Here is a 57,671-nt window from a genome sequence, read left to right as displayed (position 1 = left end):
CGCTATGAAAAAAAACTAAGAATTTATGCACTGAATTGCAGAAATGCTTGCATTGAGCAATGTTATACGGATAATTCTTAATCCTTATAATAAGCATTCTCATTACTAGCAATTTTGCAAACTTCAGGGACATTAACTCGATGAATCAAACTACCTTCACCCGCATAAATCAAAAGCGGCTTGCACCGCGTCTTTTGTGCGTCATGATTGCAGCGGCATTAGGGACGTTATCGGCATCGTCATGGGCGGCAAGCGTAACTGGCAGTACGGCTGAAAGTGTGAAAAAAACCAGTACGGTAGCGGATACCAGCAACACTGATGAGAGCAACAAAACCGACACCATTACTGTGGTCGGGACGCAGGATACTTTCCGCGCGGGTGGCAATGATTTAATTCCAACCTATCTGGATGGTCAGGTAGCTAATGGTGGCCGTATCGGGTTCCTCGGCCAGCAAGATGCCCGTAACGTGCCGTTTAACGTGATCGGTTATACCTCTAAGCTGGTTGAAGATAAGCAGGCGCGGACACTGGCCGATGTGGTCAGAAATGATGCTTCCGTCCAGAACGTACGCGGTTTGGGTAATGCATCACAGAACTTCCGCATCCGTGGTTTTAACCTTGCTGGCGACGATATCTCATTCGGTGGACTGTTCGGCGTATTACCACGTCAAATCGTTTCTACCAGTATGGTTGAGCGGGTTGAAGTGTTTAAAGGCGCTAATGTCTTTATTAACGGTATTTCGCCAAACGGCAGTGGTGTAGGTGGGATGATCAACTTGGAACCTAAACGTGCCGGTGATACCCCATTGACTCGGGTGACTGTGGATTATGGTTCATCGGCGCAGATTGGCGGCGGTTTAGATGTTGGCCGCCGCTATGGTGATGACGACCAATTCGGCGTGCGGGTCAACGTATTACATCGCGAAGGTGAAACTGCCATTAAAGATGAGAAAAACCGTCTAACCGCGATGTCTACCGGCCTTGATTACCGCAGTGATCACGCCAGAACCTCATTGGATGTGGGCTACCAGAAGCAAACTATTCACGGTATGCGAACTAATGTCGCTATTGGTGGCGCTACTGTGATACCTGAACCGCCATCAAACACCTTGAACTATGGCCAATCGTGGGTCTATACCGATATGGAAACTACCTTCGGAATGCTGCGCAGCGAGTATGATTTAAGCCAGAACTGGACGGTATACGGTACTATCGGTGCCAGCCATAATAAAGAGACCGGTCAATACGGTTCGCCAACGTTGACCAATGCCAATAATGGTGATGCCACTATTTCTCGTATGTATGTGCCTTATCTTTCTGATTCTATTTCCGGTTTAGGTGGCATTCGAGGTCACTTTGACACTGGTTTTATCACTCACAAAGTTAATATGGGTTATGCCGCTAACTATCGTACCGCTAAATCAGCCTGGAATACGTCTGATCCTGTCAATACGAATATCTATAATCCAGGCGTAATTGATTTTCCACCAACGACGGGGGAGAGTACCAGTCAGGATCCACAACTGAACAGTCAGGTACGGGCTTCGGGTCTTTCATTATCTGATACCTTATCGATGTTGGATGACAAGGTACTAGTGATGCTGGGTGTGCGCCGTCAGGACGTGACTATTCGCAATTTCAACAATGGGGTGCCAAACAGTGCCGGTTCACTGGATGCGATGAAAGTCACGCCGATTTACGGTGTGATGGTGAAGCCATGGGAGAAAGTATCGCTGTATGCTAACCATATTGAAGCATTAGGGCCGGGTAATTCCGCACCTTACAACTATAGCAATGCCAGTGGTGTTACGACGCCTGTGGCTAACAAAGGTCAAATTCCAGGCATTATTCATTCGAAACAGAATGAAATCGGCGTGAAGTTCGATAATCAGCGCTACGGTGGTACGCTGGCCTTGTTTGAAATTACCCGACCGACTGGTACTGTCGATCCTGCTACCAATATTTATGGTTTCTACGGTGAGCAACGCAACCGTGGCCTAGAGCTGAATGTCTTTGGTGAACCGGTATTTGGTACCCGTTTGCTGGGTAGTGCTATCTGGCTGGACCCCAAATTGACTCAAACTCAGAATGGGACCAACAACGGTAATGATGCAATCGGCGTGGCTCGCTATCAGTTGGTCTTTGGCGGTGAGTATGATATTCCGGCCGTTGAAGGTTTGACTGCCACAGGTACTGTGGTGCGTTCTGGTTCTCAATATGCCAACGAAGCGAACACCTTAAAACTAAAACCATGGACGCGTCTGGATTTGGGCATGCGTTACACCATGCCGCTGAAAGAGACTAATTTGATTTGGCGCGCTAATGTTGAGAACGTGACCAATGAACGTTATTGGGAATCGGTTGAAGAGATCGGTAGTTATATGTACCAAAGTAATCCGCGCGAGCTGAAGTTGTCTGTCTCCATGGACTTCTAATTACAGGTTGATGTCCGTTGGCTTAAGGGCATTTGAAGCATAAAAAAACCCCGCGATCCTTCACGAATGCGGGGTTTTTTATGTTTTTGCCGCGGCTTTATTTTACGGCGAGAATAAAAGCACTGTTTGTTGGGTCATTAGCTTAAGCGAGACGATAGATATGCTCGTAAAGAATATTAAAACCGATACCAATCAAGACGATCCCACCAATAATTTCAGCGCGCTTACCCAATAGTGGGCCAATATAACGGCCAATTAACATCCCCAACGTGGCCATAATCATGGTCGCCAGGCCAATGGCCATGGCAGTATGAACAATATTGACTTGCAGGAATGCCAGACCGACACCAATTGCCATCGCATCAAGGCTGGTGGCAATGGCGGTCATGACCAATACCCCGAAACTGTGGCTGCGCATTTTTTCGGTGTCTTCGACCTGCTGCCTGGCACCTTCAAAAATCATACGGCAACCAAGAATAAACAGCAGACTGAAGGCAATCCAGTGATCCCACTCCAGAATATATTGGCTGGCAAATAAGCCAATACACCAACCAATCAGTGGGGTAATAGCTTCTACTACGCCAAATATCAGGCCGGTACGCAGTGCTTCTCTAAATCGGGGTTTATGCAGACTGGCACCTTTACCGATTGAGGCGGCAAACGCGTCCATAGACATAGCAAAAGCAAGAATAAGTGTTGCAGATAGATTCATAGAAATAAACTCGGCCGGGCGGCTCCATATACACGTAACCCACCCCCAACCTAACGACGGAGCTACGTGTCTATGGTCTCGCCAACCTTACCTGGCTACCCGTACCACGTTTCAATAGATGAAACGAGTATGTTGATACGGGCGTTTCTGCTTACCAATATATCGGCTGATATATTGCACAGAAACCGGCTACTCCCCATGAACGGCGCAACCATAACATATAAATTATTATATTCACAACCCCAAATAGAATAAGGTATATCAATTGATAGTGATAATTGTTTGCATTAGCGTGTTCTTATCTGAAATTAGCATATATAAGCATCAGTGATGGTGTGGGAATAAGCCGCGAGGAGTTTTATATTCTGTTGGTAAATTAATCAGTTAAGGAATTTATTAATTGGCTTAGTCCCTCGTAATTAGGCTTTACGATTGATTTTCAAGGAAAAAGTTATAAATTTTCTCTAAATCATCTAATTGATTAACCTGGATAAGCAATCTGCGCTGTTCCAATTCAATCACTAATATTCCATCCTCAGATAAATTCATACTCTTTATCCGGCTATATTCAATAAAAGTATTGGCGTAGAAGAAGCCTGTATTTTTAAACAACAGTTTGGGCCAACGGATATAAGAGATATACACCGCAACCAAGGCCAGGCCCACTAATAAGTAAGTGGTTAATGAAGTACCATTAGCCATAACATTATTGTAAATGAGTATGCCAATCAGCCCGACAAAGATAGCACTGTCGATTTTACTTTTACGTTTCAGGTGAACTTGCAGTCGGGTTTTTCCCTTCATCATGTTCATGATGAATTCATCATAAATGGCATAAGCTAACAACAGGGCGATAAAAACAACTAAAACGATATCAGTAACCGACATGCAACCACTCCTTAAATAAAAAACCGGGAGCCATGCCCCCGGTTTTACTCAACTCAATAGTCGAATTATGGTGCCAGGAAACCAATCCAGTAGCCGAAGATACCGATGGCGAAGAAGCCCATAATAATCCACAGTGCGTTAACTTTACGGCGTAATAGCCACATACAGCCAAACGTTAACAGTAATGGCACCAAACCAGGCATTAACTGATCAAGAATGGTTTGCACCGTAGTCACTGTGGTCTGACCGTTCTGATTGGTTATCTTGGACACCACGACCGGTATGTTAACGTGGGTCCACTTGTTAACCAAGGCCCCCATAACAAACAGGCCGAGGATAGACGCCCCTTCCGTCAGTTTTTGCAGCAGGCCACCGTCCATATCGCTGACGATATTGACGCCTTTTTTATAGCCGTATGCCACCCCGTAATAACGAACCAGTAAACGTACCAGGTTAAACAGTACAAAGAACAGCAGCGGGCCAAGTAAACTACCGCTCATCGCGATACCCGCACCAAGAGCTGCCAACACCGGTCGCACGGTACCCCAGAATATCGGGTCACCCACCCCGGCCAGCGGCCCCATCAGACCTACTTTGATGCCGTTGATTGCCGCGTCGTCAATCTCTGCGCCATTGGCTCTCTGCTCTTCCATCGCCAACGTAACACCCAGAATAGGGGCGGCAACGAAGGGTTGGGTGTTGAAGAATTCCAGGTGGCGTTTGATTGCCTGCTTACGCTCTTCGGAGTTCTCTGGATACAAGCGGCGAATTGCCGGTACCATTGAGAAACAGAAACCGAGCGCCTGCATACGTTCGAAGTTCCACGACCCTTGGAAGAGGTTAGAGCGGATAAACACTCCGCGGATGTCGGCGGGCGTGAGTTTCTTTTCACCCGTCGTTGTTTTATCAACACCGGCTTTATCAAGCATAGTTGTTGTATCAACCATTTCTCTCACCTTTTCCTAGTCTAATTCGTTATCAAGGCTGTTATTGGACGGGCCAGACTGTACAACCTGAGACTTGTTGTATTTAGGACTGAGCTGGATATAAAGAAGAGCCATAACCACACCAATAACACCCAGTGCCACCAGGTTGAAGTTGGTAAATGCGGCGGTCACGAAACCTAAGTAGAAGAATGGCATCAGGTAGCCAGCACGCATCATGTTGATAACCATGGCGTAACCTACTACGACGATCATACCACCGGCGATATTCAGACCACTGGTAACCACATCAGGAATCGAGCTTAGCAGCATCTGAACTTCCGATGTCCCAACAGACAGGGCAACGATCAGGGCTGGGATAGCGATACGCATTGCTTGCAAGAACAGGGCAGAAATGTGGATCCAGGTTATCGCACGTAGGCTGCCACGTTCGGCTGCACCATCGGCGGCGTGCTGGAAGGCCACAGTAATCGTACGGACGATAATGGTTAATACCTGGCCGGCGGCTGCCAGCGGAATAGCCAGTGCGATACCTGCACCGATATCTTGGCCGCCTGCAATAACCAGAATGGTAGAAATAATCGACGCCAAAGCGGCATCAGGAGCCACTGCGGCCCCGATGTTCATCCAGCCAAGAGCGATCATCTCCAAGGTACCACCGATAATAATACCGGTTTTCATGTCACCCAAAACCAGACCTACCAGAGTACAGGCGACAAGGGGACGGTGAAATTGGAACTCATCCAGGATGGAACCCATCCCGGCGATACAGGCAACGATAAATATCAGCACAATCTGAAGAGTTGTGATCTCCATTGTACTTCTCCTATGACCAAAAAAGCTGAGTAAAAATAACCGTGTTCCCAACAGAACAGGGCATTACCTTTCTACGTAGTTTTTATAAAGCTATTTATTAAGTTTGCTGATTAAATCCATCATTTTGAGCCGACTATCCGAAGAGACTTTTCGGACTTCCAGTTCAATCCCGCGAGCATTTAATTTATTAAAAGCTGCGATATCTTTTTCATCAACGGAGACCGCATTGTTCACTTGGGTTTTCCCCTGACGGAATGCCATACCACCGATATTTACGGTCTTAATGTCGACACCACCCTCAACCATACGCACGACGTCAGTTGGATTGGTAAATAACAGCATGACCCGATCTTTGGCATATTTCGGGTTGTTATAAACACGGATAGCTTTTTCAACATCCACCACGTGCGCTGTTACACCCGGAGGCGCCACCTGCTTTAGCAAGGTACTGCGCATTTTGTCAGCAGCCACTTCGTCACTGACAACAATAATGCGGTTTACGTTAGTTTCTTTGGTCCAACGAGTGGCGACCTGACCATGGATTAAACGGTCATCAATTCGTGCCAGCCCGATTTTCATATGATCATTCGGGCCTAAAGCGACGGCCGGAGCCTGGGCTTCTGGTGCCGCAGCGGCTTGTGGCACCTCTGGCTTATCACTCTTAACGTCCGGTGCTTTCAGTGCTTTAACCCCTTCACGACCGGTTTCCACCGCGATTTTAACCAATTCGGCAAATGATGGGTCATCATCACGGGCCATAAAGGTTTCAGCCAGCATTGGAATGTTAACCCCGGTGATGACCTCATAGTTTTCTTTATCGACGGCAATACGACTGGCAGCGTTAAACGGGCTACCACCCCAGGTATCAACCAGGAATAAGACACCTTTGCTGGTATCAAGCCCGGTCAATTTACCGTTGTATTTCTCAATCAACGTTTCGGCATTCTCACCTGGGACGAAATCGATATAAGCGACGTTACTTTGCTCGCCTAAAATCATTTCGGCTGTTTTCAGCAGTTGTTCTGCCGCAGCCCCATGTGTGCCAATGATAATAGCTATACTCACTCGCTACCCCCTCTGTTAACTCAGAATTGAGTTCTAGCACGTAACAGAAAACCCAGTAATCACCTACAACACTTCGGTACACATTGAATCTATTATGATAGTCACAATATCAGCCCACTGCTGACGAATTATTCGTGACGATTATGAATCGATTCAGGTAAGCCCCTTAATGTTGTTAGATGTGATTTATTTTAGTCAGTGAAAAAATAAATTATGTGACGCTGCTCATTTATTCAGACATGTTATTAATGATTTAGCTTACTTGGGTAATTATTCAGCAGTTGCATGAGTAATATTGATGTATTTATGTGCCAAAGTAATCATCACATTAGGATTGCTGTGTTAAGGAACCGTGCAATTTGTATGAAAACGGGCCTGTCGTTATGGCCGAATAGAGCGATGGCGCATTGCCATCATGGAAAATGTCAGTTTGAGAGATGACGGGTATTAAGGGTCAGGCAATAAATCCGACTATGCTGACAAAAAAAATCCTGATAAAGTTAGCGGCTATATTAATTGTCAGGAGTTAAGGGCCTCAGCTCTCCCTATGGACTGTCACCGAAGTTACTGTTTCTTTAGCGTTAACACCCAGCCAGTGGGTTCAAATCTGGTTATCCAATCACGCACATTTGCGGCGTATAATTTCACCCGATCTTTCTGCGTATCTATACTGACAACCGTACTGCGGCGTTTTGCTGTGTCTGTTGTCGGGCGCACATCATCTAAATCCTATTCTTATTTTTGGAGTCTGACATGGAATTTCTAATGGACCCCTCAATCTGGGCAGGGTTACTTACGTTGGTGGTATTGGAAATTATTCTGGGTATCGATAACCTGGTCTTCATCGCCATTTTAGCCGATAAACTTCCACCGAAACAAAGAGATAAAGCCCGTATTATCGGTTTATCTCTTGCGCTGATTATGCGGCTGGGGCTGTTGTCGGTTATCTCCTGGATGGTCACACTAACAACGCCATTATTCAGTGTCGGCGGTTTTAGCTTCGCCGGGCGAGATCTGATTTTGCTGGTGGGGGGGCTGTTCCTGCTATTTAAAGCCACCACCGAGCTACATGAACGGCTGGAAGGTAACCAGCACGATGACAGTGCGAATCGGGGTTATGCCAGTTTCTGGGCGGTAGTCGCACAGATTGTGGTGCTGGATGCGGTCTTCTCGCTGGATGCAGTGATTACTGCGGTGGGGATGGTTAACGACTTGGCTATCATGATGACTGCGGTCGTGATTGCCATGGGCGTTATGTTACTGGCATCGAAAACACTGACCCGCTTTGTCAACGCGCACCCGACGGTCGTGGTGCTGTGTCTGAGCTTCTTGTTGATGATTGGCCTGAGTCTGATTGCTGAAGGCTTTGGTTTCCACATTCCGAAAGGCTACCTGTATGCTGCAATCGGCTTCTCTATCCTGATTGAGCTGTTTAACCAGATTGCGCGTCGTAACTTTATTAAGCATGAGTCTCGTTTGCCAAGACGCCAGCGTACTGCTGAAGCGATCATCCGATTGATGGGGGGCCGTCAGCAGCAGGAACCACACAGTGGTGATCAACAACAAAGGCCACCCGTGGAGGCATTTGCTGAAGAAGAACGCTATATGATAAGCGGCGTACTGACGCTGGCTTCTCGCTCAATGCGCAGTGTAATGACGCCACGTACTGAGATCTCTTGGGTCGATTGCAATCGTTCACAAGCAGAGATCCGCGAGCAATTGTTAGATACCCCGCACAGCCTATTCCCGGTTTGCCGTGATTCATTAGACCAGATAATTGGTGTGGTTCGGGCCAAAGATCTGTTGGTTGCCATTGAACGTGGTGATTCTATCTGTGAGTTTGCTGCGGCAACGCCCCCTATTGTGGTACCGGATACCATGGATGTGATTAATCTGTTGGGTGTATTGCGCAGAGCTAAAGGTCGCTTAGTGGTGGTAAATGACGAATTTGGCGTAGTACAGGGGTTAGTTACGCCGCTGGACGTGCTGGAAGCTATCGCGGGTGAATTCCCTGATGAAGATGAAACACCCGATATCATCGCTGATGGTGACGGTTGGTTGGTGAAAGGGGGCGCTGATTTGCATTCTCTGGAACAGGCGTTGGATTGTCAGGAACTGGTGAGTCCGACCGCTGATTATGCATCGCTCGCCGGTATGCTGCTTTCTCACTCAGGCCACATGCCAACGGCGGGGGATGTGGTTGAACTGCATAACCTGCGCTTTGAGATTATGGCAGCCTCAGATTACCGGATTGAGTTAGTGCGTATTACCAAATTGAGTAACGAATTGGAAGAGTAACACTCTAACAACGAAAAGAGTTTCGGCTAATGCGGGTCATCTTAAGGTGACCCGCATTTTTTAATGGATACTTCAGCACTTTTTAGTTCGTTCAATTTGTCAGTCTAATAATTTTTAAATTATTAGACTGACAAATAATACTCATCACACTATTAATTGTTTTTTAATAGACGAAACAATTATAGTTAACTATGTTTTTTATTATTATTTAATTTTCCAAATTCGCAATTTAAATAAATCTGATATATATAATAACGAAAGCAATAATACTAAACCCCCAGTAAATACTGATGACTATTAAAATAAACAATCATTCATTAAGTTATTTATAATCAATAGGTTATATTTATTTTTATATGTAAATTGAAATGAGATATAATTATTTAAAATAATAACGCCAAATCAATGGATATATACTATGCTTAAAATCACTTAAGCAAGCTAATGCTCAAGGCGGTTATCTGGGTATTTAAACAGAATTTAAGTAGGCATTAAAAATAGTTTAAAATAGTGGTTTTAATCTATTTTAAAATGCCAAAATAAAAATTAACTTTCTGTTTTTGATGCCGTATAACCTATATTTTCACCATTCTACCCGCTCGTGATGGAGGTTCTATGAGAAAGATAGTTTTTGTTCTTGTATTAATGCTGTCTTCATTTGGTACATTCGGCCAGGAGACAGCGTCAAGGGCGCTTAGTGATGCATTATCGACACCCATCGCCGCTGAGGTAAATAAAAAAGCGTGCGATACTCAGCCTCAAATACCTCAAGGAGATATTGATTGGTCTGTGTGTTGTGAGATATGTTGCATTCCCGCATGTTTTGGTTGCTAGGCATAACAGTCATTTTTAATCTTTTACTGTGTATCAAGGGGCGCGCCGGCATCCCCTTGATGCACAAGATTTTTTCAATGTAATAAATTAATCACATTGCACTTTAATGGCTAGGCCACCACGGGATGTTTCGCGATATTTGGCATTCATATCTTTACCTGTCTCAAACATGGTTTCGATCACTTTATCCAGTGAGACACGCGGTTCACTGGTGCGGCGCATCGCCATCCGCGCCGAGTTAATGGCTTTTACCGATGCAATCGCATTACGTTCAATACAAGGTACCTGTACCTGGCCAGCAACCGGATCGCAAGTCAGACCCAGATTGTGTTCCATACCGATTTCAGCAGCGATACAGACCTTCACCGGGCTGCCACCCAGTAATTCAGCCAGACCCGCCGCCGCCATGGAGCAGGCAACACCCACCTCACCCTGGCAGCCCACTTCCGCGCCGGAAATAGACGCATTCATCTTATACAAAATTCCGATAGCACCTGATGACAGGAAATAGCGGATAAAGATTTCAGGGGTGACCGGTTCGATAAAGTGATCGTAATAGGCCAATACCGCCGGGACGATGCCACAAGCGCCATTAGTGGGTGCGGTAACAACACGGCCACCCGCAGCATTTTCCTCGTTGACTGCCAGTGCGAACATATTGACCCAATCAATAACGTTCATAGGGTCACTGGAGAGTTTATCCGAGGAGACTAACAAACGGCGTAATGCTGAGGCGCGGCGCGGTACACGCAGAGGGCCAGGTAACACTCCCTCGGTGTTCAGGCCGCGATCAATACAAGACTGCATGGTTTGCCAGATGGCCGTGAAATAGGCTTCAATTTCATCTTTACTGTGCATCGCCAGCTCATTTTGCATCACCATACCGGAGATGGACATGCCGGTTTGCTCGCAGTTTGCCAGGATTTCTTCAGCAGAATTAAATGGATAGGGCACGCTGACGGCGTTTACCGCCGCTTTGCCGAAATGCTCTTCATCAACGATGAAACCACCACCGATTGAATAATAGGTTTTGCTAAGCACGTTGTCATCACCGGCAAAGGCGTGAATTTGCATACCATTTTCGTGCAGCGGCAGATTATCACTGCGGAATACCATCCCGCCTTCACGGGGGAAGTCTACTTCACGCAGGCTATTAGCCAGCATCAGTTTTTGCCGTAATTCCACATCACGAATAAAGGCAGGAATACTGTCGATATCAACGGTATCAGGCATATTGCCTGCCAACCCCATAATAATGGCGATATCGGTGTGGTGACCTTTCCCGGTGAGTGACAGTGAGCCGTAAACATCAACGGCAACACGCGTGACCGACGGCATCAACCCTTGAGTTACCAGCAAATCAACAAACTCTTTGCCAGCTTTCATTGGCCCCACAGTATGAGAGCTGGAGGGACCGATACCAATCTTAAACATGTCAAAAACGCTAATCACGCTAAAACTCCTTAACAACGCATTTTGTTATTCCCTGAGCATATGAATATGACCGAGAACATCTAATTAAGTATAAGAGTTCGGTGGATAGCAGCAGACTACTTCGCATGATAAATATTTATACATGAAGTATTGCCACCACAGACCCCTGTTAATTTGGCTCTTGCTGGTGTCGGCGGTATCAATTTGCTACCGCAACAATGACATATCACTACCAAGTTAGGGTGATCACCACCCGGTTTTAACCTTACATTTCTAGTGGTTTATAGTGATGAATGTTATTTTACAGATATTTCATAACGCTGATAGGCCAGTTTACAGTTTTTTTAAAATGATTGTGCAAGGAAAGTAGAGTAAAAATCGATGTAATGAGGTGATGGGGATCGCTTTATGCTGTAATTCAGCTTTTTTAGCCGTAACCTTGTGAGGCGAGTCACTCATTACCCATGCTAGATACATGACTTTAGCTTAAATATTAACCTGCTGCGCCAGCCGGCGGATAATCGCCGCCGTCAATCCCCAAACAAACTGGCTTTCATACCAGGAAAGATAGACGCGGTGATTGATGCCGCCACGCTGGATATCCAGTGAATAGTAGCGTGATAGGCTAAGAGCCTCATGCAAGGGGATTTCGAACAGCCCGGCCACTTCTTCTTCATTGCCATGAAAGGTAATATTGGCTGGCACCAAACCAACAATGGGCGTGACCTGATAGCCACTGAAACTGTCGAGCGGGGCCAGTTGCCCTAAGACATGTACCGCAGAAGCGGGGATGGCGACTTCTTCCTCGGCTTCACGCAGGGCGGTATCAATCAGCGAATGATCGCCCGGATCAGCTTTGCCGCCGGGGAAGGCGACCTGACCGGCATGTTTACGCAAATGATCCGAACGCCGGGTCAGCAGCAAGGTGGGTTCAGGCCGGCAAATGATAGGGATTAACACGGCGGCATGATGGCAATTGGCAGAGAGGCTACCAGGTTGAGGCAGTTGTAGCTGGAATCGACTGATAAATTCAGATAAAGCCTGTCCGATAAGCAGGTTACTCACAAACGATTTATCCACAAATGATTCACTCTCGGGATGGCCGCTCATTAATTATACATTTTCCAATTGCGGCAAGATGCGGGCGATTTTATCAAAGGTTTCCTGATACTCCGCCTGTTCTTGACTATCGGCCACAATTCCCCCTCCGGCAGAACAATATATTTTGCCGTTTTCGGTCAACAGAGTACGAATTGTGATGTTGGTGTCCATCGTGCCACAGCAGCTAATATAGCCAATGTTACCGCAATAGGCATTGCGTCTATGTGGCTCAAGTTGCTCGATAATTTCCATGGCCCGAATTTTTGGTGCTCCGGTTATCGACCCGCCGGGGAAGCAAGCGCGCAGCAATGCCGTTGCTGGACATTCAACCGGCAGCGTGGCGGTAATAGTGCTGACCAAATGATGCACTGCCGGGAAGGCTTCAACGATAAACAATTCAGGAACCCGCACGCTACCCGGCAGCGCCACACGACCAATATCGTTGCGCAGCAGATCAACTATCATCAGGTTTTCAGCCCTGTCTTTGCTGGAATGTGCTAGCCGCTCAGCTTGCAAACGATCCTGTTCTGGGGCGTCCAGACGTGGCAAGGTACCTTTGATGGGGCGGGTCTGGATCTGATGGTTTTCTAGCCATAAAAAACGTTCCGGCGAGACGCTCAGTATCGCGTTTTGTGGCAAGCGAATAAAGGCGGAGAAAGGTGCCCGATTACTGCGGTTCAATGATAAAAATGCTTGCCATTCATCACCTTGATATTCAGCACTGAATCTCTGAGCCAGATTGATTTGGTAACAGTCGCCGCTGTGCAGGTATTGCTGAATTTGGCGAAATTTTTCACCATATTGTTCCCGCGACATATTAGCCTGCCAATGGCTGGTGAGCTTGAATGGGGCAACGGCCTCAGTATTCTGTTGCTGCTGCAACCAAAGCAGCCGCTGCTCGATATCACCGTGGCAAACCAGAGTCAGTTGCTGCAAGTGATGGTCGGCAATCAGCGCCCAGTCATATAAGCCGACGGCCATATCCGGTAACGTAATATCTTGCTCAGCCAGAGTCGGCAACTTTTCAACTCGACGGCCCAGATCATAACCCAATAACCCTAATGCGCCGCCGAGAAACGGTAGGTCAGGATGTGGATGTATTGGTAGTGTGAATTTATCCAACTGTTGCTGTAATAAAGAGAATGGATCTGCGAGGGAAAATAGCCTCCCTTGCACACTGACAATCTCAGTTTGCTCCCCTCGGGTGGTGAGCGTGACCTGTGGGTCGGCGACTAAAATATCAAAACGATTATGAGCGTGTTCAGCGGATCCGGAATGCAACAGCATTGCCCAGTTTTGGTTGGCAAGGGGAGCAAATTGCTGGAGTAGGGCATCAGGCTGATAAGGCAAGGTTTTGAAAGCCAGGGAAGTCACGCTCATGAGTCACTATTCTTTTCTTTAGGGTGATTATATTTAGTGAAACGGTTGTTCAGTGGCATAATTGCGCCATCACCACCAAACTGCCCAGTAGATTAACATAACTTGCCCAATTAATTTGGTCAGATAGTTCAGCGGTAATCAATCACCGCAGACAAAAATAAACAAGTATATACCCCCAAACTTGGCGTTACAGGCAGTTAACACAGTCTATAATTTTAAGTGCGAAGGGTATACTGAGTCAATTATATGCAGGAGATGATCAATGTTAGCGGGTATGCCTTCACTTTCCCATGAGGAACAGCAAGAAGCTGTCGAACGTATTCATAAATTCATGTCGGAAGGGATGAGCAGTGGCGAGGCGATTGCATTAGTGGCCGCAGAGATCCGTGAGCGGCACCAGGATGATCCACAAGCCATGGCTATCTTTGAAGATACGGACTTTGATGAACATGATGAGTCTGATTATCGCCGTGATAATGAGCAAGATGCGGATGATATCGAGGATCAGTATGAGGGATAACCTCCTATCTGTTGCTGATTAAAACCGTTAAACCCGCCGTCAATGGCGGGGTTTTACATGGGATTACGGGCTTCAATATTATCAGCGAGTGGATGATTCTCCGCTGACTATCACGGCACCCGCAGTACGCTTCGCCACTTCAATGGCGGCAGTAATATCATCCGCAACCGCCAGAGCCACACCTAAGCGCCGTTTACCGGCAATGTCAGGTTTACCAAATAAGCGAATTTGCGTATCACCGACTAATGCTGTTTCCAGCCCGTGATAACTGATATTTTGGCTGGTCAATTCAGGCAAAATAACCGCAGATGCGGCAGCGCCATACTGGCGAATAGTGCCAATCGGCAAACCAAGAAATGCACGAACATGTAAGGCAAACTCAGACATATTTTGCGAAATTAAAGTGACCATGCCGGTATCATGTGGGCGCGGTGACACTTCGCTGAAAATAACCTCATCGCCACAAACAAACAATTCCACGCCAAATAGCCCGTAGCCACCCAGCGCTTTCACCACCTGAGAGGCGATATCCTTCGCGCGGGTCAACGCAACATCACTCATTGCCTGGGGTTGCCAGGATTCACGGTAGTCGCCATCCTCCTGACGGTGGCCGATAGGCGCACAGAAATGAATGCCATCAACCGCACTGATTGTCAGCAGCGTAATTTCAAAATCAAAGTCGACCAAACCCTCGATAATCACCCGTCCACCACCGGCACGGCCACCAAGTTGGGCATAACGCCATGCCGCTTCAAGCTGTTTTTCGGTGCGGATCAGGCTCTGGCCTTTACCGGAAGAACTCATCACCGGCTTAACAATACAGGGATAACCGATTTCACTGACCGCCAGGCGGAATGCGCTATCAGTGTCGGCAAAACGGTAGCTGGATGTGGGTAATTGCAGGGTTTCTGCCGCCAGGCGGCGTATACCTTCGCGGTTCATGGTCAGGCGGGTGGCTTCGGCGCAAGGAACTACTCGTTGGCCTATCTTCTCCAGTTCAACCAGCATATCGGTCGCGATAGCTTCAATTTCCGGCACGATATAGTGCGGTTTTTCCTGTTCGATTAACTGCTTTAGTGCCGCGCCATCCAGCATGTTAATCACATGGCTGTGATGGGCGACATGCATCGCGGGCGCATCGGCGTAGCGATCAACCGCAATCACTTCCAGCCCCAGTCTTTGGCATTCGATAGCCACTTCTTTGCCCAACTCGCCTGCGCCAAGCAACATGACTCGGGTGGCGCCTGGACGCAGAGCGGTTCCAATAGTCAGCATAATTAGGTACCTACATCAGTGGGAAAACGACACATTAATCTGACGCGCGATTAATTTTACGGGCGTGAGTATACGGTAAAATAGCAACGAAAACGATTGCGTATCTGGGCGGAAGCAGAGGATCAGGCTTTATTGGTGGCAGATCCGTGATGAAGGATATCCCGCGATTTAATCCCGGCATGATGATAAGCGCGGTGATGAGTGAACCCCTTGGCGTGTTTTTTGCGCGTGTTATTGCAGTATAGTTCCGGCAATGGTCGCATATCTGGTATTATCGCGCCAAAATCTTGCGCTTGCCTTCAGGCCATCGCTGTCATTCCATTTAGCTATAAGAGTTACTGCCGTGAGCACAACTTCCTTTTCTTCCCTGACGCTGCCAGTTGAGCAGTTGTCCAATCTTAATGAACTTGGCTATACCGAGATGACTCCGGTACAGGCAGCGGCGTTACCGGCAATCCTCAATGGGCAGGATGTCCGGGCGAAGGCCAAAACCGGCAGCGGTAAAACTGCGGCATTCGGGATTGGTTTGCTAGACAAAATTGCGGTGGGCGAGTTTGTTACCCAGGCATTAATACTCTGTCCGACCCGTGAATTGGCGGACCAGGTCAGCAAAGAGCTGCGCCGGTTGGCCCGTTTCACCCAAAATATCAAAATCCTGACCTTATGCGGCGGCCAGCCGATGGGCCATCAATTGGATTCTCTGGTTCATGCGCCACATATCGTTGTGGGCACGCCGGGCCGTATTCAGGAGCACCTGCGCAAGAAAACACTAATATTAGATGACCTTAAAATTCTGGTATTAGATGAAGCCGACCGCATGCTGGATATGGGGTTTACCGATGCCATTGATGATGTGATTGCCTACACGCCGCCACAACGCCAAACCCTGTTGTTCTCTGCCACCTATCCGGCCGGTATCGAACAAATCAGTGCTCGGGTTCAGCGCCAACCCGTGAATGTTGAAGTGGACGATGGCGATGAAGCGCCAGCCATTGAGCAGGTGTTCTTTGAAACGACCCGTGAAAAACGCTTGCCTCTGCTGATATCGGTTCTCAGTCACTATCAACCGGCTTCAAGTGTGGTGTTCTGCAATACCAAAAAAGATTGCCAGAGCGTCTATGAAGCACTGGGATCCCGTGGGATCAGTGTGCTGGCTTTACACGGTGACTTAGAACAACGTGATCGTGATCAGGTGTTGGTGCGTTTTGCCAATCGTAGTTGTCGGGTATTGGTTGCCACTGATGTGGCGGCCCGTGGCCTGGACATTAAAGATCTCGAACTGGTGGTCAACTTTGAACTGGCCTTTGATCCTGACGTTCACGTGCACCGAATTGGTCGTACCGGGCGTGCGGGGATGAGTGGTCTTGCCGTCAGCTTGTGTACACCACAAGAGATGTCTCGTGCCCATGCCATTGAAGATTATCAGCAAATAAAACTGAAATGGACCCCTGCCGAGTTGGTCAGCCGCAGTGCTAACATCATGCTGGAACCGGAAATGGTGACGCTATGCATTGACGGTGGGCGTAAAGCTAAAATTCGACCCGGCGATATTCTTGGTGCATTAACCGGTGATGCCGGTCTGACCGCCGCTGATGTGGGTAAAATCGACATGTTCCCGGTTCATGCTTATGTCGCTATCCATAAGGCCAGCGCTAAACGTGCCTTACAGCAATTGCAACAAGGTAAGATTAAAGGTAAAAACTGCAAAGCCCGTCTATTAAAATAATCACAGTGGAGGGATGGTGGTTGCATCCTCCCGACAAATCACATTATACTGTGTTTATGTACAGCTATCTGTGAGCGAGAAGGACATGAAAAGGACCTATAGCAATGGCCGTTGAAATAAAATTCGTCGTGGTGAGACAGGGTGAGGAAAAAATGACTTTCACAACCAAAAAAGAAGCCGATGCCTACGATAAAATGCTGGATTTGGCTGACAATTTGTCTGAATGGTTATCACAAGCTCCCTTAACGCTTGAAGAACAACAACGCGAGGCACTGAGCTTTTTCCTGGCAGAGAACAAAGAGGCTTTGGGGCAAATTCTTCGTGGCACCATCCCTGCGGCTTCCGTTGATGGGCTGGCAAAAGTAAAGTCTGAAAAAAATGAGCCAGAGAAAAAAGCCAAATCTGAAGAAGATCAAGCCGCTTAATCTGCCAACTTGCGGCCGAAAGTAAAAAGGGATCTAAAATGCATCGTGAAATCACCTTCTTTCGCCGGTTTGAGGCGGATATTCTGGCCGATCGTAAAACGATCACTATCCGTGATAGCAGTGAATCCGACGTTCATCCAGGGGAGATCCTGCGCGTATGTCGTAATGAAGACGATGTGTTCTTTTGTCACATCAAGGTCAGCTCGGTCACACCAGTCACGCTGGATGCACTGTCTGAACGCCATGCTGAGCAAGAGAATATGTCATTAGATGAACTGAAAAAGGTGATTATGGATATCTATCCGGGTCTGGAGCAGTTTTACGTGATTGAATTTACGCGGTGTTATTTACGCGGTATTAATTAAACAACGCTAAAGCGACTATTCCATAACCTGTCGTTTAATCATCGTTCTACTATAGCCATTGACATGAATGGTCATGGGCTAATCGCTTTCGAGTAAGATAAATCTTTGCTAAACGGGTGCAGGAACTAACATATTCCGCACCTGTTTGTACGCCTCAATTCAAATACTCTTCGGCGCATCTTTTAATCATCTTATTTATCATTTAATTAGATCACTTCCGCTAAATTATAAGCCTATGCTGATACTTGGCATCAACAAGTAATCGTGTCACTCTCGCGGTAACGAACACAGATGGATAATTCAACCAATGACCATACCTCCAAAGGCAGATAAACGCCCTTATCCGATAACAATGCACGGCGATACCCGTGTAGATGATTATTATTGGCTGCGTGATGATGAACGTACAGACACTGATGTTCTGAACTATTTGCAGGCTGAGAATGATTTCACTAACGCAGTATTGAAACCGCAACAACCCTTGCGCGAAACCTTGTATCAAGAGATGGTTTCCCGTATTCCGCCGCAGGAAGAATCGGTTCCCTATATTCGCAACGGTTATCGTTATCAGACGCGTTTTGAACCAGGTAATGAATACGCCATTTATGTGCGTCAGCCGGTTTGGGCTGACTGCAGTTGGGAAACTTTGCTGGATGGTAACCAGCGGGCGGCAGACCGCGAGTTTTATACCTTAGGTGGTTTAGATGTCAGCCCGAATAATCAGCTATTGGCTGTTGCAGAAGATTTTTTATCGCGCCGCCAATATGATATCCGGGTAAAGCATTTGCAAAGTGATGTTTGGCACGAAGAAGTTATCAGCAATACTTCAGGTAATTTTGAGTGGGCCAATGATTCAAAAACCCTATATTACGTGCGCAAACATGAAAAAACGTTATTGCCTTATCAAGTTTATCGCCATGTAGTCGGGACAGATCCGCAGTTGGATCAACTAATCTATCAAGAAACTGACGATACATTCTATGTTGGTCTGGAAAAAACCACTTCTGAGCGTTTCATTGTTATTCACCTGAGCAGCACGACAACCTCTGAAATTTTGCTTTTGGATGCCGACTTACCTGAACCGGTACCGCAGATGTTTGCACCGCGCCGCAAAGACCATGAATACGGACTGGACCACTATAAGCAGCATTTTTATTTACGCTCAAATAAAGATGGCAAGAATTTCGGCCTGTATAAAATAGCCGAAGAAGGTAAAGAGCAAAGTGATTTTGCTGATGAATCACAATGGGTGTCATTAATTGCCCCAAGAACGGATGTTATGCTGGAAGGGTTCAGCTTATTCCGTGACTGGCTGGTGGTGGAGGAGCGCAGTGAAGGGTTGACACATTTGCGGCAAATTCACTGGGTTACTGGCGAAGAGAAATCCATTTCTTTTGATGACCCAACCTATGTTACCTGGCTGGCGTATAACCCTGAGCCAGAAACTGAACTGTTGCGTTATGGCTACTCCTCGATGACCACGCCTAGCTCGATGTTTGAGCTTAATATGGATACCGGCGCACGTCAGTTGCTTAAGCAGCAGGAAGTGAAGAATTTCACACCGGAAAAGTATCGCAGTGAACGGATTTGGGTTACGGCAACGGATGGCGTTAACGTGCCGGTTTCCTTGGTCTATCATCGCGATCACTTTGTCACAGGGGGCAATCCGCTGTTGGTCTATGGCTATGGTTCTTACGGCAGCAGCATGGATCCTGCATTCAGTGGCAGCCGCTTAAGCCTGTTAGATCGTGGCTTTGTCTTTGCTCTGGCCCATATTCGCGGTGGTGGTGAGCTGGGGCAGCAGTGGTATGAAGATGGCAAGTTACTTAATAAGTTAAATACATTCAGTGATTTTATCGACGTCACCAAAGCGCTGGTAGCTGAGGGCTATGGTGATGCCAAACGCGTTTTCGCCATGGGGGGCAGCGCGGGTGGCTTATTAGTGGGCGCAATTATTAATCAGGCCCCTGAATTATATAAAGGTGTGGTCGCTCAGGTGCCATTTGTTGATGTGGTCACCACCATGTTGGATGAGTCTATCCCCCTGACCACCGGCGAATACGATGAATGGGGCAATCCGAACGATAAGACGTATTACGATTACATTAAGCAATACAGCCCATACGATCAGGTTAAAGCTCAGGATTACCCGCATATGCTGGTGACCACTGGTTTGCATGACTCTCAGGTTCAGTATTGGGAACCAGCAAAATGGGTCGCTAAACTGCGTGAAATGAAAACTGATGACCACCAATTGCTACTTTATACCGATATGGATTCAGGTCATGGTGGTAAATCGGGGCGTTTCAAAGCCTATGAAGATATCGCTTTGGAATATGCATTTATTCTTGCTCTGGCCTGATTAGCCACAAAAAAACCCGCCTATAGTGGCGGGTTCAGTGACGAGACGAAAAGCCCGTTATTCAGCGCTGGTAGAAGATGACTTCTTAGCGCGTTTATCAGCCTTTTTTTCGGCTGGTGTTTTTAGCGGTTTTTTCTTCGCGCTCTTTTTTGTGTCCATTCCCTTACTCATGGCTTGCCTCTCTTACCTTCGGTTAGGTTGGTACGCCCTCCTATTAACCACCTTATGAGGGTGAGTTGCAAGGGAAGAAAGCATCACTGTGGTTAATATATTGTTTAACAAGAGTATTATTAAATCTTAATCTCTCTTGTTACCGTTCAATTCTTACTATGTGACGATATAACACTGGAAAGTTTATTGAGATATGGTGTAATTATCGCCAGTTGGTGGAATTAATCGGGTGATTGGCGTAAATGTGATGTTTTATCATTGACCCTGCGCGCTGTATAGGCTTTGATAACTTGAATGTCTAATAACAATCATGGAAAAATAATGGAACAGTTACGTGGGCTTTATCCAGCGTATGAACCCTACGACAGTGGTTTATTAGACACCGGTGATGGGCATCAGATTTACTGGGAACGTTGCGGCAATCCTAAGGGTAAACCTGCGGTATTTATTCATGGTGGCCCTGGCGGGGGAATTGCGCCTTATCATCGGCAGCTTTTTGACCCGAGGGAATATGACGTATTGCTATTTGACCAACGCGGATGTGGGCGATCAAAACCTCATGCCAGTCTGGACAACAACACTACCTGGCACTTAGTCGATGATATTGAGCAGCTACGCAAAATGGCTGGCGTAGATAAATGGCTGATATTCGGCGGTTCCTGGGGATCAACACTCGCACTGGCTTATGGTGAAACATACCCTGAACGAGTCAGTGAAATGGTTCTACGTGGGATTTTCACACTGCGTAAAAAAGAGTTGTATTGGTACTATCAGGAGGGTGCCTCACGTTTCTTCCCAGATAAGTGGCAACGTGTGTTATCGATTTTATCACCAGAAGAGCGGGGCGATGTTACTGCTGCTTATCATAAGCGGCTGACCTCACCGGACAAAGCAGTACAACTGGAGGCTGCCAAGATATGGAGCCTATGGGAAGGTGAAACCGTCACTTTACTCCCGACCAAAAGCTCGGCTTCCTTTGGTGAAGATGATTTTGCTCTGGCTTTTGCCCGAATTGAAAATCACTATTTCATTCATTCCGGTTTTTTAGACAGTGATAACCAACTACTGGATAACGTGACACGTATTCGCCATATTCCTGCGGTTATTATTCACGGCCGATATGATATGGCTTGCCAGCCACAGAATGCCTGGGATCTTGCACAAGCTTGGCCAGAGGCTGAATTGTATATTGTCGAGGGTGCTGGTCATTCCTTTGACGAACCAGGAATTTTGCACCAGTTGATACTTGCTACCGACAAGTTTGCCCGTAAATTCTGACGATTTTATCCGACTCACTCCCGCAGGTAGATGCCCGCGGGGGTATCCCGCAATTACTTCATCTTAGGTTCATACGGTAAACGTGAGAATTTATTCGATTCGTTGCGGTAATGAGCCAGGCGTTGCAAAAAGTACTCTCGCAGCTCATCCGGTTGTTCTCGTGCCACCATTTCAGGGATCACCGGCATATTATAGCGCTCTTTAAACGCAACACCTGACGCGGCCAAATCCACATTCATTTTTGCTGTTTCTTCGGCAGAAAGCTCGACTAAATTATATCCCATATTATTCTCCTTCTTGGGCCGTGGGGGTTATAGTGCAAAAGGTAATGCAGGCGGCAGATATTGGCAAGTGACTAATGTTGCCCAACAACGTGTATTTATAGACTCCAGCATAGCAATAATATAATTTTCATATTAAATGCCTATTATTTATCTAGCCCGAATTTTAATAATAATCATTCCTTTTAGTATTTTATACGTAATGTTAATGATTCCTATAACAATTCAATGAATATTTATTTTTAATTATTTAAAATCAAATGGTTAAAGTTTTTATTTTTTTTAGATAATATTAATGTGAATAGGGTGTTCTTATTTTGTTTTTACCTTGGCATAATACGCCAAGATAATCGTTGTTTACCTGCATTATAAAAATAAGGGAATTACTATGTTGAAAATAGAAATGGCACAAAAGCTCAATGAGCAGCTGAATCTGGAATTTTACTCTGCAAATCTTTATCTACAAATGAGTGCCTGGTGCAGTGATAACGGTTTTGAAGGTGCGGCCGCATTTTTAAAAGAGCATTCTCAAGAAGAGATGCAGCATATGCAGCGTTTGTTTGAATACCTTTGTGGAACAGGCTCTATGCCGATTCTGGGGGCAATTAGCGCACCTCCAGTTAATTTCATATCGCTGGCTGAGGTGTTCGAGAAGACTTTTGAGCATGAGCAATTAATTACTTGTAAAATCAATGAGTTAGCGCATGCTGCCATGACAACCCAAGACTACTCCACATTCAACTTCCTGCAATGGTATGTGTCTGAACAGCACGAAGAAGAAAAGTTGTTCAAATCTATTCTGGATAAACTGGCATTAGTCGGAAATAGCGGTAATGCATTGTTCTTCGTTGATAAAGATCTGAAAACAATGGCAGCCCAAAGCCACATTCAGGCTTAAGATTCAGGTCTGATTTGCACTGTTAGAATGCTGCCGCAGTTTCAGATCCCCAACCAGAGGATCCAAAACTGCGGTTTTTCGTTATCGCCCCGCAACACCTGCTGCACTACTTTGCCTTATCTTATTGTTTTCGTGCTAATTGCATGTTGTTTAGATATAGTTTATCGACTTGTTATAGTCAAATCGTTATCATTTGCAACAACGGCAAAATCGCGAGCTGAATTATTGTTCAATAATTGGCGATATTTCAAACACCACCTGCAATTTGGCGTTTTATTTTGTGTGCTATCTCACAGGTAGTGCAATTGACTGGAAGTGACGGGGGTTCGCGTTACCAATATAGGATATGGTTGGTAGCAGACTGATTCTTCTCCCCATAGATTAAGGGATACTATGACTGTTTCCAAAGTACGGTTTATTCGCAAAGTACGTTCTTCTTGCCGCATGCTTTCGGCACTTATTGTATTATTTGTTGGGCTATCCAGCCAGCAAGCTCTGGCTCACGCGCACCTGAAAATAGAGTCGCCTGCTGCCGATACCACTATCGGTGCAGCACCAGAAGCCCTGACTCTGGGTTTTTCTGAAGGTATTGAACTGAATTTCAGTGGCGTGACAGTGACTGGCCCAGATAACAATGTGGTGAAAACCGGTGATCTCAAATTGGACCCGATAAATAACACACAATTGATTCTGCCAATTGATCACGCATTAACGACAGGAAAATATAACGTTTCATGGCATGTTGTGTCTGTTGATGGTCATAAAACCAAAGGCACATACAGTTTCACTGTGAAATAATATGTCACTGGCGACTCTATTCATTCTGTGTCGCTTTATGCATTTTCTGGCGGTGATGCTGATGTTTGGCATCAGTGTATTCACCGCCGTGTTAGCGCCAGTCGGTTTCTCTTCAATACTCAAAAAACGCCTGTCACCTCTGCTTATCTTCAGTACATTGCTGGGGTTGCTTTCTGCTATTGGCCTTTTGGCTATTCAGGCTGGCATGATGGGAGATGGTTGGGCTGATACTTACCGGTTAACTATTTGGTGGGCGGTATTGGGAACCCGCTTTGGTCAGATATGGCAATGGCATCTTGGTTTATCCATCCTGAGTTTGTGGATAGTATTGCTGGGTTTATCCCGAGGTGACTACCGGTTAATGGCGGGTTGCTCAACACTGTTGCTCGCGAGCCTTGCCTTTACCGGGCATGCGGCGATGCATGGGGGTGTATTGGGATGGGTGCATCAGACGAATCAAATCATACATCTGCTCAGTGCGGGTTACTGGCTGGGTTGCCTACCACCACTCCTGATTTGCCTCGCTTATACCCACAATAATAATGTTAAACGCGAAGCCATCACGACTCTGATTCGTTTCTCAAGTTGGGGGCATTTGGCCGTTGTATTGATATTGGTGACGGGGGTTATTAACAGCATCATTATGTTGCGCGATACTTCGTTGGCACTGACATCAACTTATCAGATATTATTGCTTAGCAAAGTGGTATTAGTGATATTTATGATTGTTGTTGCCTTGGTTAACCGCTATCACATTGTTCCTATGCTCAAGCAATTACCGGCTAAAGCTCACTATTGGCTCGTTGTAAACAGCTATATAGAAATTACCCTTGGCGCGGTGGTGCTACTGTTGGTCAGTATTTTTGCTACCATGGCACCGGTTTAGCGTTAGCGACAGGCAGCCGATATTGCGACCAAGCTTGCATTAACTCCTCTGTATGCGAGAAAATCAAAGCAATCAGTTAATTGAGGATATTTAAGATGAAGAGTTTTGTGCTGACATTATCGTTACTGATGCTATCAGTTAACGCTATTGCTGCCGGGAAGATAGTGACTGTCAGTAAGTTTGAATTTGGCAAACAATGGGCATTTAACCGAGAAGAAGTGATGCTGGAATGCCGGGCAGGTAATGCTTTATTTGTGATTAATCCTAGTACGTTAGTGCAATATCCTCTCAATGATCTTGCGACCGTACAAATGAAGTCTGGCCATGTACTCGCGAAACCATTAGATGTTTTGTTACTGGACGATAGTGAGGCTCCAGGTCATAAAATGAGTTTGGAACCGTTCCAGCAGCGCGCCATGACATTGTGCCAAAAATAGCTTGCTACGAGGAGCAAGGAATGCGCGATGCTATAAAAAGCCGCATATCAACATTCGTGTGGTTTTCATGTATTTTTGTTGTTACTGAAAAATAATCTTTAAAATAAGCCAGTTAAAAAAAGACCGAATACGATTCCTATATTCGGTCCAGGGAAATGGCTCTTGGGAGAGAGCCGTGCGCTAAAAGTTGGCATTAACGTAGGCTTATTCAGCCGTACTTCTTAAGCGTAGTCGAGTACATTTTTTTCGCCAACTTGGTAATAAAAGTAATTAATTACCGTTGTAAACTAATGTGAATGATGAAAACTTAATCTTATCGTACTAAAGGTAATCATTTGTTAAATATGGTAGATAGCTATAACTTGTGTGATTCATAGACATCATTTGAATTTTTTCAGTTCAAGATCGAGCTTATCATTTTGCATTTTGAATGCGTTCATTCTTGGGATGATAGTCTGCATGGACGGCATCAGAGTATGGCGTTTGCAAAGTAGCGATCCATTGGTGTTTTACCGCTGTGCGGTCGCGCGTCCAGTTGTCGTCATGCTGCCATTCCGCCTGGTAACTTACCCATATGCTCATTTTTGACAGCACTGCCACGAAACAATATGAGACGCTATGAAATGAAAAATCCACGCAAGCGCGTGGATTTTATGAGTTTCTGGTATTTATGAGATTTGCTGAAACCTCATAAGACAACAGAGGCTATTTAGACGTTGAATAGGAAGTTCATCACGTCGCCATCTTTTACGATGTACTCTTTGCCTTCTGAACGCATTTTCCCTGCTTCTTTCGCACCTTGCTCACCTTTGTAGGTGATAAAGTCATCAAAGGCGATAGTTTGTGCGCGAATAAAGCCTTTTTCGAAGTCAGTATGAATTTTACCGGCAGCTTGTGGTGCGGTTGCACCTACCGGGATGGTCCAGGCGCGCACTTCTTTTACGCCAGCGGTGAAATAGGTCTGCAAATTCAGCAATTCATAACCAGCACGGATCACTCGGTTCAGACCCGGTTCTTCAATACCCAACTCGGCCATAAATTCAGCGCGGTCAGCATCTTCCATCTCTGCAATGTCAGATTCAACTGCGGCGCAAACAGCCACTACCACCGAACCTTCCGCTGCAGCAATAGCACGAACTTGATCCAAGTATGGGTTATTTTCAAAGCCATCTTCATTGACGTTTGCAATGTACATGGTGGGTTTCAGCGTCAGGAAGCTCAGATAACGAATAGCGGCTTTATCTTCTGCGGTTAGGTTCAATGCGCGTAGCATGCCAGCATTCTCTAAATGTGGCAGGCATTTTTCCAGTGCTTCTAGTTCAGCTTTTGCGTCTTTATCGCCGCCTTTAGCTTTCTTCTGAACACGGTGCATGGCACGTTCACAGGTTTCCAGATCCGAAAGAGCTAGCTCAGTATTGATGGTATCAATGTCATCAACCGGATCAACTTTGCCGGCAACATGGATGATGTTGTCATTTTCAAAACAACGTACCACATGACCAATAGCTTCAGTCTCACGGATATTGGTCAGAAACTGATTACCCAAGCCTTCGCCTTTGGAGGCACCTTTAACCAGACCGGCGATATCGACGAATTCCATGCTAGTTGGCAAGATACGTTGAGGTTTAACTATCTCGGCCAGTTGGTCCAGACGCGGGTCCGGCATTGGTACCACACCCGTGTTGGGTTCAATGGTACAGAACGGGAAGTTAGCTGCTTCGATACCCGCTTGTGTCAACGCGTTGAACAGGGTGGATTTACCAACGTTAGGCAGGCCCACAATACCGCATTTGAATCCCATGTTTTATATCACCTTAAATAACTTAAAAATCAACTCGTTAGGGTTAACGTGCCGATGTAATCAAAATTTATGCCGCCATTATACACATAATGAGGATTTATCTCGATCATGCAGTTTCGGTGCCAAGAGCATTTTGGTTATTATGGCTGATAGGTAATTGATTTTTCTAACTCTGTGTCGGGGATCACGCTTTCACCATCTGAAGTTTTCTGACTAATGTCCGATAACTAGTGATTATGGCCTGCATACTGAATTTGGATGATCCCAATGGAAATGAGTCTCTATAAGTGGTTAATGGTCGTTCTGTTAGGGGGAATGGCCGGTATCATGGGGATGCGGTTTTTGACGGCAGATATTGAGTCTCCTGCGCCAACCTTTGCACCGTTAATTGACCAATATGGTGTCGCGATAGAAGACCAAACAGGCAACAGCGTAAGGTATGTGGGTTACCAAAAAAAAACGCTTTATGAGGACGTCGACAGCATTCAACTGAAATTTACTGCCATAACTGACAAATTCGAGCGCCGCCATGACCTGTCAGATAATAAGAAAAAAGTGGATGAGTGGGAGACAGTTTTTTGTAGCGATAAACTGAGCGATATCGCTGATGAATATGACAGTAAGAGTAACAATTTTCTCGGGCGGGTTAGGGTGATAATCTCGGGCGTGGTGTTGACCGGCGATGGGCAACAAGGGGTCAATGCACTGTGTAATAAAAACGAATGAGACAAGATACAGGTCCCCCAGCCGATGTTAGTTCGCCGGGGAACCGGGCAAGTCTTTATGCATTAGCCTTAAAAGAATGCAGGCGATTCATTGCCTTGGTAATGTCTTCTTGCAGTAACACTTCAGTGCAGCGGATAGCTTCGTCAATGGCCTCGTCAATTAAGGTTTGTTCGCTCGCCGGTGGTTTTCCTAGCACAAAACCAGTGACTTTGCTTTTATCACCCGGATGGCCGATTCCGATGCGTAAACGATAAAAGTTAGGATTATTGCCCAACCGACTCTGAATATCTTTCAGGCCATTATGACCCCCGTTACCGCCGCCCAGTTTTAATTTTGCCACGCCTGGCGGAATATCCAACTCATCGTGTGCGACTAAGATCTCTTCCGGCAGGATACGGTAAAACCCCGCCATTGCGGCTACAGCCTTGCCACTGAGATTCATAAATGTAGACGGCACCAGCAAGCGAATATCTTGGCCTACCAAATTTAACCGCGCGGTATAACCGAAGAATTTGCTCTCTTCTTTTAGGGGCTGGTTATGGCGTTCAGACAATAAATCCACATACCAGGCACCCGCATTATGACGGGTTTGGGCATATTCAGCGCCTGGATTTGCTAGCCCAACGATTAATTTAATACAGCTCACGTCATCATTCGCTATTACTAAAGGAAATAAAGTGCCACAGTTTACCTGTCATGGCGCAGAATAACAAAACTGCTAGTGTGGATTTATTGAGAGGAAATGGTTCGAGATGTGAATAGTTACTCCTATGTATAATTCAAGTTTGGTGCCAACTGTCTGGATAGTGTAAAGATTTGTTGAAATATATTTGTCAGTTGTGATCTCTAGCGCAATACCTTCATCGCTAGCCTGACTATACTTAGTTATTAAGTGGATATAAATAATCGCACTACGCAAGCAGCTTTAAGTGCCTGGCCGAGTGGTTATTTATTGACAACCCAACTGGAGGTGGCATATGAAACGTAAAAACGCAGCAATGATGGGTAACGTGCTGATGGGCTTGGGGTTGGTTACCATGGTCGTTGGGGTAGGTTACTCAATCCTGACTGAGGTTACCCAACTTGGTTTACCACAATTCTTTGCCCATGGTGCCGTAATGAGTATTTTTGTTGGTGCACTGTTGTGGTTGGTTGGCGCACGTGTTGGTGGGCGTGAACAAGTTGCCGACCGCTATTGGTGGGTTAAGCACTTTGATAAACGTTGCACCCGGAAGGAAAGGCATTCATAGGCTTGATCTTTCTGCTTTGCAGTTTCCCAATTGACTGATTGTTAGGGGGAGGAGTAATGACGGCTCAAGAGATTGATGAGCAAGAGTAGAAAACCCGTTGTCGCATCTGCTTCAACGGGTTTTTCTTTATCTGCTACTGATTAATGTTCAAACATCGCAGAAATCGACTCTTCATTACTGATACGGCGGATGGCTTCAGCCAACATGCCGGACAGCGTCAGAGTACGCACATTTTTCAAGGCTTTGATTTCAGCTGACAACGGAATAGTGTCACAAACAATCACTTCGTCGATGACGGAATGTCTGATGTTTTCAGCCGCATTACCAGAGAAGATCGGGTGAGTTGCATAAGCAAATACACGCTTGGCACCGCGTTCTTTCAACGCTTCAGCTGCTTTACATAACGTGCCACCGGTATCGATCATATCGTCAACCAAAACGCAATCACGGCCAGCAACGTCACCGATGATGTGCATCACCTGAGAAACGTTAGCGCGTGGGCGGCGTTTGTCGATAATTGCCATATCAGTATCGTTCAGCAGTTTTGCGATGGCTCTGGCGCGGACCACGCCGCCGATATCTGGAGAGACAACAATTGGGTTTTCCAGATTCTGCTGCAACATATCTTCCAGCAGGATTGGGCTACCAAATACGTTATCAACCGGAACATCAAAGAAACCTTGAATTTGTTCAGCATGAAGATCCACTGTCAATACGCGGTCAACCCCAACACTTGAGAGAAAATCGGCAACAACTTTGGCAGTGATTGGTACGCGGGCGGAACGCACACGGCGATCCTGACGAGCGTAACCGAAGTAAGGAATAACAGCAGTAATACGTCCTGCGGAGGCGCGACGCAGGGCATCAACCATGACAACCAGTTCCATCAGGTTATCGTTCGTGGGTGCGCAGGTGGACTGGATGATGAAAATATCACCGCCGCGTACATTTTCGTTGATTTGCACGCTCACTTCGCCATCGCTAAAACGACCTACAGCGGCGTCACCAAGACTGGTGTACAAACGGTTGGCAATACGTTGTGCTAGTTCCGGGGTGGCGTTACCAGCAAAAAGCTTCATATCAGGCACGAGAAGAACCTCAGGCATGCGTCCAGAGAAGATATTGTCATATCAGTAATCAGGGGCGATTATTCATACTGATTGCAATATACATACGGGTATTTAAAGCCAAAACAAAACAGCATTATGAACCGGCTTTCAATCAAATGAGACAAATATTTTCAGAAACCAAGGTCAGTGGGGCCATTACTTCAACCTTTGCTGTAAATCGTTATCTGTGCTCACAACGTTTAATTCTCCCAGAGCGAGCACGATGCAGGGGCGAAACATTCACGCCACGGGCGACAAACCCGTGCAACCACTCTGGGGCAATACTTAACACCTGCCGGGCCGATGATTCCGTGTCGAATTCTGCAAACACACAAGCGCCGGTTCCGGTAAGGCGTGACGGAGCGTATTCTAACAGCCATGAAAGAACCTGTTCAACCTCGCGAAAACGTTTTCTTGCGATCGGTTCGCAATCATTTGCGTACGGAGTGCTTAAAAGCGCCGCCAGTGGGCGAATTGGCGTATTTCTTTTTAATTCAGGATCGGAAAAAATAATGGGTGTTGGGATGCTTACATTGGGGTGTGCCACCAAATACCACTTCTCCGCAGGCTCTGCTGGCTGCAATTTTTCACCAATTCCCTCAGCAAAAGCGGCATGCCCATGAACAAATATCGGCACATCGGCACCTAATGTGAGCCCAAGAGCAGCTAATTCTTCATCAGATAGGCCACATTGCCACAGCGTATTGAGTGCTACCAGCACCGTTGCTGCATTGGAAGACCCGCCGCCCAGCCCCCCCCCCATCGGCAAACGTTTATCAATACTGATATCCGCCCCCCGCGGCATATTTACCGTGCCGGGCGGCTGCTGTAAAAATTGTTGTTGCAGCAACCGTGCCGCCCGGACGATCAAATTCTGCTCATTTTCTACCCCAGGGACTGGCGTTAATAAACGAATGAGGTTGTCATCCCGAGGCACTATCGTCAGTTGGTCGCCATAATCGAGAAACTGGAATAGGGTCTGCAATTGGTGATAGCCATCGGCCCGTTGCCCGGTGATATAAAGAAATAGGTTCAATTTTGCGGGTGACGGCCACAGATGCTGATGGGTACTAACCATATTATTTGACAGTCCAATTATCCATTTTCAGTTTGATGCGCTGCCCACCTTGGCTCAGTTCCATACGGCTCGGCAATGATGGCGTCACCTGAGTATTATATTCCTGATAATCAACCACCCACGTCACGCCATCTTGTTTATACGTCAGTTGCTTCAAACGGTACTTATCGTCCAGCGTAAAATCGGTGGTATCCCCAGGTAACCCCAGGATCCATTGGCGTAAACTGTCTAATGGAATGGACATGCCGGTCAATTTTTGAATCATTTCTTGCGGATTATCACTGACATAGCGTTTACCCTGATTATCGGTCAACTGGGTAACCCCCGGTTGTACCACCAACTCCAGTTCAGTGCTACCGAGTGGGTTGGTCAGTAATAGGCGATAGCGCTCAGGCGCGGTTTGTTGCCAGAAAAAGCGTGCATACACTTTTTGTTTGTCAGAGATATAAGCAAAAGCACCACGGGTCTGGAATTGGCTCAATTGCTGTAATTGTTGCTCATGCTGACGCCATTGTGGCGATGTGGGGCTGGTTGCAGGACCCGTTGGTGGTGTGATGCTACAGGCAGCCAGCAACAGAGTGGCTAAAGGAAATAGGCGATAAAAACTGAAGTTACGCACAAACATATGGGTATAAATCCTATCGGTCGCAGGTTTTTCTCTGCTCACGCTAACGGGCTGAGGGCAGAGCGTCAATATCTTGTTCGATGTTGTACAGCAGATAACCAATAATTGATCATAATTTGGGATAATACTTAGGAAGATGCGGTGTGGCTTTAATTGATCCCGCGCATCAAGTAGAATGCGGTTCAGACGAGAATCCATACTAACAACAGTATTACTCGAAGCCGTTCTCATGACTCTGCTTGCATTAGGTATTAACCACAAAACTGCGCCTGTATCGCTACGTGAACGCGTGACATTTTCACCGGAATCGATCGATCAGGCGCTTGCTAGCTTGCTCCAACAACCGTTGGTGCAGGGCGGTGTCGTATTGTCTACGTGCAACCGAACGGAGTTATACCTTAGCGTAGAACAGCAAGAAAATCTGCACGAACAACTGGTCGCTTGGCTGTGTAGTTATCATAAACTCAGCCCGGACGAAGTGAAAAAAAGCCTGTATTGGCACCACGGTAATGAAGCTGTGAGCCATTTGATGCGGGTTGCCAGTGGGTTGGACTCTCTAGTGTTAGGCGAACCACAGATTTTGGGACAGGTGAAAAAAGCCTTTGCTGAATCACAGCGCGGCCAATCGCTGTCCGGCGAGCTGGAGCGTCTGTTCCAAAAATCATTCTCCGTTGCCAAACGGGTTCGCACTGAAACAGAAATAGGTGCCAGTGCGGTTTCGGTGGCTTTTGCTGCCTGTACGCTGGCGCGGCAAATATTTGAGTCACTTTCTGACCTGAATGTGTTGCTGGTCGGTGCCGGTGAAACTATTGAGCTGGTGGCACGTCATCTGCGTGAGCATCAAGTCAAGCATATGATTATCGCTAACCGCACCCGCGAGCGCGCCCAATTGTTGGCAACCGAGGTTGGGGCCGAAGTGATTACTTTGCCGGAAATAGACGCCCGTCTGGCTGATGCCGACATCATTATCAGTTCAACTGCCAGCCCATTACCTATTATTGGGAAAGGGATGGTTGAACGGGCACTGAAAAGTCGTCGCAATCAGCCGATGCTGTTTGTTGATATCGCCGTACCACGGGATATCGAGCCTGAAGTGGGTAAACTGGCTAATGCCTATTTATACAGTGTTGATGATCTACACGCGATTATTCAGCACAATATGGCACAACGTCAGGCGGCTGCGGTTCAGGCTGAATCGATAGTCCAACAAGAAAGTATGAATTTTATGGCCTGGCTGCGTGCTCAGGGGGCGGTCGAAACCATTCGTGATTATCGCTCTCAGGCTGAACAGGTTCGCAGTGAAATGACGGCTAAAGCCTTGGCCGCCATTGAACAGGGCGCGAATGTAGAACAGGTGGTCAATGAACTGGCCCATAAGCTAACCAACCGCCTGATCCATGCGCCCACCAAATCTCTCCAGCAAGCCGCCAGTGACGGTGATATGGAGCGGTTACAATTATTACGCGACAGCCTTGGGCTGGATCAGCACTAGTTTCCTCTAATTACAGGGTTTAAAACCACGGATGAAGTCTTCTATTGTTGCCAAACTGGAAGCGTTACAAGAGCGCCACGAAGAAGTGCTGGCGTACCTTGGCGATGCCAGCGTTATTGCCGATCAAGACCGTTTCCGCGCGTTATCACGTGAATATGCGCAATTGACGGATGTCACTCGCTGTTTTAAAGAATGGCGCAGCGTGCAAGATGATATCGAAGCCGCAGAAATGATGCTGGGCGATGCTGAAATGCGTGAAATGGCACAGGAAGAACTGAAAGACGCCAAAGCGCGCAGCGAAGAGCTGGAACAGCAGTTGCAGGTGTTATTGCTCCCCAAAGACCCTGATGATGAGCGTGATTGCTTCCTGGAGATACGCGCCGGGACTGGCGGCGATGAGGCGGCTATTTTTGCCGGTGACATGTTCCGCATGTACAGCCGTTATGCTGAGGCACGCCGCTGGAAAGTGGAAATCATGAGCGCCAGCGAGGGTGAACATGGGGGGTATAAAGAAGTGATTGCCAAGGTTTCCGGCGATGGTGTCTTCGGGCGATTGAAATTCGAGTCAGGTGGTCACCGTGTTCAACGGGTACCTGAAACCGAATCACAAGGCCGTATTCATACCTCTGCATGCACGGTTGCGGTCATGCCGGCTATTCCTGAAGCTGAAATGCCGGAAATCAACGCCGGTGATTTACGTATTGATACCTTCCGTTCTTCAGGTGCGGGTGGTCAGCACGTTAACACCACCGATTCGGCGATCCGTATTACCCATATTCCCACGGGGCTGGTAGTGGAGTGTCAGGACGAACGTTCACAACATAAAAATAAAGCCAAGGCAATGTCAGTGTTGGGGGCGCGTATCCGTGCCGCTGAAATGCAAAAACGCCAACTGGCAGAGGCCTCCGAGCGTCGCAATTTATTAGGAACGGGTGACCGCTCTGACCGTAATCGCACTTATAACTTCCCGCAGGGGCGCGTGACTGACCACCGCATCAACCTAACACTGTATCGTCTGGATGAAGTGATGGAAGGTAAACTGGACATGCTTATCCAGCCAATTGTGCAGGAATATCAAGCTGATCAGCTCTCTGCGTTGTCCGAGCAAGATTAATGGATTATCAGCAGTGGTTGTTGTTAGCGGCAGCCCGTTTCACGCAAAGTGACAGCCCGAAGCGCGATGCCGAGATTTTGTTGAGTTTTGTGACCGGAAGGGCGCGAACCTATTTGTTGGCTTTCGGTGAAACTGAGCTGGCCGCCGGGCAGTTAGCGATATTGGATCAACTGGCAGTCCGCCGTGCGCAGGGCGAGCCGATTGCTTATCTGGTCGGGGAGCGTGAGTTCTGGTCGCTGCCGCTCAGTGTTTCCTCCGCCACACTTATCCCGCGTCCGGACACCGAATGCCTGGTTGAACAGGCGCTGGCGCATTTACCGGCTACCCCTTGTCGTATTTTGGATCTAGGCACCGGTACTGGTGCCATTGCCTTGGCTGTGGCCAGCGAACGGCCAGACTGCGCGGTGGTAGGGGTTGATATTAAAGCGGATGCCGTTGCTCTGGCCCGCCATAATGCAGAAAAACTCGCGATAGCTAATGTTCATTTTCTGCAAAGCAATTGGTTTGAATCAGTGAGCGGGTGCTTTACCCTTATTGCCAGCAATCCCCCATATATTGATGCCAATGACCTTCATCTTAGCCAGGGGGATGTCCGCTATGAGCCGCACAGTGCGCTGGTGGCCGCGGCCGAAGGTCTGGCTGATCTGGCGGAGATTATCCGCCAGGCACCGGCTTATTTAGAGGTGGGCGGCTGGTTAATGCTGGAACATGGCTGGCAGCAAGCCAATACAGTACAGAAACACCTTAAAAAAGCGGGATTTAGTGCTGTAATGACGCATAAAGATTATGGTAATAATGATCGTGTTACTCTGGGGCAATGGGGCACGTAATCAAGAAAACTCCGGCTTTATGTACAATTTATTCTGTGACGAATAATAAAAACGACAAATAATTAATATATCCCCAAGTCATTGGTGTAGACGCGAGCTGATAACCTCGCGGCAATGCCAATTAAGCAGGGTAAGATAAGGAAGCAAGAATCATGTGGGTTGATTACATCGCCATGAAGTATTTGCATTTACTCACAGTGGTTATCAGTATTACGCTGTTGGTACTCCGTTTTTTTTGGAAATGTCGCGGTTCAGCCATGATGGAAAAACGCTGGGTAAAAATAACGCCGCACATCAATGATACGCTGCTGTTTGTTAGCGGCATTGTCTTGATTTTTATTACTGGATTTTACCCTTTCAGTCCGCAAGGAACATGGCTGACTGAAAAGTTGTTTGGCGTTATTATCTATATCCTGCTTGGCTATGTTGCATTAGGTAAGCGAACCCAGAGCCAGAATCGTCGCTGGCTTGCCTTTATACTCGCATTGGGTTGCCTGTATTTGATTGTCAAACTGGCAACAACTAAGTTACCACTGCTGATGGGATATCTATGAGTAGCATTGCTGATTTCGAATTTAACAACGCGTCCCTGTGTGATGGGGTGTTACTGGTTACCCAGGAGATTCGACAGGATTTTCCACTGGCTGATGTGCGCAGACAACTGCAACAGCTCGTCGATGATGCTCGGGCAGCGATGCCCGCCGATTTCAATCAGGATCAGCAATTAGAAGTGCTTATCGATCTATTTTATCGCAAATGGAAATTTGGCGGTGCAGGGGGGGTATATCGCCTGTCAGACGCTATCTGGCTGGATAAAGTACTGGATAAGCGGCAGGGAACACCCGTGTCGCTAGGGGTTATTTTCCTGCATATTGCCCATCAGTTGGATCTGCCACTGATGCCAGTTATCTTTCCAACTCAATTAATTCTTCGTGCTGATTGGTTAGACGAAGAAATGTGGCTGATTAATCCGTTGAACGGTGAAACACTGAACGAGCATATGCTGGAAGTGTGGATCAAAGGTAATCTGGGGTTGAGTGCCGAATTGGAAGATGAAGATCTCGACGAAGCGGAAAACACTCTGATTGTGCGTAAAATGCTCGACACGCTGAAAGCGGCATTAATGGAAGAGAAACAGATGGAGCTGGCATTACGTGCCAGTGAAGCGGTATTGGCTTTTGATCCCGATGACCCGTATGAAATCCGCGATCGTGGCCTAATTTATGCCCAACTGGATTGCAATCACATTGCCATCTCTGATTTAAGCTATTTTGTTGAGCAATGCCCAGAAGACCCGATAGCCGAAATGATAAAAATGCAGATCCACTCCATTGAACAACAACGAGTGACATTGCACTAATCTCTGTTCTATGGCGGTGGTGCCACAACGTAGTGTAATCGCTCTTTGTTGTTGGCATAACCGGCTGTAATTAATCTCGATTTACCCTTTATAAAGGTATTAGTATGAAACAGAAAGTGGTTAGCATTGGCGCTATCAATGTAGCGAACGACCTACCTTTCGTGCTGTTCGGCGGTATGAATGTGCTTGAGTCACGCGATCTGGCGATGCGCATCTGCGAGCATTACGTTACAGTGACTCAAAAATTGGGCATCCCTTACGTCTTTAAAGCCTCGTTCGACAAAGCCAATCGTTCTTCAATTCATTCTTACCGTGGCCCTGGCCTGGATGAAGGGATGAAAATTTTCCAGGAGCTGAAAAAGCAATTTGGCGTAAAAGTGATCACCGATGTTCACGAAATAAGCCAATGCCAGCCAGTTGCTGAAGTCGTTGATGTTATCCAGTTACCGGCATTTCTTGCTCGTCAGACTGATTTAGTTGAAGCAATGGCCCGCACCGATGCGGTGATCAACGTGAAGAAACCTCAGTTTGTCAGCCCAGGTCAGATGGGCAATATCGTCGAGAAGTTCAAAGAGGCCGGCAACGATAAAATTATCCTTTGTGATCGTGGCAGCAACTTCGGTTATGACAATCTGGTGGTTGATATGTTGGGCATCAATGTCATGGTAAAAGCCACTGGCGGTCATCCGGTTATTTTCGACGTGACCCATGCACTGCAATGCCGTGACCCATTTGGTGCAGCATCAGGTGGTCGCCGTGCTCAAGTGGCTGAACTGGCCCGTGCAGGTATGGCTGTGGGTCTGGCTGGGTTGTTCATTGAGGCGCATCCAGAGCCAAACAGTGCTAAGTGTGATGGTCCATCAGCCTTGCCATTAAACAAGCTGGAGCCATTCCTGGTGCAAATGAAAGCTATCGACGATTTGGTGAAGAACTTCCCGGAACTCGATACCAGCAAGTAAACGAAAACCTTTACGAATAAGCCAGACGGCTGACAAACCCGGATGACTCAATGTTAGGCGGAGAGGATAGCCAGAAGAGTAAAGCGTCCACGCCAGGGATGGCGCGGCTCGAGCCCCCAAGTATGGGGTTACGGCGTCTTTACTGTCTGCCTGTTCTCTCCGTGGTGAGCACGTTGTCAATAACCTCAGGCAGCTCTATGCTGCCTTTTTTGATCGCGATAATGGTTATTTCGCCGGTAATGCCGCCAAAGCTTCTGGCAGAGATCCATAAAAACTCAGTCTACCTTCAATTGGCTTCACTCTGGCTCTTGCCAGCGTCTTCAGGGGCTGGAAAGGGATATCGGTGATCACCAGTTGCTGATGTTTGCTCAGCGCCTCAGTGAAGCGCAGAAACGCATTCAAGCCACCGGCATCCAGTACTGGTACGGCATCCCATTGCAGAATTATGGTGTGGTAATTTTCACATCGGCTCAATAACTCATTAAATATTCGCTCAGCGGCGGCGAAGAATAGCGGCCCGTTTACGCGCAATACCAGCGTTTTATCATCAACCGCAGTGGGTATCTCACTCAAGCGGGTCATTCGCGCAATGCGCCGCATAAACAATAGCGAGGCCAACACAATACCGGCCGTTATTGCCATTACCATGTCGAACAATACCGTCAGGCTCATACACAGTAGCATCACGATAATGTCGTCTTTAGGCGCACGGCGCAGCAGATCAACGACTTTATGTGCCTCGCTCATGTTCCAGGCGACAATTAACAGCAGAGAAGCCATGGCAGCCAGTGGCAGATAAGACAACATCGGGGCCAGTGCCAATAATGCCAGCAACACCAGCAGGGCATGAACAATGGCAGATACTGGCGAGGTTGCACCCGCGCGGACGTTAGCCGCAGAACGAGCAATGGCAGCAGTGGCTGTTATCCCGCCAAAGAATGGAGCGATTATATTCCCCAGTCCTTGACCTACCAGTTCACTATTTGAATGATGTTTTTGTCCGGTCATGCCATCCAGTACTACTGCGCACAGCAATGACTCAATTGCCCCTAGCATGGCCATCGAAAAGGCGGCGGGCAGTAAGGCGGAAAGGGTTACCCAGTCCAATATAAATGGCTGGTCATTGGCGGCAGGCAAATTCCACGGCAGGACAAATTGCGGCAGGATGGGGGGAATACCCTGGCCCTGGGTGCCATCGGCCAGTAAATAGCCAAAGCGTGAGCCAATAGTCGCGACTTGATGATCAAACAGCGATAAGACCCCCATCACGACTGTACCGGCAACCAATGCGGGTAAGTGACCCGGTAACTTTAATTTTAACCGTGGCCACAGAATTAACACCAACAGGGTGACGGTCGCAATTAACGTATCACTGAGGTTAATGGTTGGCATCGCTTGTGCTAAGGCGGCCACCTTACCCACATAGTTTTCCGGCACGGTAGTGAGGTGTAAACCAAAGAAGTCCTTTACCTGCATGGTAGCAATCGTAATCCCAATCCCGGAGGTGAAGCCGAGGGTGACGGATAACGGAATATATTCAATTAAGCGCCCAAGCCGGCCCAGGCCCATAGCCAGTAAAAATATACCGGATATCAATGTCGCCAGTAATAAACCGGCCAAGCCAAACTGCTGAGATACGGGATAGAGGATAACCACAAAGGCTGCTGTCGGGCCGGATACGCTGTAACGGGACCCGCCACTGACAGCAATGACAATACCGGCGATAGCCGAAGTATATAAGCCATACTGCGGTGGGACACCACTGGCAATGGCCAGTGCCATGGCTAATGGAATAGCAATAATACCGACGGTAATACCGGCAATTATATCTTTTAGAAGTCGTTGAAGTGTATAGGTTTCCCGCCAGCATGCGTCAATAATCGCGCTGAACGGCCTAATGCCGTTAATTCCGTGCGTTTTCATCTAAGGTGTAAACCAAATAAAGAAAAGACAAAATAAATGGCGGGCCAGATAAGGGTCCGTCTCGAGTAGCAGACAACCACGATACGCCAATTATACGGCTGAGATCTAGATGTATATCAATCTCTACCGGGAAATAAAATAACTGCTGGTTTTATAAAATGCTTTAAATGATTAGGACCACGTCAGACAACAGCATTATCTCCATGAAAAAATGAAAAGTAGCTATTATGCTTGCTAGTATGGATTTTGTATCTTAAGTGTTAGAAACTGAAGAAATAGCAGCATGGAACCCAACTCAGAGAGCAAAGAAAAAGGCCCTGACTTTCGTCAGAGCCTTTTGCTCGAATATGGCGGTGAGAGAGGGGTTCGAACCCTCGATACACTTACGCGTATACACACTTTCCAGGCGTGCTCCTTCAGCCACTCAGACACCTCACCGTTACGTTACCGCGCTACGCACTGCAACGGGGCGGTACTATAGGGATCGCTGGCCTGATGGTCAAGTAGTATTTCTCCGTGGCTATTCATCTGGTTATTCCGCGTGCATATCGCATAAATCACCGGCAAATAACGTTGATTTAACGCCAGTATCTGGCGGTTGCTGGGGAGTCTACCATGATATAATCTGCACCCAGGTTTTCAGCCAATTGATAGTCTTCATAAGAATTTACCCCTATCAGCAAGATTTTTGTGTCATTATTTTTCTTAAAGCAGGCCATAGCCTGTTGATTCCATACCAATTGTGCTCGAGATACCCCTCTACTAAGGGTTAGTTTTTCGACGACTTTTACATCGCGCCTTAATTCGAATGCATGATATTTATCTGAGCTATTGATTAATTTGGCTCCTCTTTTTTTGGCAACTTTACAGTTATTGGCCATAACTGAGTTTGCAAGAATTTTACGGGTCAGATTACGGGGTTCAAATTTATTAATATAGTCAGGTAATGCATCCAGATATCTTTTTTCAGTAGAATAGAATCTTACCCGATCAAAAGAATTAGTCTCGCTTATCAATCGGTCTAGCGTATTTGCCATTGTTAATGGGTCAGTATCCGGTGATTTAATATCAAGAATGAAATTTACTTTGGGATAGGAGGTAATGATCTGTAGCAATGAAGGGATTTTAACGCCTCTCCCACGATAAGTATATTGACCATCAGTATTGAAGTAATAAGCCGCATCTAATAGCCTTAATTCTTCCCATGTATAGGCTGATACTGGCCCAGGCTCACTGGCGTTAGTCAGGCTTTGCAGATCACTGGGGCGATACAGCACCGGAATACCATCTTTACTAAATTGAATGCTTAACCAAATAATATCCGCCTCATTCTTCAGTGCCATATCGATGGCATACCGAGTATTCTCTGGATAATCGGCTGTCCCCGCGCGGTGAGCCACAATTAAAGGCGAAGCTAAGGTAGGAAGGGTAAAAACAAGCGAAAATAATAAAGTAATAAACTTAGTTTTTTTCATCGTTACACCTCTAAGGCTAATATTATAAAATTAATATCCCTCAGCGTTGTAACATATAACTTGGGTATGAAATACACTCAATTAATAAGCAGGGCATTTGGTAATTAATGGAGTAATAGATAATATTAGGTGGTTGCGGGAAATAAATTCAGTGCGACTCAAATAAGAAACGGCAATCTGAATAACAAGTGCTAGGATATCCACCAGAATTGCTACCAATTGCCGTTTTTGATGCAGCAGACCAATTCATCTGCTGACGTAATATGGCGGTGAGGGAGGGGTTCGAACCCTCGATACGCTTACGCGTATACACACTTTCCAGGCGTGCTCCTTCAGCCACTCAGACACCTCACCGTGTTACTACTGCCAACCCCGTAAAATGTTGTTGACCGGCGTAATGTAGGCAAAAGTGTGCTCAGCGTCAACCCTCTTATGTCGGCTTTGTCACTGTTTAGCCAAAGTTACAGCAGTTTGCTGATTTCGTCGGCATTTCTTGCGGGTAGCACTTGCATCTGACCGTTAATCGCGGAAATCTAACAGGCACTTTCGCAAGGAGCTGGCCAATAATGAATATTATTTTTTATCATCCGTTTTTTGAAGCAAAACCCTGGTTGTCTGGTATCCAGTCTCGTTTGCCTTCGGCAAAGATAAGGCAATGGCGACGGGGTGATACGCAACCGGCTGATTATGCTCTTGTCTGGCAGCCTCCGCAGGAAATGCTGGCTAAGCGTGTTGAACTGAAAGGTATCTTTGCATTGGGGGCCGGTGTGGATGCTATTTTAGAGCAGCAGCGCCGCCACCCTGGCACATTACCCACAGGGGTGCCATTAGTCCGGCTGGAAGATACGGGCATGGCTTTGCAAATGCAGGAGTATGTTGTCGCGAATGTATTACGTTATTTCCGCCGAATGGATGAGTATCAGTTGCAACAACAGCAGAAACAGTGGCAGCCATTGGTGCCACATCAGCATGATAAATTCACCATAAGCATTCTCGGTGCCGGTGTATTAGGTAACAGTGTGGCCCGCAAGCTGGCCGAGTTTGGTTTTACTGTACGTTGCTGGAGCCGTACAGCAAAACTCATTGATGGCGTGACCAGTTTTGCGGGGAAAGAAAATTTACCGGTTTGCATACAGGGAACACAATTATTGATTAATCTGCTACCAAATACCCCTGAAACCGCCGGTATCTTGAATCAGTCCCTTTTTTCGCAATTGAATGCTAATGCGTATGTCATCAATATTGCCCGGGGAACACATCTGTTAGAACGGGATTTATTAGCTGCAATGCGTACTGGTAACATTGCCGCCGCCACATTAGATGTGTTTGCTGAAGAGCCATTGCCCTCTATGCATCCTTTCTGGAGCCACCCAAGGATAACTATTACGCCACACATTGCTGCGGTCACTTTGCCTGAGGCTGCAATGGATCAGGTGGTGGCAAATATCCATGCCATAGAGGCGGGTAGGGAGCCTGTCGGGTTGGTCGATATGGCGCGGGGTTACTGATTTAAGGTTTTGCGCCGTTCGATAGGGTACAAGATTGCCAGGCAAGCAAGGGCTTTTAGCACTGCGGATGAGAAGAATTCCTGCTATCATTAGCGGTCTATGCTTTGCCTGCAAAAAAGCTATCCCGCTTCAAAATACTTTGTGGAGTAGTCATGTATCCTGTTGATTTACATATGCATACTGTTGCCAGCACCCATGCTTACAGTACCCTGCACGATTATATCGCCGAAGCTAAGATAAAAAACATTAAGTTGTTTGCTATTACCGACCATGGCCCGGATATGGCCGATGCGCCTCATTATTGGCACTTTATGAATATGCAGGTATGGCCACGCCTGGTTGATGGTGTCGGTATTCTGCGGGGTATTGAAGCTAACATTAAGAATCTGGACGGTGATATCGATTGTACCGGCCCGATGCTTGATGCTGTCGACCTGCTGATTGCTGGTTTCCATGAGCCGGTATTCCCGCCACAAGATAAAGCCGCTAATACTCAGGCGATGATTGCGACCATGGCGCAGGGCAATGTGCATATCATTAGCCACCCTGGCAATCCTAAATATCCCGTTGATATCCAAGCCATTGCTGAAGCTGCCGCAAAATATAATGTGGCGTTGGAATTGAATAACTCGTCCTTTACACATTCGCGGAAGGGCAGTGAATCTAATTGCCGCGCGATTGCTGAAGCTGTTCGCGATGCGGGTGGCTGGTTGGCATTAGGATCTGATTCCCATATTGCCTATTCATTGGGGAATTTCGAGCATTGCGAACGGATCATTGCTGAGGTTAATTTCTCACCGGACCGTATTTTGAATGTCAGCCCACGGCGGTTACTTGATTACCTTGAGCTAAGAGGCCGGCCTGCAATCCCCGAATTAGCGGGTTTATAAACCAATAGGTGACATTGTCACCGCAGGTTATTGACAACGTGCTCACCGCCTAACATCGAGTCATCGGGGGTTGTCAGCCGTCTGAGGTGACGTTGTCACCGTTGTGTTTATGCAGAAATATAAAAAAAACAGGAAGATGTCGATGAATGATTTTTCTTTGGTGTGCCGGGTGCTGGGGTCACTGTTTTATCGCCAGCCCCAAGATCCACTGTTGGACCCCCTTTTTGCGCTGATCAGTCAGGGTAAGTTGGAACAGCATTGGCCACTGGAACAAGGCGAATTATTGACTCGCTTGCAACAGGACTATCAGCCAGAACGGTTGGCCGCTGACTATAATGCCATGTTTGTGGGTGAGGGGCACAGCGTTTCGCCTTATGGTAGCGATTATGATGATGCCCGCCCACAAGCCGAGGTTAGAGCCTTTTTGGAACAACGTGGTATGCCGCTAGGTGAAGGGCCAACAGACCATTTTGGTGGATTATTGCTGGCGGCGTCCTGGCTGGAAGATCAGGCCGCAGAAGATGAAGTTACCGCACAAATCACGCTGTTTAACGACTATTTACTGCCATGGTGTGGCCGTTTTCTCGGTAAAGTAGAAGCTCACGCGACCACCGGGTTTTACCGTACTTTGGCGCAATTGAGTCGTGAAGCGTTGCAAGCGATGTGGGATGAACTCTCCGAGCAAGATAGCGGGGAGGCATGATCCTCCCCGTAGGAATGTTGTACCAATTAGTCAGTCAGTGGGATGACTAATTGGCCGGGTTTAACTTCTAAACCTTTGGCCAGTTTTTTCGCCATGGCTGCTGCTTTACTCTTTTCACCGTCAAGCACATAGGCAGGTTGCTGATCAAAGTATGACTTCAGTGACTGATTCAAATAAGGCGTCAGTGCCTTCATCACCGAATTCATTTTCTCCGGCTTAACCGTATAATCAACTAATTCCATATCTTTTAGGAAGATAGCGCCTTTTTCACGATCAAATGTGGGTTGTGCTTTTAACGTCAGGATCATATCGGCACTTTGTGGCCCGAGGATTGACGTGATATCAACCTTGGCGTTGCCAGTTAATGTCACTTTACCGGGTTCAGCACGGCCAATCTGACTTTGCAATTGTGTCAGGGTAATATGGGCGTCAACCAAACCCGGAATACCAATCTGCTTTTCATAGTTATTATGTTTTTGCAGATAGTCATTAACTTCCTGCTCGCTCAGTGTGTACTGAGTCAGTTGGTTGCAGCCGACTAACGTCGCGGTGATAATCAGCGCGGCAGCGCCCCACAGTAATTTCTTCATTAAAGCCTCATAGCAAATAGGGACTCATTAAACAAAACACACTCGTTGAGTCAAACAAGACAAACTGGCCCAATAGTAACCGGTTAATCTACTGTTTTGTATTATTAACCGTATCTGTTCACCCACGGTTGGGATAGGGCGCAATAGTGCGACAGTGTAGGTCTATTGCCCATCAGATAACCCCGAATAATTTGCTTACTGCCTTACTGCTGGGCATATAAAGGTAAGTTAGTTACCGCTTAGCATGGCAGGTTCAATGCGGCGCTGATTGAATTGCCAGTAAAGCCCGAACAACGTCATTAACCCAATAATACCCAGCAGGAACCAGGGTAACTCCGGCATTGCCAGTGTTCGGCCAGTATCGTACATCCAGCCGCCGCCGGTATAACCTAATGCACCACCCAGTGCCAGCCCGAGGCGGCTAAAGCCCATATAACTGCCACGGGCGCGTGCATCCGCCAGCGAAGCACCTAGGGTTTCACGGGCGGGTTCGGCGATAATGGAACCCATGTAGAAGAAACAAATAAACATAAACAGCGTTTGCAGATGACTAATCAGGCCGATTGGGAACAAACTTAATGTCATGATCAGCAACCCGCACATCAAACGTTGCTCAAGGCTAAAGCGTTTTTCACTCCAACGGGCAATGGGGTAAAGCAAGGTCAGTGAGAGTGCGGCCTCAATGGCGTACATCCATTTTACGGCCGCAGGCGAACCGGCGATTTCATTGACTACGATGGGCAGCATCAGCATTACCTGAACTGATAGCATGTAATAACCGGTCAGCGTCAGTACGTAGGTCACAAAGCGACGGTCACGCAATACCCGCATGAGTCCCTCTTTCATTGGGGTGCGCACGGTAGAGATACGGTAAGCGGGTAGTAACCATAGATTCCAGCCAGCCGCGAGCACAAAGATAACCGCGCCGGTCCAGCAGACAAAATGGAAGTCGTATTGCAGCAGCCAACTTCCTATCAATGCGCCGATCACCGCCCCCGCGCTGTCTTGCATCATTAGCAGGGAGTAAAAACGGCCGCGCTCATGAGGGCGAGTCAGCTTGATAACCAGCGCTGTGCGTGGCGGGTCAAACAGCGTGCCGCCTAAGCCTGACAGAGCACAAGCCAACAAAAGTATCCAAGGTTTATCCGCCATCGCCATAAACGCAAATCCAGCGGCGCGCATCAACATACCGGTGACTATCATGGGCTTGGCACCGAAGCGATCAGCAATCGCGCCACCAAAAATCCCTAATCCCTGCTGGACTAATTGTCTTAAACCTAAGGCAAGGCCCACTAATACCGCAGCCCAACCCAGTTGGTCGACGAATCGGATAGATATAAGCGGGAAGACAACGAAGAAACCCAATACAACTAATAAGTTATCAAGCAATAAGAAATACTTACCCAAGCTTCGAGCTTGCGATACCAAGGCCATGCTTCACCGTCAGAAATTAAATGAGGAGGGAGTAGAAAATATGTTTATAGTTTGTACCCAAATTGATAGAAACGATAGAGGTTAGATTGATAATATTTTTTATCGTCAATGTGTTACCTCATCGACAATTTCATAATAAAATGCCTTTATAGCACCTTAGTGACGTAATTTTATTGTGTTGATGCATGAAAAGGGGGTAAAGATGGCTTTATGCAGTGCCCGTGCAACAATTATGATTGAAACTAAAAGTATTATTGAAACTAAAAGAACGATTGAATCAAAAAGATTGCCGCGAGATTGAGGGCAGCGTACAGCCCAAGGGGAGCAGATGTTCGGCTATCATTCAGCAACACCTAAAATACGTTTGACCACTGATCGTATGTCACTACGGTTGGTTTATGAGCGTGATGCTTATCGTATGGCCGAGTATTACGCTGAAAATCAGGCCTTTCTCAAACCCTGGGAGCCGGTACGTGATCAAAGCCATTGCATGCCCTCCGGTTGGCAGGCGCGTCTGGGTATGATAATGGAGCTGCAAAAACAGGGCAGCGCTTACTATTTTATTTTGTTGGATCCGGAAGAAAAAGAAGTACGCGGTGTGGCTAATTTTAGCAATGTGCTGCGCGGTTCATTCCATGCCTGTTTTCTGGGCTATTCATTAGGTGAACGTTGGCAGGGCCAGGGTTTAATGTTTGAAGCGTTGCAACCGCTGCTGCGTTATATGCAACGGCAGGAACGAATGCACCGTATTATGGCTAATTATATGCCGCATAATCATCGCAGTGGCCGCTTATTGGAGCGTCTTGGATTTGAGCGTGAAGGTTACGCGAAGGATTATTTACTGATTGATGGCCAGTGGCGTGATCACGTGCTGACGGCCTTGACCAACAAAGAATGGACGGCAACTCGCTGAGGTCAGGATGAAACACAGTTTAAATGTACAGGAAGCCAGAGTAATAGGTTGTTTGCTGGAAAAACAAGTGACGACTCCGGAGCAATACCCGATGTCACTTAATGGTGTGACCGTCGCCTGTAATCAGAAAACCAACCGCGAACCGGTGATGGAGTTATCTGAATCGGACGTGCAGCAAACGCTGGATTTTTTGCTAAAGAAACATCATATCCGCACTCAAAGTGGTAACCGGGTCATGAAGTATGAGCATCGTTTTTGCAATTCAGAGTTTGGCAACCTGAAATTCTCCCCTGCAGAATTGGCTGTGATTACCACGTTATTACTGCGTGGCGCACAGACACCGGGTGAGTTACGCACTCGGACTAACCGAATGTACGAGTTTGCTGACGTTGCCGAAACTGAAGAGGTGTTAAATCAACTCTCGTTGCGCGAAGACGGGCCATTTGTGGTGCGTTTGGCTCGTGACGCGGGGAAACGTGAAAGCCGCTTTATGCACCTGTTCAGTGGTGATATTGCGCCTGTTTCGGCAGCAGAGGAAAATGCTGTTGGCGGCACTGGAGGTCTTGAAGCCAGAGTGGCTCAGCTTGAACAGCAGGTTATTGCGCTGACACGTCGCCTGGATGAAGTTTTGCTCCAGTTAGATGATTAATAAGGATTATATGAACAAACAGTCTGTTGGCAAAAAACTGCGCGTGGGGGTTGTTGGCTTGGGTGGCATCGCGCAAAAAGCCTATTTGCCTATTCTGATGCAAGCGCAGAACTGGCAGCTTATTGGCGCGTTTTCACCTAATCAAATCAACGCTCAACCGCTATGCGATAGCTACCGGATGCGCTATTTCTCCTGTTTGGCTAGCCTGGCTGCCGAATGTGATGCTATTTTTGTCCACAGTAGCACTGCCAGCCACTTTCACGTGGTTAGCGAGTTATTGCGGGCGGGGATCCACGTTTATGTCGATAAGCCATTGGCTGAAACGCTGGAACAGTCCGAGCAATTGATAGCGCTGGCCGCCAAACAGCATCTGGCGCTAATGGTGGGGTTCAACCGCCGTTTTGCCCCTTTCTATCAGCAGCTTAAACAACAAATAACTCATCCGGCATCGTTGCGGGTGGAAAAACATCGCCAAAACAGTGTCGGGCCAAATGATGTGCGTTTTACTTTGCTTGATGACTACTTGCATGTGGTAGACACCGCACTATGGCTTGGCGGCGAGGGAGCCAAACTGATGACTGGAGCGGTGCACGCCAATGCCCAGGGGCATATGTTGTATGCCGAACACCTTTTTCAAGCGGGTAATTGCCTGATTACCACCAGTATGCATCGCCACGCTGGGACCCAAAGGGAAAGTGTGCAAGCCGTTAGCACCGGAGCCTGTTACCAGATTACCGATATGCGTCAGTGGCAGCAGGAGTCTGAGGGGCAAGTGATTGGTCTGCCCGCGCCTGCGTGGCAAACCACGTTGGAGCAACGGGGGTTTACCGGTGCGGTACATCATTTTATCGTTGCGGTGAGTAACCAAACGGCACCGCAAGTCTCGGGTGAAGACGCTATTTATGCGCAACGGATGATCGAAGCTATCTTACAACAGCAGGCCGAGGGATAAGCTAACCGTGCCGGGTAGCGTGAACAACAAACCAGGTGCTTCAGTAATTTGTTACACCTTCTGATGGCTATTCATGAGCGGATACGTAAACTGACGGCTGTTTTCAAACAGTTTCAGGGCACCTCACATGTGGTGTACCAACAGACCAGAACCCCATATCAGAAAAACCTATGAATCTACTGAAATCACTGGCAGCCGTCAGTTCCATGACCATGTTTTCCCGCGTATTGGGTTTTGCCCGTGATGCGATTGTGGCGCGGATTTTTGGCGCGGGGATGGCAACGGATGCCTTCTTCGTGGCATTTAAATTGCCTAACTTATTACGACGTATCTTTGCTGAGGGGGCATTTTCTCAGGCTTTTGTCCCTATTTTGGCTGAATATAAAAGTCAGCAAGGTGAGGAAGCAACACGGACTTTCGTGGCTTATGTCTCTGGCCTGTTAACGCTGATACTGGCAGTGGTAACGATATTGGGGATGCTGGCGGCACCTTGGGTGATTTTTATCACTGCGCCCGGTTTTACCGACACGCCGGATAAGTTTGCCTTGACCTCCGCGTTGCTGCGGGTGACTTTCCCTTATATTTTGCTGATTTCGCTGGCCTCGCTGGTGGGAGCGATCCTTAATACCTGGAACCGTTTTTCTATTCCCGCTTTTGCACCGACCTTCTTGAATATCAGTATGATCGGTTTTGCGCTTTTCGCTGCTCCCTACTTTAACCCGCCGGTGATGGCGTTGGCGTGGGCGGTGGTGGTCGGTGGTGTGTTGCAATTGGGTTATCAACTCCCTCATCTGAAAAAGATAGGTATGCTGGTATTGCCGCGGTTATCGCTGCGTGATGCGGGGGTCTGGCGGGTTATGCGCCAAATGGGCCCGGCGATCCTCGGGGTGTCAGTCAGCCAAATCTCTCTGATTATTAATACCATTTTCGCTTCATTTCTGGTCTCAGGTTCAGTTTCCTGGATGTATTACGCAGACCGTCTGATGGAGTTCCCCTCTGGGGTATTGGGGGTGGCGTTAGGTACTATCTTATTACCCTCATTGGCAAAAAGTTTCTCCAGTGGTAATCATGATGAATATTCCAGATTGATGGATTGGGGTCTGCGCTTATGCTTCTTGTTGGCATTACCCAGTGCGGTTGCATTGGGGATTTTAGCTAAGCCGCTGGTGGTATCATTATTCCAGTACGGCCAATTTAGTGCTTTTGATGCTGCGATGACACAACGTGCGCTGGTGGCCTATTCCGTTGGTTTAATGGGCTTGATTGTGGTGAAAGTCCTGGCCCCCGGTTTTTACTCTCGTCAGAACATTAAAACCCCCGTCAAAATTGCGATTGTTACGCTGATATTAACGCAAGTAATGAACCTGATTTTCATCGGGCCACTCAAGCATGCAGGCTTATCATTGTCTATCGGTTTGGGGGCCTGCCTTAATGCCAGCTTGTTATATTGGCAATTACGGAAACAGAAAATTTTCCAACCACAACCGGGTTGGGCAATGTTCCTGACTAAATTGGTCATCGGCGTGGTGGTGATGTCTGTGGTGTTACTGGGGTTATTGTGGGTGATGCCTGACTGGGATGTTGGGGGGATGGCTTATCGCCTGTTACGTTTATCTGCCGTGGTGGTTGCTGGGGTGATTGCCTACTTTGCTTCGTTGGCCTTACTCGGATTCAAGTTGCGGGACTTTGCCCGCAGAACAAGTTGAATTTGGGCAGTAAAAAGGCCCATAGGGCCTTTGTCGCCATTTAAAAATCACATCCGCTCAACAGTTTGAATACCCAAAGTATCCAAACCTTGTTTTAAGGTTTTCGCGGTCAGCATTGCCAGCTTCAAACGGCTTTGGCGGATCTCTTCGCTTTCAGCATTCAGAATCTGGCAATGTTCGTAGAAACTAGAGAATAAACCCGCTAAGTCATACAGATAAGAACACATCACATGCGGTGTTCCTTCTCGAGCCACGGTGGTGATGACCTCTTCAAACTGTAACAAGCGGGTGGCCAGCACCGCTTCGCGGTCTTCCGTTATAACCAATGGTAATGTCAGGCTGCTTTCATCAATACCGGCACGTTTAAACACTGAAATCACGCGGGTATAGGCATATTGCATGTAAGGTGCGGTATTACCATCCAGCGCCAGCATGTTATCCCAGTCGAAGATATAATCAGTGGTGCGGCTTTTGGACAAATCTGCATATTTCACCGCACCAATGCCGACAGCGTCCACCACTTGCTTCAGCTCATCCGCAGGCATATCGGGGTTTTTCTCAGCAATCAGTTTGCCCGCGCGCTCAATTGCCTCATCCAGTAAATCGGAGAGCTTAACGGTACCGCCAGAGCGAGTTTTGAACGGCTTGCCATCTTTGCCCAGCATCATGCCAAACATATGGTGTTCTAACGGCACCGACTCAGGCACATAACCGGCTTTACGCACGATAGCCCAAGCTTGCATCAGATGCTGGTGTTGACGGGTGTCGATGTAATACAGTACGCGGTCTGCGCCCAGGGTTTCATAACGATATTTAGCACACGCGATATCGGTGGTGGTGTAGAGATAGCCGCCATCCTTTTTCTGGATGATGACACCCATTGGCTCACCGTCTTTATTTTTATACTCATCCAGATACACCACGGTTGCGCCGTCGCTTTCCACTGCCAGCCCTTTGGCTTTCAGGTCGGCAACAATTCCTGGCAACATGGCGTTATACAAGCTCTCACCCATCACATCGTCGTTGGTCAGTGTGACATTCAAGCGATCGTAAGCAATCTGGTTTTGCGCCATGGTGATATCCACCAACTTGCGCCACATTTGACGGCAATACTCGTCGCCCCCTTGCAGTTTCACAACATAGGCACGGGCGCGTTGGGCAAACTCTTCATCTTCATCATAGGTTTTCTTGGCTTGCTGATAGAAAAGCTCGAGATCCGATAACCCCATATCGCTGGCATTTTCGTTTTGCATTTTTTCCAGATACGCGATCAGCATACCGAACTGGGTACCCCAGTCACCGACGTGGTTAGCGCGGATAACATGGTGACCTAAGAACTCTAAAGTCCGCACTGCCGCATCACCAATAATGGTCGAGCGCAGGTGGCCTACGTGCATCTGTTTAGCCACGTTAGGGGCAGAGTAGTCAACCACGATAGTTTGTGATTCAACTGGGGCAACGCCCAGTTTCGGCGCGGTCAAGGCAAACTCTACTTTGCTGGCAACCCATTGGCGATCAAGGAAAATATTGATAAAACCGGGGCCGGCAATTTCAACTTTGCTGGCGATACCTGCCAGATCAAGCAGCTCAATGACTTTTTCTGCCAGTTGTCGGGGTTGCATACCAAGTTTTTTGGCAACAGCCATAACGCCATTAGCTTGATAATCGCCAAATTGAGCTTTAGCAGATTGGCGAATCTGAGCTTCGCTACCTGCTGGAGCACCTGCTGCAATCAGCGCCTGGCTGACTTTATCTGAGAGAAGAGCCTGAATATTCACCGGGTTACCTTAATTACGTACAAAAGACACATTAATGATGCACAAAAGGATCTCTGTGCCAGTTAATTCAAATGAGGCCAGAACGGTTTCACCGCAAAAAAAAGGGCTAGCGGCGAAGCGGTTTGGCCGATTGTCAGTCACAAGATGGCAGGATTTATACCATATTTGACCCTCGGCGTCAGCATCAGGTCTACGGTTGCTACAAATAGATTAACCAGTGCAATGGTTAATTATAAATAGCAAAATGGTCAGATTAAATATGGCTGATTAGCGGTAATAACGGTAGATTATGGCCGTTTTAATATCGGAAAGGAGAGCCAGATGCACAGCTTGAAAGATATCGCCGAATTACAGGACTTATTGGCCGACCTGCCGTGTTTTGAGCACAAACTGGTTATATTGGCGGCTAAATTAAATCTGGATTTGACACAATTCAGTGCTGACCATATTTCGTTGCGCTGCCATCAGATTGAAACGGCACAACGTTGGCACCGTGGATTATTGCACGGGGGTGATTTGATGTCCGAGACACAAATTAATGGCCGTTCAATTTGTCTATTCGATTTAGTCCAGCCTTTATCTGTTGGACCATGGCAAATAGATTGTGTGGAGTTGCCGTATCCTGGTCGAACTTATTATCCCCATCAAGGATGGGAGCATATTGAGCTGGTTTTACCCGGCGATCCGCAAACATTAAGGCAACGCGCTCGCGCTCTATTACCGGACACATTACCTAAGGGAATAAGTGAGAAATTCAGTTCACCCCAAGGGCAACATGAACGTTTAGCTAATCCGACATTGGCGGTCAGTGATGGTGAGGTCACGATTAAGTTCCATCCCTATACCTTGCGGCAAATCGTGGCGAGCGAGCGCAATGGCTAACGTAAATGGGTTATTTATTTCTACCCCGACTATCACTTATGGTTATCACTGTGACTGACATCTACTCATAGCGTCAAAATGAGTGCCATAGTGATACTTCAGCATGCATGACCAGATTATATTTTAGCTTAAGGGCGTTATTCGATATTTTATTTATTCAACAGTGGAATTATTGAATTTTCAGGTAGTTTCTATACCCATAATTAACATGGGTATAGATGTTGTCGCAGTTGCGTCTATCAAACGGGGGTGGGAATGACTAAATTGGAAATTTGTTGCTATAGCGTCGATTGCGCACAGATAGCAGAAACGGCAGGAGCCGACCGGATTGAATTATGCTGCGGTCAGTCCGAAGGCGGGTTAACACCCAGTGTTGGCGCATTAATGCAAGCCAGAGAAACCATCACTATCCCGGTGCATCCCATTGTACGACCTCGGGGCGGTGATTTTTGTTACAGCAGTAATGATTTCGCAATTATTAAAAATGATATTGCTCGGATCCGTGATATGGGTTTTGCTGGCGTGGTGGTTGGCTTACTGGATATTGACGGTCATATTGATATGCCACGGATGCGGGAAATTATGTCCATTAGTGGCCCGTTGGCAGTGACTTTTCATCGCGCGTTTGACATGTGTCAGAACCCGATGATTGCCTTGCAGCAGTTGGCAGATCTGAATGTGGCGCGGATTTTAACCTCGGGCCAGCAGCAGAATGCTGAGCTGGGGTTGTCATTGTTGAAATATTTAGTGGCTGCGACCCAAAATCAAGGGCCGATTATCATGGCCGGAGCCGGTGTTCGCTTGACCAATATGCAGAAATTTATTGATATCGGTATCCGCGAACTACACAGTTCTGCGGGGCGCGCTGTGCCATCGACGATGAGATATCGCAAAGCCGGTGTCACCATGTGTGCCGACAGTGATGTTGATGAATTTGCTCATTATTGTGTTGATGGCCGAGTGGTTGAGGCCATGAAAAGTTTGTTGGTGATGGGCAGTCCGTTACCTCAATCAGCTTAATACCTTTGGTATTTGGCGTAACTGCCGCCCCCGGTCGATTAAATCGGGGGCGGTGTTGTTATAGATTACAGGTTATAGATTACAGGTTATAGATCACAGGTTATGACTTATAGATTATGGCTTGCGGGCGATTAATACCGCTCTGAGTGGGGCCGGATAACCTTCGACGGTTTTCGTGGGATCGTGCGGGTCAAGGAACTCGGCTAATGATTCGCTGGTCATCCAATCGGTGCGATGTTGTTCATCGGTGGTGGTCACGGCGATATCGGCAATCCTGACATCGACAAACCCGCACTTCTCCAGCCAGCCTTTCAAGGCCAACGCTGATGGAATGAAATAGACGTTGCGCATCTGAGCGTAGCGATCGCCCGGTACCAACACCTGTTGGCTATCACCTTCAACCACTAATGTCTCAAGCACCAGTTCCCCTTCGTTAACCAACTGATTTTTTAGCTGATAGAGATGATCCAGTGGTGAGCGGCGGTGATACAACACGCCCATTGAAAACACGGTATCAAAGGCTGCCAGCTCCGGCAGTTGTTCAATACCCAGCGGCAGTACATGAGCACGTTGACAACCGCCTAACAGCTTACGAATGGCTTCAAACTGACATAAAAAAAGCTGCATTGGATCAATGCCAACCGCCAGATGAGCCCCTTCACCGACCATGCGCCACAAGTGATAACCACTACCACAGCCAACATCCAGAATGGTACGCCCAGCCAGTGGGCTGATATGCGGTAACACCCGCTGCCACTTCCAGTCGGATCGCCATTCGGTATCAATATCCAGCCCATATAAAGAGAACGGGCCTTTGCGCCATGGCATCAGCGCGCGCAGCATATTTTCCATCCCTTCCCGCTGACCGGCGGAAATAGCGGGGGACATTTCTGCTCGCACCCCCTCGCGTAAATCCAGCGTGGTAGGGGTCAACAGCGGTAAATGCTCGACTGCGTTAAACCACGTTTTAAACTTACCGTGTAATGATTCACGCTGCCAGGCACTGAGTTGAGCGGGCAGGGTATCTAACCATGGGCTTAACGGGCTTTTGGCAATCAGCCGGTAAAAATCGCCAAATTCAATCATTGAGCCTCTCCTGCTTTCAGGGCAATCAGCGAACCAAAATTAAAACACTGGAACCAGACTTCCGCGTGTTCAAAACCGGCTTGATGCAAGCGATTTTTATGGGTTTCAACCGAGTCGGTCAACATAACATTTTCTAGCATGCTGCGTTTCTGACTAATTTCCAGTTCGCTGTAGCCATTGGCGCGCTTAAAATCGAGATGCATATTGAACAGTAATTCACCGATATCGTTATCTGCAAAATTGAACTTCTCGGACAGCACCAAGGCACCACCCGGGCGTAATCCTTGGTATACTTGGTTAAGCAGCCGTTGGCGATCAGCGGGTTGAAGAAATTGCAGTGTGAAATTAAGCACCACCATTGAAGCGTTTTCCAACCGGATATCCAGAATATCCGATTCCACTACCTCGACCGGCGTTGCGGCCCGGAAGGCATCGATATGGCGACGGCAGCGTTCGACCATCGCCGGCGAGTTATCCACGGCAATGATTTTGCAGCCTTCAACCTTAATATTACGGCGCATTGACAGCGTTGCCGCACCCAACGAACAGCCAAGATCATAAATCTGGCTGTTTGGCTGCACAAAACGCTCCGCCAACATGCCTATCATCGAAATAATATTGGAATAGCCGGGGACCGATCGCTGGATCATGTCCGGGAACACTTCAGCGACCTTTTCGTCAAAGGTCCAGTCACCTAACTTGGCAATGGGAGCAGCAAACAGGCTATCACGCTGTGGTTCCGGCGCTGCTGACTGATGGCGTGGCATATCGTTTTGAGATTGAGTGTCGCGATTTGGCATGACGGTCATTGGCATTAACAAGAAATTAAAGGCGCGTATTATAACAGAAAACCAAACAGATTAGCGCGATATCCCCGACAACCTGGAATTGCAGCTAATAACCTTGTGGCTCAAAGGAGCACAAAACGAAGGCCAGCGCTCTGGCGGGGAGATAACATGAAGGCGGTGATAAACCGCCCAAACTAACGGTGTTCCGGCAGTTTAGCGCTTGCAACCGATAAAACGACAACATTGATCAGGTCAAACTGAAAATTTGATCCCAAGGTAAGTAGTAAATATTAGCAATAACCATCAAGACCAAAGAAACATAGGTGGCACTCATCCCAGAGCGACGCCAGCGAATTTCGCGGTGGCGTAAACCATAATAATGCAGCAGGCGGCCGACGATCAGCATTGATCCACAGATATGGAGCATCCACGTCTCAGCACCGTTCATTTCCATCATAATGAGTAAAATGACCGCAATAGGAATATATTCTACCGCGTTGCCATGTACCCGGATGGCGGTTTGTAATTCATAAAAACCACCGTCACCATAAGCGACCCGGTACTGGTTTCTCAATTTAACCACATCAAATGAAAGCTTGATCAATAACAGTGCGCCCAACACGACATAAAGCGAGCTAACCATTTTTAACTCCATTGCCCAAATAGACTGGCTGAATAATGATAACTGTCTGCTGGGTGACTGTCGCTAGAAAAATCGATGGAATATCATTTCTTGAGGTTCAGTTTAGTGTTGGGAAAGATGAGCTTGCAAATGTTGCCGCGCCGCATTGTCTGACGACAGCCCATTGTGTTTAAAACAAGCTATCTTGTTCTGGCCAGTCAGGTGCGGCGGGAAGGGTAGTAATGACGGTGGCCAATTGTTGCCAAATCTTTTGCGCTTGTTGCGGAGAGTCACTGTTATCTGGTGTGTGAATGAATACATAAGGTTGATATTGCTGTTCCCACAGCGGCAACTTTTGTAACCAGGGCGAAAACAAGGCTAAATTATCGTCCAGTTGGTCGCCGCCAATAAATCGCACTAAGGGCTGGTCTCCGGTCACGACAGCATGCACTGGCAGGCGAGGCTTGTTACGTTGTGCATCTCGGACCGCAGCAGTTAAGGGTTTGGCGGCATGAATAGGGCGGCTATCCAGCATCACCCTATTTACCGCCCGTTGATGTAAGCCTTGATTGAGGGCCAGCTCGGCAGCCCCTTTGGCGAAAAATTCCGGATGGCGCACTTCTACGCCATAGTTAAAGTCTGCGGGTAATTTATCAATAAATTGCCATAAGCGGTGCAACTCATTCGGCCCGAACGCCGCAGGTAGCTGTAACCAGAGTTGGCCAATGCGATCGTGCAGTGGTGTAAGGCACTGGTAAAAAGCTTGTAACGCTTGATCACACTCGCGCAAGGCTGCCTGATGGCTGATTGTCGCCGGGAATTTAAAACAAAAGCGGAAGTTTTCAGCGGTCATATCGCGCCATCGCTGTACAATTTCCAGCCGTGGTAATGCGTAGAAGGTCGTATTGCCCTCAACACAATTAAAGTAGCGACTGTAGTCAGCCAAGTCTTTGATCCCCAATCGGTTCCAAGTGGGGTGTTGCCATTGCGGCAGCCCGATATACATATTTTACCCTTCTTACTTGGCGCTACAGCGTTGTTAGCTGCACTCATTCACCCGAATCACTGACTAATGTCAG

Annotated in this window: 54 protein-coding genes, 2 tRNA genes, 1 pseudogene and 1 riboswitch; of the genes and pseudogenes, 30 read left to right on the top strand and 27 right to left on the bottom strand. The window is 47.4% G+C overall.

Going from position 1 to position 57,671, the window contains the following annotated elements; genetic code table 11:
- Positions 1–140 precede the first annotated feature (140 nt).
- Positions 141–2,435 carry a TonB-dependent receptor gene (locus AEP37_RS12690; protein WP_049613660.1) on the top strand — a complete coding sequence of 765 codons (2,295 nt, stop codon included), beginning with the start codon at positions 141–143 and terminating at the stop codon, positions 2,433–2,435.
- 142 nt (positions 2,436–2,577) lie between these two features.
- On the opposite strand, the gene mntP is transcribed toward AEP37_RS12690, so the two are convergent.
- The 5 genes from mntP to manX all read right to left on the bottom strand — a co-directional run bounded on the left by mntP (position 2,578) and on the right by manX (position 6,860).
- The gene (gene mntP / locus AEP37_RS12685) at positions 2,578–3,147 is read right to left on the bottom strand and encodes a manganese efflux pump MntP (protein ID WP_049613659.1); all 570 of its coding nucleotides are present in this window, start codon (positions 3,145–3,147) and stop codon (positions 2,578–2,580) included.
- Positions 3,148–3,157: 10 nt separating this feature from the next.
- Positions 3,158–3,357: riboswitch (yybP-ykoY riboswitch) on the bottom strand.
- Between the two features lie 216 nt (positions 3,358–3,573).
- A complete protein-coding gene (locus tag AEP37_RS12680; protein WP_049613658.1) occupies positions 3,574–4,035 on the bottom strand; it encodes a DUF986 family protein in 462 nt (153 codons plus the stop codon).
- Positions 4,036–4,100: 65 nt separating this feature from the next.
- Positions 4,101–4,982 (bottom strand): PTS mannose transporter subunit IID, encoded by an 882-nt coding sequence (locus tag AEP37_RS12675; RefSeq protein ID WP_049613657.1) that lies wholly within the window; start codon positions 4,980–4,982, stop codon positions 4,101–4,103.
- Positions 4,983–4,997: 15 nt separating this feature from the next.
- The gene (locus tag AEP37_RS12670) at positions 4,998–5,795 is read right to left on the bottom strand and encodes a PTS mannose/fructose/sorbose transporter subunit IIC (protein WP_049613656.1); all 798 of its coding nucleotides are present in this window, start codon (positions 5,793–5,795) and stop codon (positions 4,998–5,000) included.
- Positions 5,796–5,885: 90 nt separating this feature from the next.
- Positions 5,886–6,860 carry a PTS mannose transporter subunit IIAB gene (gene manX / locus AEP37_RS12665; protein WP_049613655.1) on the bottom strand — a complete coding sequence of 325 codons (975 nt, stop codon included), beginning with the start codon at positions 6,858–6,860 and terminating at the stop codon, positions 5,886–5,888.
- 753 nt (positions 6,861–7,613) lie between these two features.
- Between manX and AEP37_RS12660 the strand changes: the two genes are divergently transcribed.
- Positions 7,614–9,158, top strand: coding sequence for a TerC family protein (locus tag AEP37_RS12660; protein WP_049613654.1), 1,545 nt, complete (start codon positions 7,614–7,616; stop codon positions 9,156–9,158).
- A gap of 615 nt (positions 9,159–9,773) precedes the next feature.
- Entirely contained in the window at positions 9,774–9,992 is a 219-nt protein-coding gene (locus AEP37_RS24905) for an ST-I family heat-stable enterotoxin (RefSeq protein WP_072086298.1), read from the top strand.
- Positions 9,993–10,079: 87 nt separating this feature from the next.
- Here the strand turns inward: AEP37_RS24905 and AEP37_RS12655 are convergent, their stop codons facing one another.
- The 3 genes from AEP37_RS12655 to pabB all read right to left on the bottom strand — a co-directional run bounded on the left by AEP37_RS12655 (position 10,080) and on the right by pabB (position 13,907).
- A complete protein-coding gene (locus AEP37_RS12655) occupies positions 10,080–11,444 on the bottom strand; it encodes an L-serine ammonia-lyase (RefSeq protein WP_049613653.1) in 1,365 nt (454 codons plus the stop codon).
- 468 nt (positions 11,445–11,912) lie between these two features.
- Complete coding sequence (locus AEP37_RS12650; protein ID WP_082170791.1) at positions 11,913–12,491, bottom strand: CoA pyrophosphatase; 579 nt, start codon at positions 12,489–12,491, stop codon at positions 11,913–11,915.
- A gap of 48 nt (positions 12,492–12,539) precedes the next feature.
- Positions 12,540–13,907 (bottom strand): aminodeoxychorismate synthase component 1, encoded by a 1,368-nt coding sequence (gene pabB / locus AEP37_RS12645; protein ID WP_049613651.1) that lies wholly within the window; start codon positions 13,905–13,907, stop codon positions 12,540–12,542.
- A gap of 262 nt (positions 13,908–14,169) precedes the next feature.
- Here pabB and AEP37_RS12640 point away from each other — a divergent pair, with 262 nt between their 5' ends.
- Positions 14,170–14,427 (top strand): YoaH family protein, encoded by a 258-nt coding sequence (locus tag AEP37_RS12640; RefSeq protein ID WP_049613650.1) that lies wholly within the window; start codon positions 14,170–14,172, stop codon positions 14,425–14,427.
- 81 nt (positions 14,428–14,508) lie between these two features.
- On the opposite strand, the gene purT is transcribed toward AEP37_RS12640, so the two are convergent.
- Complete coding sequence (purT, locus tag AEP37_RS12635; RefSeq protein WP_049613649.1) at positions 14,509–15,702, bottom strand: formate-dependent phosphoribosylglycinamide formyltransferase; 1,194 nt, start codon at positions 15,700–15,702, stop codon at positions 14,509–14,511.
- A 343-nt stretch (positions 15,703–16,045) separates the two neighbouring features.
- Here purT and dbpA point away from each other — a divergent pair, with 343 nt between their 5' ends.
- The 5 genes from dbpA (at position 16,046) to pip (ending at position 22,029) form a co-directional block, all read left to right on the top strand.
- Positions 16,046–17,428, top strand: coding sequence for an ATP-dependent RNA helicase DbpA (gene dbpA, locus AEP37_RS12630; RefSeq protein ID WP_049613648.1), 1,383 nt, complete (start codon positions 16,046–16,048; stop codon positions 17,426–17,428).
- A 104-nt stretch (positions 17,429–17,532) separates the two neighbouring features.
- Positions 17,533–17,853: a YebG family protein gene (locus AEP37_RS12625; protein WP_049613647.1), complete on the top strand. Its 321-nt coding sequence runs from the start codon at positions 17,533–17,535 to the stop codon at positions 17,851–17,853.
- A 38-nt stretch (positions 17,854–17,891) separates the two neighbouring features.
- Entirely contained in the window at positions 17,892–18,218 is a 327-nt protein-coding gene (gene yqfB, locus AEP37_RS12620) for a N(4)-acetylcytidine aminohydrolase (protein ID WP_049613646.1), read from the top strand.
- A gap of 307 nt (positions 18,219–18,525) precedes the next feature.
- On the top strand, positions 18,526–20,580 hold the full coding sequence (locus AEP37_RS12615) for a S9 family peptidase (protein WP_049613645.1): 2,055 nt from the start codon (positions 18,526–18,528) through the stop codon (positions 20,578–20,580).
- A 492-nt stretch (positions 20,581–21,072) separates the two neighbouring features.
- A complete protein-coding gene (gene pip / locus AEP37_RS12610) occupies positions 21,073–22,029 on the top strand; it encodes a prolyl aminopeptidase (protein WP_049613644.1) in 957 nt (318 codons plus the stop codon).
- A gap of 53 nt (positions 22,030–22,082) precedes the next feature.
- Here the strand turns inward: pip and AEP37_RS12605 are convergent, their stop codons facing one another.
- Positions 22,083–22,313, bottom strand: coding sequence for a DNA polymerase III subunit theta (locus AEP37_RS12605; RefSeq protein WP_049613643.1), 231 nt, complete (start codon positions 22,311–22,313; stop codon positions 22,083–22,085).
- Between the two features lie 385 nt (positions 22,314–22,698).
- Between AEP37_RS12605 and ftnA the strand changes: the two genes are divergently transcribed.
- From ftnA to AEP37_RS12585, 4 genes are all read left to right on the top strand, one after another.
- Entirely contained in the window at positions 22,699–23,208 is a 510-nt protein-coding gene (ftnA, locus tag AEP37_RS12600) for a non-heme ferritin (RefSeq protein WP_049613642.1), read from the top strand.
- A gap of 393 nt (positions 23,209–23,601) precedes the next feature.
- The gene (yobA, locus tag AEP37_RS12595; RefSeq protein WP_049613641.1) at positions 23,602–24,006 is read left to right on the top strand and encodes a CopC domain-containing protein YobA; all 405 of its coding nucleotides are present in this window, start codon (positions 23,602–23,604) and stop codon (positions 24,004–24,006) included.
- 1 nt (position 24,007) lies between these two features.
- Positions 24,008–24,892, top strand: coding sequence for a copper homeostasis membrane protein CopD (copD, locus tag AEP37_RS12590; protein ID WP_049613640.1), 885 nt, complete (start codon positions 24,008–24,010; stop codon positions 24,890–24,892).
- A 95-nt stretch (positions 24,893–24,987) separates the two neighbouring features.
- The gene (locus AEP37_RS12585) at positions 24,988–25,329 is read left to right on the top strand and encodes a YebY family protein (RefSeq protein WP_049613639.1); all 342 of its coding nucleotides are present in this window, start codon (positions 24,988–24,990) and stop codon (positions 25,327–25,329) included.
- A gap of 380 nt (positions 25,330–25,709) precedes the next feature.
- Here the strand turns inward: AEP37_RS12585 and AEP37_RS26120 are convergent.
- Together AEP37_RS26120 and ychF are read right to left on the bottom strand one after the other, a co-directional pair.
- Positions 25,710–25,887, bottom strand: a pseudogene (locus tag AEP37_RS26120) (IS481 family transposase); the annotation flags it as partial.
- Between the two features lie 151 nt (positions 25,888–26,038).
- Complete coding sequence (gene ychF, locus AEP37_RS12580; RefSeq protein ID WP_049613638.1) at positions 26,039–27,130, bottom strand: redox-regulated ATPase YchF; 1,092 nt, start codon at positions 27,128–27,130, stop codon at positions 26,039–26,041.
- 267 nt (positions 27,131–27,397) lie between these two features.
- Here ychF and AEP37_RS12575 point away from each other — a divergent pair, with 267 nt between their 5' ends.
- Positions 27,398–27,856 (top strand): hypothetical protein, encoded by a 459-nt coding sequence (locus AEP37_RS12575; RefSeq protein ID WP_049613637.1) that lies wholly within the window; start codon positions 27,398–27,400, stop codon positions 27,854–27,856.
- Between the two features lie 55 nt (positions 27,857–27,911).
- Here AEP37_RS12575 and pth read toward each other — a convergent pair whose 3' ends face one another.
- Positions 27,912–28,502 (bottom strand): aminoacyl-tRNA hydrolase, encoded by a 591-nt coding sequence (gene pth / locus AEP37_RS12570; RefSeq protein WP_049613636.1) that lies wholly within the window; start codon positions 28,500–28,502, stop codon positions 27,912–27,914.
- A 331-nt stretch (positions 28,503–28,833) separates the two neighbouring features.
- On the opposite strand from pth, the gene ychH reads away from it, so the two are divergent.
- Positions 28,834–29,106: a stress-induced protein YchH gene (ychH, locus tag AEP37_RS12565; RefSeq protein WP_049613635.1), complete on the top strand. Its 273-nt coding sequence runs from the start codon at positions 28,834–28,836 to the stop codon at positions 29,104–29,106.
- A 140-nt stretch (positions 29,107–29,246) separates the two neighbouring features.
- On the opposite strand, the gene prs is transcribed toward ychH, so the two are convergent.
- From prs to lolB, 3 genes are all read right to left on the bottom strand, one after another.
- Entirely contained in the window at positions 29,247–30,194 is a 948-nt protein-coding gene (gene prs, locus AEP37_RS12560) for a ribose-phosphate diphosphokinase (protein WP_053101963.1), read from the bottom strand.
- 202 nt (positions 30,195–30,396) lie between these two features.
- Positions 30,397–31,293: a 4-(cytidine 5'-diphospho)-2-C-methyl-D-erythritol kinase gene (ispE, locus tag AEP37_RS12555; RefSeq protein ID WP_049613633.1), complete on the bottom strand. Its 897-nt coding sequence runs from the start codon at positions 31,291–31,293 to the stop codon at positions 30,397–30,399.
- Between the two features lies 1 nt (position 31,294).
- On the bottom strand, positions 31,295–31,918 hold the full coding sequence (lolB, locus tag AEP37_RS12550) for a lipoprotein insertase outer membrane protein LolB (protein WP_049613632.1): 624 nt from the start codon (positions 31,916–31,918) through the stop codon (positions 31,295–31,297).
- A 229-nt stretch (positions 31,919–32,147) separates the two neighbouring features.
- On the opposite strand from lolB, the gene hemA reads away from it, so the two are divergent.
- The 6 genes from hemA (at position 32,148) to kdsA (ending at position 37,673) form a co-directional block, all read left to right on the top strand.
- Positions 32,148–33,410: a glutamyl-tRNA reductase gene (hemA, locus tag AEP37_RS12545; protein WP_049613631.1), complete on the top strand. Its 1,263-nt coding sequence runs from the start codon at positions 32,148–32,150 to the stop codon at positions 33,408–33,410.
- Between the two features lie 31 nt (positions 33,411–33,441).
- Entirely contained in the window at positions 33,442–34,524 is a 1,083-nt protein-coding gene (gene prfA, locus AEP37_RS12540) for a peptide chain release factor 1 (protein WP_049613630.1), read from the top strand.
- Positions 34,524–35,354, top strand: coding sequence for a peptide chain release factor N(5)-glutamine methyltransferase (gene prmC / locus AEP37_RS12535; RefSeq protein WP_049613629.1), 831 nt, complete (start codon positions 34,524–34,526; stop codon positions 35,352–35,354). The genes prfA and prmC overlap by 1 nt, the downstream gene beginning before the upstream one ends.
- 152 nt (positions 35,355–35,506) lie before the next feature.
- Positions 35,507–35,908, top strand: a complete 402-nt coding sequence (locus AEP37_RS12530; RefSeq protein ID WP_049613628.1) for a SirB2 family protein — start codon at positions 35,507–35,509, stop codon at positions 35,906–35,908.
- Positions 35,905–36,714, top strand: a complete 810-nt coding sequence (sirB1, locus tag AEP37_RS12525; protein WP_049613627.1) for an invasion regulator SirB1 — start codon at positions 35,905–35,907, stop codon at positions 36,712–36,714. The genes AEP37_RS12530 and sirB1 overlap by 4 nt, the downstream gene beginning before the upstream one ends.
- A gap of 104 nt (positions 36,715–36,818) precedes the next feature.
- Positions 36,819–37,673, top strand: coding sequence for a 3-deoxy-8-phosphooctulonate synthase (gene kdsA / locus AEP37_RS12520; RefSeq protein WP_049613626.1), 855 nt, complete (start codon positions 36,819–36,821; stop codon positions 37,671–37,673).
- Positions 37,674–37,898: 225 nt separating this feature from the next.
- On the opposite strand, the gene dauA is transcribed toward kdsA, so the two are convergent.
- The 4 genes from dauA to AEP37_RS12500 all read right to left on the bottom strand — a co-directional run bounded on the left by dauA (position 37,899) and on the right by AEP37_RS12500 (position 41,425).
- The gene (gene dauA, locus AEP37_RS12515; RefSeq protein ID WP_049613625.1) at positions 37,899–39,596 is read right to left on the bottom strand and encodes a C4-dicarboxylic acid transporter DauA; all 1,698 of its coding nucleotides are present in this window, start codon (positions 39,594–39,596) and stop codon (positions 37,899–37,901) included.
- A gap of 348 nt (positions 39,597–39,944) precedes the next feature.
- Positions 39,945–40,034, bottom strand: a tRNA-Ser gene (locus AEP37_RS12510).
- Positions 40,035–40,174: 140 nt separating this feature from the next.
- Complete coding sequence (locus tag AEP37_RS12505) at positions 40,175–41,071, bottom strand: glycerophosphodiester phosphodiesterase family protein (protein WP_049613624.1); 897 nt, start codon at positions 41,069–41,071, stop codon at positions 40,175–40,177.
- A 264-nt stretch (positions 41,072–41,335) separates the two neighbouring features.
- Positions 41,336–41,425 (bottom strand) — tRNA-Ser (locus tag AEP37_RS12500).
- Positions 41,426–41,637: 212 nt separating this feature from the next.
- Between AEP37_RS12500 and ghrA the strand changes: the two genes are divergently transcribed.
- The 3 genes from ghrA to AEP37_RS12485 all read left to right on the top strand — a co-directional run bounded on the left by ghrA (position 41,638) and on the right by AEP37_RS12485 (position 44,172).
- The gene (gene ghrA, locus AEP37_RS12495) at positions 41,638–42,579 is read left to right on the top strand and encodes a glyoxylate/hydroxypyruvate reductase GhrA (RefSeq protein WP_049613623.1); all 942 of its coding nucleotides are present in this window, start codon (positions 41,638–41,640) and stop codon (positions 42,577–42,579) included.
- A 152-nt stretch (positions 42,580–42,731) separates the two neighbouring features.
- Positions 42,732–43,469, top strand: a complete 738-nt coding sequence (locus AEP37_RS12490) for a phosphatase (RefSeq protein ID WP_049613622.1) — start codon at positions 42,732–42,734, stop codon at positions 43,467–43,469.
- Between the two features lie 142 nt (positions 43,470–43,611).
- A complete protein-coding gene (locus tag AEP37_RS12485; RefSeq protein WP_049613621.1) occupies positions 43,612–44,172 on the top strand; it encodes a TorD/DmsD family molecular chaperone in 561 nt (186 codons plus the stop codon).
- A gap of 26 nt (positions 44,173–44,198) precedes the next feature.
- On the opposite strand, the gene AEP37_RS12480 is transcribed toward AEP37_RS12485, so the two are convergent.
- Both AEP37_RS12480 and mdtH read right to left on the bottom strand, forming a co-directional pair.
- The gene (locus AEP37_RS12480; protein WP_049613620.1) at positions 44,199–44,762 is read right to left on the bottom strand and encodes a lipoprotein; all 564 of its coding nucleotides are present in this window, start codon (positions 44,760–44,762) and stop codon (positions 44,199–44,201) included.
- 228 nt (positions 44,763–44,990) lie between these two features.
- On the bottom strand, positions 44,991–46,196 hold the full coding sequence (gene mdtH / locus AEP37_RS12475) for a multidrug efflux MFS transporter MdtH (RefSeq protein ID WP_049613619.1): 1,206 nt from the start codon (positions 46,194–46,196) through the stop codon (positions 44,991–44,993).
- Positions 46,197–46,524: 328 nt separating this feature from the next.
- Between mdtH and rimJ the strand changes: the two genes are divergently transcribed.
- The 4 genes from rimJ to murJ all read left to right on the top strand — a co-directional run bounded on the left by rimJ (position 46,525) and on the right by murJ (position 50,416).
- Positions 46,525–47,109 (top strand): ribosomal protein S5-alanine N-acetyltransferase, encoded by a 585-nt coding sequence (gene rimJ / locus AEP37_RS12470; RefSeq protein WP_049613618.1) that lies wholly within the window; start codon positions 46,525–46,527, stop codon positions 47,107–47,109.
- A 7-nt stretch (positions 47,110–47,116) separates the two neighbouring features.
- Complete coding sequence (locus AEP37_RS12465) at positions 47,117–47,758, top strand: YceH family protein (RefSeq protein ID WP_049613617.1); 642 nt, start codon at positions 47,117–47,119, stop codon at positions 47,756–47,758.
- Entirely contained in the window at positions 47,751–48,710 is a 960-nt protein-coding gene (locus tag AEP37_RS12460) for a Gfo/Idh/MocA family protein (RefSeq protein WP_049613616.1), read from the top strand. Before AEP37_RS12465 ends, AEP37_RS12460 begins: the two co-directional genes overlap by 8 nt.
- Before the next feature lie 170 nt (positions 48,711–48,880).
- Positions 48,881–50,416, top strand: coding sequence for a murein biosynthesis integral membrane protein MurJ (gene murJ / locus AEP37_RS12455; RefSeq protein WP_049613615.1), 1,536 nt, complete (start codon positions 48,881–48,883; stop codon positions 50,414–50,416).
- Between the two features lie 47 nt (positions 50,417–50,463).
- On the opposite strand, the gene argS is transcribed toward murJ, so the two are convergent.
- Positions 50,464–52,194, bottom strand: a complete 1,731-nt coding sequence (argS, locus tag AEP37_RS12450; protein ID WP_049613614.1) for an arginine--tRNA ligase — start codon at positions 52,192–52,194, stop codon at positions 50,464–50,466.
- A 321-nt stretch (positions 52,195–52,515) separates the two neighbouring features.
- Between argS and AEP37_RS12445 the strand changes: the two genes are divergently transcribed.
- Positions 52,516–53,076, top strand: coding sequence for a VOC family protein (locus AEP37_RS12445; RefSeq protein WP_049613613.1), 561 nt, complete (start codon positions 52,516–52,518; stop codon positions 53,074–53,076).
- 255 nt (positions 53,077–53,331) lie between these two features.
- Positions 53,332–54,096 (top strand): copper homeostasis protein CutC, encoded by a 765-nt coding sequence (cutC, locus tag AEP37_RS12440; protein ID WP_049613612.1) that lies wholly within the window; start codon positions 53,332–53,334, stop codon positions 54,094–54,096.
- Positions 54,097–54,210: 114 nt separating this feature from the next.
- Here the strand turns inward: cutC and cmoB are convergent, their stop codons facing one another.
- The 4 genes from cmoB to AEP37_RS12420 form a co-directional block, all read right to left on the bottom strand.
- On the bottom strand, positions 54,211–55,182 hold the full coding sequence (gene cmoB / locus AEP37_RS12435) for a tRNA 5-methoxyuridine(34)/uridine 5-oxyacetic acid(34) synthase CmoB (protein ID WP_049613611.1): 972 nt from the start codon (positions 55,180–55,182) through the stop codon (positions 54,211–54,213).
- Positions 55,179–55,982 (bottom strand): carboxy-S-adenosyl-L-methionine synthase CmoA, encoded by an 804-nt coding sequence (gene cmoA, locus AEP37_RS12430; RefSeq protein ID WP_049613610.1) that lies wholly within the window; start codon positions 55,980–55,982, stop codon positions 55,179–55,181. The genes cmoB and cmoA overlap by 4 nt, the downstream gene beginning before the upstream one ends.
- Positions 55,983–56,217: 235 nt before the next feature.
- Complete coding sequence (locus AEP37_RS12425; RefSeq protein WP_049613609.1) at positions 56,218–56,613, bottom strand: MAPEG family protein; 396 nt, start codon at positions 56,611–56,613, stop codon at positions 56,218–56,220.
- Between the two features lie 169 nt (positions 56,614–56,782).
- Positions 56,783–57,598: a DUF72 domain-containing protein gene (locus AEP37_RS12420; RefSeq protein WP_049613608.1), complete on the bottom strand. Its 816-nt coding sequence runs from the start codon at positions 57,596–57,598 to the stop codon at positions 56,783–56,785.
- Positions 57,599–57,671: the final 73 nt, after the last annotated feature.

The sequence above is a fragment of the Yersinia pekkanenii genome, from assembly GCF_001152565.1.
GTDB lineage: Bacteria > Pseudomonadota > Gammaproteobacteria > Enterobacterales > Enterobacteriaceae > Yersinia > Yersinia pekkanenii.
Note: the sequence above shows the minus strand (reverse complement) of the source record. Positions and strands in the feature narration are given on the sequence as shown.

Bases quoted from the DNA above. Each gene is read 5' to 3' on its own strand.
- AEP37_RS12680 (WP_049613658.1), bottom strand. From the start codon at position 4,035: ATGTCGGTTACTGATATCGTTTTAGTTGTTTTTATCGCCCTGTTGTTA.
- ghrA (WP_049613623.1), top strand. From the start codon at position 41,638: ATGAATATTATTTTTTATCATCCGTTTTTTGAAGCAAAACCCTGGTTG.
- AEP37_RS12530 (WP_049613628.1), top strand. From the start codon at position 35,507: ATGTGGGTTGATTACATCGCCATGAAGTATTTGCATTTACTCACAGTG.
- ispE (WP_049613633.1), bottom strand. From the start codon at position 31,293: ATGGTTAGTACCCATCAGCATCTGTGGCCGTCACCCGCAAAATTGAAC.
- lolB (WP_049613632.1), bottom strand. From the start codon at position 31,918: ATGTTTGTGCGTAACTTCAGTTTTTATCGCCTATTTCCTTTAGCCACT.
- AEP37_RS12675 (WP_049613657.1), bottom strand. From the start codon at position 4,982: ATGGTTGATACAACAACTATGCTTGATAAAGCCGGTGTTGATAAAACA.
- murJ (WP_049613615.1), top strand. From the start codon at position 48,881: ATGAATCTACTGAAATCACTGGCAGCCGTCAGTTCCATGACCATGTTT.
- kdsA (WP_049613626.1), top strand. From the start codon at position 36,819: ATGAAACAGAAAGTGGTTAGCATTGGCGCTATCAATGTAGCGAACGAC.
- purT (WP_049613649.1), bottom strand. From the start codon at position 15,702: ATGCTGACTATTGGAACCGCTCTGCGTCCAGGCGCCACCCGAGTCATG.
- cutC (WP_049613612.1), top strand. From the start codon at position 53,332: ATGACTAAATTGGAAATTTGTTGCTATAGCGTCGATTGCGCACAGATA.
- AEP37_RS12505 (WP_049613624.1), bottom strand. From the start codon at position 41,071: ATGAAAAAAACTAAGTTTATTACTTTATTATTTTCGCTTGTTTTTACC.
- rimJ (WP_049613618.1), top strand. From the start codon at position 46,525: ATGTTCGGCTATCATTCAGCAACACCTAAAATACGTTTGACCACTGAT.
- AEP37_RS12625 (WP_049613647.1), top strand. From the start codon at position 17,533: ATGGCCGTTGAAATAAAATTCGTCGTGGTGAGACAGGGTGAGGAAAAA.
- AEP37_RS12490 (WP_049613622.1), top strand. From the start codon at position 42,732: ATGTATCCTGTTGATTTACATATGCATACTGTTGCCAGCACCCATGCT.
- dauA (WP_049613625.1), bottom strand. From the start codon at position 39,596: ATGAAAACGCACGGAATTAACGGCATTAGGCCGTTCAGCGCGATTATT.
- cmoA (WP_049613610.1), bottom strand. From the start codon at position 55,982: ATGCCAAATCGCGACACTCAATCTCAAAACGATATGCCACGCCATCAG.
- AEP37_RS12690 (WP_049613660.1), top strand. From the start codon at position 141: ATGAATCAAACTACCTTCACCCGCATAAATCAAAAGCGGCTTGCACCG.
- AEP37_RS12615 (WP_049613645.1), top strand. From the start codon at position 18,526: ATGACCATACCTCCAAAGGCAGATAAACGCCCTTATCCGATAACAATG.
- AEP37_RS12480 (WP_049613620.1), bottom strand. From the start codon at position 44,762: ATGAAGAAATTACTGTGGGGCGCTGCCGCGCTGATTATCACCGCGACG.
- pip (WP_049613644.1), top strand. From the start codon at position 21,073: ATGGAACAGTTACGTGGGCTTTATCCAGCGTATGAACCCTACGACAGT.
- yobA (WP_049613641.1), top strand. From the start codon at position 23,602: ATGACTGTTTCCAAAGTACGGTTTATTCGCAAAGTACGTTCTTCTTGC.
- copD (WP_049613640.1), top strand. From the start codon at position 24,008: ATGTCACTGGCGACTCTATTCATTCTGTGTCGCTTTATGCATTTTCTG.
- AEP37_RS12670 (WP_049613656.1), bottom strand. From the start codon at position 5,795: ATGGAGATCACAACTCTTCAGATTGTGCTGATATTTATCGTTGCCTGT.
- mntP (WP_049613659.1), bottom strand. From the start codon at position 3,147: ATGAATCTATCTGCAACACTTATTCTTGCTTTTGCTATGTCTATGGAC.
- AEP37_RS12585 (WP_049613639.1), top strand. From the start codon at position 24,988: ATGAAGAGTTTTGTGCTGACATTATCGTTACTGATGCTATCAGTTAAC.
- AEP37_RS12460 (WP_049613616.1), top strand. From the start codon at position 47,751: ATGATTAATAAGGATTATATGAACAAACAGTCTGTTGGCAAAAAACTG.
- pabB (WP_049613651.1), bottom strand. From the start codon at position 13,907: ATGAGCGTGACTTCCCTGGCTTTCAAAACCTTGCCTTATCAGCCTGAT.
- yqfB (WP_049613646.1), top strand. From the start codon at position 17,892: ATGCATCGTGAAATCACCTTCTTTCGCCGGTTTGAGGCGGATATTCTG.
- hemA (WP_049613631.1), top strand. From the start codon at position 32,148: ATGACTCTGCTTGCATTAGGTATTAACCACAAAACTGCGCCTGTATCG.
- ychF (WP_049613638.1), bottom strand. From the start codon at position 27,130: ATGGGATTCAAATGCGGTATTGTGGGCCTGCCTAACGTTGGTAAATCC.
- prfA (WP_049613630.1), top strand. From the start codon at position 33,442: ATGAAGTCTTCTATTGTTGCCAAACTGGAAGCGTTACAAGAGCGCCAC.
- AEP37_RS24905 (WP_072086298.1), top strand. From the start codon at position 9,774: ATGAGAAAGATAGTTTTTGTTCTTGTATTAATGCTGTCTTCATTTGGT.
- ychH (WP_049613635.1), top strand. From the start codon at position 28,834: ATGAAACGTAAAAACGCAGCAATGATGGGTAACGTGCTGATGGGCTTG.
- cmoB (WP_049613611.1), bottom strand. From the start codon at position 55,182: ATGATTGAATTTGGCGATTTTTACCGGCTGATTGCCAAAAGCCCGTTA.
- prmC (WP_049613629.1), top strand. From the start codon at position 34,524: ATGGATTATCAGCAGTGGTTGTTGTTAGCGGCAGCCCGTTTCACGCAA.
- AEP37_RS12485 (WP_049613621.1), top strand. From the start codon at position 43,612: ATGAATGATTTTTCTTTGGTGTGCCGGGTGCTGGGGTCACTGTTTTAT.
- AEP37_RS12465 (WP_049613617.1), top strand. From the start codon at position 47,117: ATGAAACACAGTTTAAATGTACAGGAAGCCAGAGTAATAGGTTGTTTG.
- AEP37_RS12425 (WP_049613609.1), bottom strand. From the start codon at position 56,613: ATGGTTAGCTCGCTTTATGTCGTGTTGGGCGCACTGTTATTGATCAAG.
- sirB1 (WP_049613627.1), top strand. From the start codon at position 35,905: ATGAGTAGCATTGCTGATTTCGAATTTAACAACGCGTCCCTGTGTGAT.
- AEP37_RS12445 (WP_049613613.1), top strand. From the start codon at position 52,516: ATGCACAGCTTGAAAGATATCGCCGAATTACAGGACTTATTGGCCGAC.
- AEP37_RS12420 (WP_049613608.1), bottom strand. From the start codon at position 57,598: ATGTATATCGGGCTGCCGCAATGGCAACACCCCACTTGGAACCGATTG.
- AEP37_RS12640 (WP_049613650.1), top strand. From the start codon at position 14,170: ATGTTAGCGGGTATGCCTTCACTTTCCCATGAGGAACAGCAAGAAGCT.
- AEP37_RS12605 (WP_049613643.1), bottom strand. From the start codon at position 22,313: ATGGGATATAATTTAGTCGAGCTTTCTGCCGAAGAAACAGCAAAAATG.
- mdtH (WP_049613619.1), bottom strand. From the start codon at position 46,196: ATGGCCTTGGTATCGCAAGCTCGAAGCTTGGGTAAGTATTTCTTATTG.
- AEP37_RS12660 (WP_049613654.1), top strand. From the start codon at position 7,614: ATGGAATTTCTAATGGACCCCTCAATCTGGGCAGGGTTACTTACGTTG.
- AEP37_RS12575 (WP_049613637.1), top strand. From the start codon at position 27,398: ATGGAAATGAGTCTCTATAAGTGGTTAATGGTCGTTCTGTTAGGGGGA.
- ftnA (WP_049613642.1), top strand. From the start codon at position 22,699: ATGTTGAAAATAGAAATGGCACAAAAGCTCAATGAGCAGCTGAATCTG.